The 51,658-nt window shown below is 46.9% G+C and carries 52 protein-coding genes and 1 pseudogene; 43 read left to right on the top strand and 10 right to left on the bottom strand.

Annotation, left to right across the window (positions count from 1 at the left end):
- From rsxC to SSCH_RS09420, 11 genes are all read left to right on the top strand, one after another.
- Positions 1–1,239: electron transport complex subunit RsxC (gene rsxC / locus SSCH_RS09465; RefSeq protein ID WP_044665243.1), on the top strand; the 1,239-nt coding region annotated here is incomplete at its 5' end.
- Positions 1,240–1,243: 4 nt separating this feature from the next.
- Positions 1,244–2,251: an RnfABCDGE type electron transport complex subunit D gene (locus SSCH_RS09460; RefSeq protein WP_232294323.1), complete on the top strand. Its 1,008-nt coding sequence runs from the start codon at positions 1,244–1,246 to the stop codon at positions 2,249–2,251.
- Entirely contained in the window at positions 2,248–2,649 is a 402-nt protein-coding gene (locus SSCH_RS09455) for an RnfABCDGE type electron transport complex subunit G (protein WP_198142356.1), read from the top strand. Before SSCH_RS09460 ends, SSCH_RS09455 begins: the two co-directional genes overlap by 4 nt.
- Entirely contained in the window at positions 2,618–2,815 is a 198-nt protein-coding gene (locus tag SSCH_RS22395; protein WP_198142355.1) for an FMN-binding protein, read from the top strand. Before SSCH_RS09455 ends, SSCH_RS22395 begins: the two co-directional genes overlap by 32 nt.
- Position 2,816: 1 nt before the next feature.
- Positions 2,817–3,437 (top strand): electron transport complex subunit RsxE, encoded by a 621-nt coding sequence (gene rsxE / locus SSCH_RS09450; protein WP_044665242.1) that lies wholly within the window; start codon positions 2,817–2,819, stop codon positions 3,435–3,437.
- Positions 3,434–4,012 carry an electron transport complex protein RnfA gene (locus SSCH_RS09445; protein ID WP_044665241.1) on the top strand — a complete coding sequence of 193 codons (579 nt, stop codon included), beginning with the start codon at positions 3,434–3,436 and terminating at the stop codon, positions 4,010–4,012. Before rsxE ends, SSCH_RS09445 begins: the two co-directional genes overlap by 4 nt.
- 21 nt (positions 4,013–4,033) lie before the next feature.
- Positions 4,034–4,870, top strand: coding sequence for an RnfABCDGE type electron transport complex subunit B (gene rnfB / locus SSCH_RS09440; protein WP_044665240.1), 837 nt, complete (start codon positions 4,034–4,036; stop codon positions 4,868–4,870).
- A 258-nt stretch (positions 4,871–5,128) separates the two neighbouring features.
- A complete protein-coding gene (locus SSCH_RS09435) occupies positions 5,129–6,169 on the top strand; it encodes an FAD:protein FMN transferase (protein ID WP_044665239.1) in 1,041 nt (346 codons plus the stop codon).
- Entirely contained in the window at positions 6,138–6,521 is a 384-nt protein-coding gene (locus tag SSCH_RS09430; RefSeq protein ID WP_052835526.1) for a NusG domain II-containing protein, read from the top strand. Before SSCH_RS09435 ends, SSCH_RS09430 begins: the two co-directional genes overlap by 32 nt.
- A 12-nt stretch (positions 6,522–6,533) precedes the next feature.
- Positions 6,534–7,085, top strand: coding sequence for a Gx transporter family protein (locus tag SSCH_RS09425; protein WP_044665238.1), 552 nt, complete (start codon positions 6,534–6,536; stop codon positions 7,083–7,085).
- Between the two features lie 94 nt (positions 7,086–7,179).
- The gene (locus SSCH_RS09420; RefSeq protein ID WP_044665237.1) at positions 7,180–7,935 is read left to right on the top strand and encodes an energy-coupling factor transporter transmembrane component T family protein; all 756 of its coding nucleotides are present in this window, start codon (positions 7,180–7,182) and stop codon (positions 7,933–7,935) included.
- Between the two features lie 210 nt (positions 7,936–8,145).
- Here SSCH_RS09420 and SSCH_RS09415 read toward each other — a convergent pair whose 3' ends face one another.
- Positions 8,146–8,550 carry a PH domain-containing protein gene (locus SSCH_RS09415; RefSeq protein ID WP_044665236.1) on the bottom strand — a complete coding sequence of 135 codons (405 nt, stop codon included), beginning with the start codon at positions 8,548–8,550 and terminating at the stop codon, positions 8,146–8,148.
- Between the two features lie 276 nt (positions 8,551–8,826).
- Between SSCH_RS09415 and brxF the strand changes: the two genes are divergently transcribed.
- From brxF to SSCH_RS09345, 15 genes and pseudogenes are all read left to right on the top strand, one after another.
- Complete coding sequence (brxF, locus tag SSCH_RS16740) at positions 8,827–9,612, top strand: BREX-3 system P-loop-containing protein BrxF (RefSeq protein WP_232294322.1); 786 nt, start codon at positions 8,827–8,829, stop codon at positions 9,610–9,612.
- A gap of 2 nt (positions 9,613–9,614) precedes the next feature.
- A complete protein-coding gene (locus SSCH_RS20240) occupies positions 9,615–11,015 on the top strand; it encodes a DUF6079 family protein (RefSeq protein ID WP_052835524.1) in 1,401 nt (466 codons plus the stop codon).
- A complete protein-coding gene (locus tag SSCH_RS16730; RefSeq protein WP_156972215.1) occupies positions 10,921–13,290 on the top strand; it encodes a DUF6079 domain-containing protein in 2,370 nt (789 codons plus the stop codon). The genes SSCH_RS20240 and SSCH_RS16730 overlap by 95 nt, the downstream gene beginning before the upstream one ends.
- A gap of 15 nt (positions 13,291–13,305) precedes the next feature.
- Entirely contained in the window at positions 13,306–13,857 is a 552-nt protein-coding gene (locus SSCH_RS21435) for a DNA methyltransferase (protein WP_044665235.1), read from the top strand.
- Entirely contained in the window at positions 13,817–14,530 is a 714-nt protein-coding gene (locus SSCH_RS21430) for a TFIIB-type zinc ribbon-containing protein (protein WP_044665234.1), read from the top strand. Before SSCH_RS21435 ends, SSCH_RS21430 begins: the two co-directional genes overlap by 41 nt.
- A gap of 250 nt (positions 14,531–14,780) precedes the next feature.
- Complete coding sequence (locus SSCH_RS21425; protein ID WP_332306926.1) at positions 14,781–15,911, top strand: hypothetical protein; 1,131 nt, start codon at positions 14,781–14,783, stop codon at positions 15,909–15,911.
- 17 nt (positions 15,912–15,928) lie between these two features.
- A pseudogene (gene pglZ / locus SSCH_RS21940) lies at positions 15,929–17,849 on the top strand (BREX-3 system phosphatase PglZ).
- Positions 17,850–18,587: a hypothetical protein gene (locus SSCH_RS09375; protein ID WP_044665230.1), complete on the top strand. Its 738-nt coding sequence runs from the start codon at positions 17,850–17,852 to the stop codon at positions 18,585–18,587.
- A gap of 170 nt (positions 18,588–18,757) precedes the next feature.
- On the top strand, positions 18,758–19,084 hold the full coding sequence (locus SSCH_RS09370; protein ID WP_044665229.1) for a nucleotidyltransferase domain-containing protein: 327 nt from the start codon (positions 18,758–18,760) through the stop codon (positions 19,082–19,084).
- Positions 19,081–19,395 (top strand): HEPN domain-containing protein, encoded by a 315-nt coding sequence (locus SSCH_RS09365; RefSeq protein ID WP_198142351.1) that lies wholly within the window; start codon positions 19,081–19,083, stop codon positions 19,393–19,395. The genes SSCH_RS09370 and SSCH_RS09365 overlap by 4 nt, the downstream gene beginning before the upstream one ends.
- Before the next feature lie 222 nt (positions 19,396–19,617).
- Positions 19,618–20,442 (top strand): hypothetical protein, encoded by an 825-nt coding sequence (locus SSCH_RS16725; protein ID WP_052835521.1) that lies wholly within the window; start codon positions 19,618–19,620, stop codon positions 20,440–20,442.
- 85 nt (positions 20,443–20,527) lie between these two features.
- Positions 20,528–20,776 carry a hypothetical protein gene (locus tag SSCH_RS19290; protein ID WP_198142350.1) on the top strand — a complete coding sequence of 83 codons (249 nt, stop codon included), beginning with the start codon at positions 20,528–20,530 and terminating at the stop codon, positions 20,774–20,776.
- Positions 20,764–22,356 (top strand): hypothetical protein, encoded by a 1,593-nt coding sequence (locus SSCH_RS09355; RefSeq protein ID WP_044665228.1) that lies wholly within the window; start codon positions 20,764–20,766, stop codon positions 22,354–22,356. The genes SSCH_RS19290 and SSCH_RS09355 overlap by 13 nt, the downstream gene beginning before the upstream one ends.
- Positions 22,357–22,654: 298 nt before the next feature.
- On the top strand, positions 22,655–23,392 hold the full coding sequence (locus SSCH_RS09350) for a DUF6063 family protein (RefSeq protein ID WP_044665227.1): 738 nt from the start codon (positions 22,655–22,657) through the stop codon (positions 23,390–23,392).
- A complete protein-coding gene (locus SSCH_RS09345; protein WP_044665226.1) occupies positions 23,379–27,842 on the top strand; it encodes a hypothetical protein in 4,464 nt (1,487 codons plus the stop codon). The genes SSCH_RS09350 and SSCH_RS09345 overlap by 14 nt, the downstream gene beginning before the upstream one ends.
- A gap of 87 nt (positions 27,843–27,929) precedes the next feature.
- On the opposite strand, the gene SSCH_RS09340 is transcribed toward SSCH_RS09345, so the two are convergent.
- On the bottom strand, positions 27,930–28,331 hold the full coding sequence (locus SSCH_RS09340; protein WP_052835519.1) for a PH domain-containing protein: 402 nt from the start codon (positions 28,329–28,331) through the stop codon (positions 27,930–27,932).
- A gap of 343 nt (positions 28,332–28,674) precedes the next feature.
- Between SSCH_RS09340 and SSCH_RS09335 the strand changes: the two genes are divergently transcribed.
- From SSCH_RS09335 to SSCH_RS09295, 9 genes are all read left to right on the top strand, one after another.
- Positions 28,675–29,358, top strand: coding sequence for a response regulator transcription factor (locus tag SSCH_RS09335; RefSeq protein WP_044665225.1), 684 nt, complete (start codon positions 28,675–28,677; stop codon positions 29,356–29,358).
- The gene (locus SSCH_RS09330; RefSeq protein WP_052835518.1) at positions 29,355–30,584 is read left to right on the top strand and encodes a sensor histidine kinase; all 1,230 of its coding nucleotides are present in this window, start codon (positions 29,355–29,357) and stop codon (positions 30,582–30,584) included. The genes SSCH_RS09335 and SSCH_RS09330 overlap by 4 nt, the downstream gene beginning before the upstream one ends.
- A 94-nt stretch (positions 30,585–30,678) precedes the next feature.
- Entirely contained in the window at positions 30,679–31,956 is a 1,278-nt protein-coding gene (locus tag SSCH_RS09325) for a molybdopterin-containing oxidoreductase family protein (RefSeq protein WP_198142349.1), read from the top strand.
- Between the two features lie 26 nt (positions 31,957–31,982).
- Positions 31,983–32,423 carry a molybdopterin dinucleotide binding domain-containing protein gene (locus tag SSCH_RS09320; RefSeq protein ID WP_156972213.1) on the top strand — a complete coding sequence of 147 codons (441 nt, stop codon included), beginning with the start codon at positions 31,983–31,985 and terminating at the stop codon, positions 32,421–32,423.
- The gene (locus SSCH_RS09315; RefSeq protein WP_044665222.1) at positions 32,423–32,977 is read left to right on the top strand and encodes a 4Fe-4S dicluster domain-containing protein; all 555 of its coding nucleotides are present in this window, start codon (positions 32,423–32,425) and stop codon (positions 32,975–32,977) included. The genes SSCH_RS09320 and SSCH_RS09315 overlap by 1 nt, the downstream gene beginning before the upstream one ends.
- A 2-nt stretch (positions 32,978–32,979) precedes the next feature.
- Positions 32,980–33,951 carry a dimethyl sulfoxide reductase anchor subunit family protein gene (locus SSCH_RS09310; RefSeq protein ID WP_044665221.1) on the top strand — a complete coding sequence of 324 codons (972 nt, stop codon included), beginning with the start codon at positions 32,980–32,982 and terminating at the stop codon, positions 33,949–33,951.
- A gap of 389 nt (positions 33,952–34,340) precedes the next feature.
- On the top strand, positions 34,341–34,664 hold the full coding sequence (locus SSCH_RS09305; RefSeq protein ID WP_044665246.1) for an ArsR/SmtB family transcription factor: 324 nt from the start codon (positions 34,341–34,343) through the stop codon (positions 34,662–34,664).
- A gap of 202 nt (positions 34,665–34,866) precedes the next feature.
- Positions 34,867–35,247, top strand: coding sequence for a carboxymuconolactone decarboxylase family protein (locus SSCH_RS09300; protein ID WP_044665220.1), 381 nt, complete (start codon positions 34,867–34,869; stop codon positions 35,245–35,247).
- The gene (locus SSCH_RS09295; RefSeq protein WP_044665219.1) at positions 35,237–35,632 is read left to right on the top strand and encodes a hypothetical protein; all 396 of its coding nucleotides are present in this window, start codon (positions 35,237–35,239) and stop codon (positions 35,630–35,632) included. The genes SSCH_RS09300 and SSCH_RS09295 overlap by 11 nt, the downstream gene beginning before the upstream one ends.
- A gap of 607 nt (positions 35,633–36,239) precedes the next feature.
- Here the strand turns inward: SSCH_RS09295 and SSCH_RS09290 are convergent.
- From SSCH_RS09290 to SSCH_RS09280, 4 genes are all read right to left on the bottom strand, one after another.
- Positions 36,240–38,774 (bottom strand): ABC transporter permease, encoded by a 2,535-nt coding sequence (locus SSCH_RS09290; RefSeq protein WP_044665218.1) that lies wholly within the window; start codon positions 38,772–38,774, stop codon positions 36,240–36,242.
- Complete coding sequence (locus SSCH_RS09285; RefSeq protein WP_044665217.1) at positions 38,771–39,445, bottom strand: ABC transporter ATP-binding protein; 675 nt, start codon at positions 39,443–39,445, stop codon at positions 38,771–38,773. The genes SSCH_RS09290 and SSCH_RS09285 overlap by 4 nt, the downstream gene beginning before the upstream one ends.
- 300 nt (positions 39,446–39,745) lie before the next feature.
- Positions 39,746–39,910, bottom strand: a complete 165-nt coding sequence (locus SSCH_RS18320; RefSeq protein WP_156972212.1) for a hypothetical protein — start codon at positions 39,908–39,910, stop codon at positions 39,746–39,748.
- A 258-nt stretch (positions 39,911–40,168) separates the two neighbouring features.
- Complete coding sequence (locus SSCH_RS09280; RefSeq protein WP_052835516.1) at positions 40,169–41,272, bottom strand: WYL domain-containing protein; 1,104 nt, start codon at positions 41,270–41,272, stop codon at positions 40,169–40,171.
- 370 nt (positions 41,273–41,642) lie between these two features.
- Here SSCH_RS09280 and SSCH_RS09275 point away from each other — a divergent pair, with 370 nt between their 5' ends.
- The 3 genes from SSCH_RS09275 to SSCH_RS09265 all read left to right on the top strand — a co-directional run bounded on the left by SSCH_RS09275 (position 41,643) and on the right by SSCH_RS09265 (position 44,808).
- On the top strand, positions 41,643–43,499 hold the full coding sequence (locus SSCH_RS09275; protein ID WP_044665216.1) for a helicase-related protein: 1,857 nt from the start codon (positions 41,643–41,645) through the stop codon (positions 43,497–43,499).
- Positions 43,492–43,998: a hypothetical protein gene (locus SSCH_RS09270; protein ID WP_044665215.1), complete on the top strand. Its 507-nt coding sequence runs from the start codon at positions 43,492–43,494 to the stop codon at positions 43,996–43,998. The genes SSCH_RS09275 and SSCH_RS09270 overlap by 8 nt, the downstream gene beginning before the upstream one ends.
- Positions 43,999–44,502: 504 nt before the next feature.
- On the top strand, positions 44,503–44,808 hold the full coding sequence (locus SSCH_RS09265; RefSeq protein WP_044665214.1) for a type II toxin-antitoxin system RelB/DinJ family antitoxin: 306 nt from the start codon (positions 44,503–44,505) through the stop codon (positions 44,806–44,808).
- A 95-nt stretch (positions 44,809–44,903) separates the two neighbouring features.
- Here SSCH_RS09265 and SSCH_RS09260 read toward each other — a convergent pair whose 3' ends face one another.
- Both SSCH_RS09260 and SSCH_RS09255 read right to left on the bottom strand, forming a co-directional pair.
- Positions 44,904–45,191, bottom strand: coding sequence for a CopG family antitoxin (locus SSCH_RS09260; RefSeq protein WP_044665213.1), 288 nt, complete (start codon positions 45,189–45,191; stop codon positions 44,904–44,906).
- A gap of 2 nt (positions 45,192–45,193) precedes the next feature.
- Positions 45,194–45,475, bottom strand: a complete 282-nt coding sequence (locus SSCH_RS09255; RefSeq protein WP_052835515.1) for a BrnT family toxin — start codon at positions 45,473–45,475, stop codon at positions 45,194–45,196.
- 723 nt (positions 45,476–46,198) lie between these two features.
- Between SSCH_RS09255 and SSCH_RS21935 the strand changes: the two genes are divergently transcribed.
- From SSCH_RS21935 to SSCH_RS09245, 5 genes are all read left to right on the top strand, one after another.
- On the top strand, positions 46,199–46,345 hold the full coding sequence (locus SSCH_RS21935) for an IS3 family transposase (RefSeq protein WP_084711068.1): 147 nt from the start codon (positions 46,199–46,201) through the stop codon (positions 46,343–46,345).
- Positions 46,346–46,600: 255 nt separating this feature from the next.
- The gene (locus SSCH_RS19285) at positions 46,601–47,749 is read left to right on the top strand and encodes a TOTE conflict system archaeo-eukaryotic primase domain-containing protein (protein ID WP_052835514.1); all 1,149 of its coding nucleotides are present in this window, start codon (positions 46,601–46,603) and stop codon (positions 47,747–47,749) included.
- Between the two features lie 73 nt (positions 47,750–47,822).
- Positions 47,823–48,500 (top strand): DEAD/DEAH box helicase, encoded by a 678-nt coding sequence (locus SSCH_RS19280; RefSeq protein ID WP_052835513.1) that lies wholly within the window; start codon positions 47,823–47,825, stop codon positions 48,498–48,500.
- 110 nt (positions 48,501–48,610) lie between these two features.
- Positions 48,611–48,892 carry a hypothetical protein gene (locus SSCH_RS19275; RefSeq protein ID WP_198142346.1) on the top strand — a complete coding sequence of 94 codons (282 nt, stop codon included), beginning with the start codon at positions 48,611–48,613 and terminating at the stop codon, positions 48,890–48,892.
- Positions 48,893–48,941: 49 nt separating this feature from the next.
- Positions 48,942–50,324, top strand: a complete 1,383-nt coding sequence (locus tag SSCH_RS09245) for a hypothetical protein (protein ID WP_198142345.1) — start codon at positions 48,942–48,944, stop codon at positions 50,322–50,324.
- 371 nt (positions 50,325–50,695) lie between these two features.
- Here the strand turns inward: SSCH_RS09245 and SSCH_RS09240 are convergent, their stop codons facing one another.
- Together SSCH_RS09240 and SSCH_RS19270 are read right to left on the bottom strand one after the other, a co-directional pair.
- Positions 50,696–51,031, bottom strand: coding sequence for a DUF6922 domain-containing protein (locus tag SSCH_RS09240; protein ID WP_044665212.1), 336 nt, complete (start codon positions 51,029–51,031; stop codon positions 50,696–50,698).
- Between the two features lie 231 nt (positions 51,032–51,262).
- Positions 51,263–51,658 (bottom strand): hypothetical protein (locus SSCH_RS19270; protein ID WP_044665211.1); only part of this gene is annotated, 396 nt, incomplete at its 5' end.

Raw genomic sequence — 51,658 nt, 5'->3', positions numbered from 1 at the left:
AAAGTAATTCTTCCGGTTCGTCAGCATATCGGTGCACCGAGTGTGCCCATTGTTAATAAAGGTGACAATGTCAAGAAGGGACAGGTTATTGCCGCGGCTGCTGAGGGTGCTGTATCCAGCAATGTCCATGCCACTATTTCCGGTACTGTTGTTGATATTTCCGAGCAGCCTCATCCATCCTTTGGGGAATGCCTGGCGATCATTATTGAAAGTGATGGGTTGGATCAATGGGCAGAAGGCATTCCGACGGAACGCCATTGGCAAAACCTGAGCAATACGGAAATCATAGAAATGATCAAGAATGCCGGCATTGTCGGTTTAGGGGGGGCGGCCTTTCCTACCTATATTAAATTGACACCGCCTGAGGATAATCCCATCGATACGCTGATCATCAATGCGGCGGAATGTGAGCCGTATTTAACCGCGGATCACAGGATCATGCTTGAAAATGCTGAGCGTATTGCTACCGGAATTTTGATCATAAAGAAAATCCTGGCGGTTGATAATGTGATTATTGGGGTCGAAGATAATAAAATGGATGCGGTTAGGGTTTTGACTGATGCTCTGGCAGAACATCATGTCAAAGTTGTAGCTGTTCCTACCAGATACCCCCATGGTGCTGAAAAGATGCTGATCACAACTTTGCTTAAACGTGAAATTCCGTCCGGGAAACTGCCCATGAGTGTTGGGGTGGTTGTACAGAATGTTGGAACAGCCTTAGCGATATGCGATGCTGTCAGAAATGGCATTCCGCTGATTGAGAGAGTGGTTACCTTGAGTGGAGGCGCCATCAAGGAGCCTAAAAACCTGCTGCTTAGAATTGGTACAACATTTGCTGATGCTATTGAACAGTGCGGCGGTTTTAAATTCCCACCTGCAAAACTGATTATGGGTGGTCCTTTAATGGGAGTAACACAGTTTACGGCTGACGTTCCTGTAATAAAAGGAACTAATGGAATACTGGCTTTCAGCAAACAGGAAATCCACGATGGTCCGGAAGCATCATGTATTCGCTGCGGCCAATGCATCGATATCTGCCCCATGGGGCTTAATCCAAGTATGCTCAGTATTCTTGCGGAAAGATCACTTGTGGAAGAGGCATTGAATGATTACCACTTACTGGATTGCATGGAATGCGGCTGCTGTGCTTATATGTGTCCGGCTAAACGCAAAAATGTTCATTATATCCGGTATGCTAAAAAATTGTCAGCCCAGATGTCAGCCCAAAAAGGGGGTTAATTAAGTGAGCACAGAGGTTGTCAAAGATGATCAATTAGCAAAAATGATTGTTTCATCATCACCCCATATGTTTGCTGATGTTTCGATCAGTAAAATAATGTGGACCGTTGTCATTGCCTTGTTGCCGGCAGTGATCTTTGCGGTCTATTATTTTGGAATGCCGGCTTTGCAAACCTTAGCTGTGGGGAGTCTATCTGCTGTTGTTTTTGAAGCAATAACCCAAAAAATATTGAAAAAGAAGATCACTGTAACTGATGGCAGTGCATTTTTGTGCGGACTGCTTTTGGCAATGTGTCTTCCCCCCGCTGTCCCGTTCTTTGTTCCGATTGTCGGTTCTTTCATTGCCATCGTGGTAGCCAAGCACTCTATGGGAGGTTTGGGCTATAACATTTTCAACCCTGCTCATATCGGCAGGGCGGCCTTGATGGTGTCCTGGCCGGTACTGATGACTACCTGGACCAAGGTTACAACACCCATAGATACCGTTACGAGTGCAACACCCTTAAATATTTTAAAACTGCAGGGTTATGACGCATTGATAAATACTTACGGAAGCCAGGCCGGGCTGTATAAATCCTTATTTTTGGGATTGCGAAACGGCTGCATTGGTGAGACATGTGTTATATTGCTGGTTTTAGGAGGATTGTTCCTGATCTATAAGCGTTATATTGATTGGGTAATGCCTGTGGCGATGATTGGAACCGTCGGCATCCTCACCTGGCTTTTTGGCACCAACGGGTTTTTGACCGGGGATCCAATTTTTCACATGATGGCAGGTGGCCTTATTTTGGGAGCATTTTTTATGGCCACTGATATGGTTACAACTCCGATCACCAGAAAAGGGAAAATCATCTTTGCCGTGAGTGCCGGTGCGCTTACGGTTTTGATCAGGCTTGTCGGAGGATATCCTGAAGGTGTGTGTTATTCAATTTTGTTGATGAACTGTGTAACCCCATTAATTGATCGGTTTGTTCAGCCGATGCAATATGGAAGGAGTGAGGTTAAGCCGTGACAGCGGAACACGCCGAAAAAGGAGACAGTTTATTCAAGATTGCCCTTAATCTGACTGTTGCCTGTATTATCGCCGGTATAATTATATCAATCGTATATTATTTTACCGCTGATATTGCCATAGCAAAACAAGCGGAATTGAACACCCTGGCTCTCAAAAACCTGGTAACGGAAGCCGATCAATACACCCCAGTTGATGGTAAAGAGGGATGGTATACAGCTACTAAAGGCGGTAAATTGGTCGCCTATATAGTTCCTGCAGAAAGCAAAGGCTATGGCGGCCCTATTAAGATGCTGGTAGCGGTGGGACCGGATAATAAAATTCTCAAATATACCATTCTGGAGTCTAAAGAGACACCAGGCCTGGGTGATAAAGCAAGAAAAAGCACCCTTCACTGAACAATTTCCAGGCAAGTCATCCAGTGAGTTAGAGGTGACAAAGGATGCAGGCAATAAGGTAAATATCCAAGCAATCAGTGGGGCGACCATTACCACGAAAGCAGTGACCTCAGCTGTAAAAAAGGCAGTTGATGAAGTCAGTGAGTTTGCAAAGGGAGGAAAGTGATATGAAGGGAAAGGAATTATGGGCAAACTTTTCCAAGGGGCTGATCATTGAAAACCCGATTTTAGTATTAGCATTGAGCCTTTGTCCTGCACTGGCGGTAACTACTTCAGTGGAAACTTCGTTAGCCATGGGTCTTTGTGTTACATTTGTTATGACACTCAACAACTGGGTTGTTTCCCTTGTCCGCAACTTTGTTAACCCAAAAGTGCGCGCACCGATTTATATCACTTCCATTGCCACTATTGTAACAGTTGTTGAATTACTGTTACGGGCGTTTTCACCGGTGCTCTATAAGGCATTAGGCATCTACCTGTCGCTTATCGTGGTCTTTGCCATAATATTAGCAAGAGCGGAAGTTTTTGCCTCCAAGAATACCCCCCTGCCTTCTTTTGTTGACGGGTTTGGAATGGGGTGTGGTTTTACCCTGGCCATGGTGCTTATTGGGGGAATACGTGAAGTATTTGGGAATGGAACCATTCTCGGTTACACTGTGCTGCCGAGCTCCTATCAGCCGGCGCTGATTTTTATTCTGGCGCCTGGTGCATTTATTCTGATAGGCTACCTGGTAGCAGCCTTTAAAATGCTGACTGAATACTTAGAACAGAGAGGTGAGGCAGCATGAGTGAATATTTTCTGCTGTTCATGAGTGCAGTTATCGTTAATAACTTTGTCTTGACAAGATTCCTGGGTCTGTGTATTTTCTTTGGGGTTTCCAAAGACTTTGATGCATCAGTAGGAATGGGTATGGCGGTCACAGCTGTGATCACGCTGAGTTCACTGTTTGCATGGCTGGTGTATACTTACGTTTTGGTGCCTCTCAATGTCACATTTTTAACTACAATTACATTTGTTTTGCTGATTGCGTGTTTTGTGCAGCTGCTGGAAATGATTGTCAAGAAATATACGCCCACATTATATAAACTGTGGGGGATTTACCTTCTTTTGATCGCTGCAAACTGTGTTGTACTCGGTGTGCCACTGATCAATGTTGAATCGGGTTTCAACTTTGGGAAAAGTGTAGTCAATGCGTTTGGCTCGGGTGTTGGTTTTGCGGTGGCGCTTGTTCTGATGGCGAGCTTAAGAGAGAAGTTAAGATTGGCGGATGTACCGAAATCACTTCAAGGATTAGGGATCGCTTTTATCCTGGCAGGATGCCTTGCCTTATCATTTTTCGGTTTTTCCGGAATGATCAGTTAAAGAGGGAGGCAGAGAAAGATCATGCAAAGTGTTATTGCTGTCATTGCTGTTATAGGTTTGGTGGGATTGTTTTTTGGGGTGCTGCTCGCCTTTGCGGATAAAAAACTGGCCGTGGAGATGAATCCGTTGATTCATGTGGTCGAGGATATTTTGCCCAAGGGGCAGTGCGGTGCCTGTGGTTTTGCGGGATGCGCAGCATATGCAGAAGCAGTTGTTTTAGATAAAGATGTTCCTCCGGATCTATGTGTCCCGGGCAAAAAAGCGGTGGCTCAAATGGTAGCTGAATTAACCGGAAAAGCAGCAAAAGACATTGAGCCCAGGGTAGCTTTTATCCGCTGCGCTCTCCCGATCAGCGCTGCGAAGAAGAAATATCAATATTCAGGAATTGAAGACTGTCTGGCTGCCAGCTTGCTTCAAAACGGTCCCAAAGAATGTGAGTATGGTTGTATTGGTTTAGGAACCTGTGTGAAGCAGTGTGTATTCGGAGCCCTAAAACTAAATGACCAGGGACTGCCGGTTGTGGATACGCGGAAGTGCACCGGCTGTGGGAAATGTGTATCTGCTTGCCCTCTGCAAGTGATCGACTTAATTCCCGTGGATGCTCATGTTGCTGTATTCTGTAACTCACACGACAGAGGAGGAGTTGTACGCAAGTATTGTGACGTTGGCTGTATCGGGTGTAGTCAATGCAGTAAACTGTGCCCTCACGGTGCCATTACAATGCAGGATAATCTACCTGTTATCGATGCGCATGTGTGTATAGAAAAATGCCAGGAGAGCGTCTGTTTGGAAAAATGCAGGAGAAATGCAATTCAGGATTACAAGACACATGCCGTAGAAATAAAGAAGGCTGTCTAATTAAATGGAGACAGAGATAACTTGAGCATAAAGGAATTTAAAGACATAGCCTGGCCAACCGACAATCCTATCACTTGCCAGGGTTGCCATTGGCTATGTCTTTATCCTGCTGTTCTTCATCTCTTCGCGAGTCAAGGCGATGATCTTCGGTTTTAGCACCGGTTATCATAAATTTGGGCCTGGTTGTAGGCTTCGGCATCTCTAACTCCAGGCAGTTTCAGCACTGGTTATCATAAATTTGAGCACGGGGAATCGGACATGAAAAAACTTATTTACACACTATTGGTCATCAGTCTCTTATTTTTTTCAACAGGCTGTGATACTGGGCAACAGAGGCCAGTTAAGGCTGAGGATTTTGCGTTGGGCACGGTCATTCATCAGGAGGTATATGGAGCAAAAGCGCAAAAGGCCGCGGATGAAGTATCGGCCAAAATAAAAGAATTGGATGCGCTGTGGACGATCAATAATCCGGGTGGAGATATTAATAAGCTTAATGATCATGCCGGCGAAGGATATATTGAGTTAAATCCGGAAACAATCAGCATTTTGAAAAGTGCGCGCAAAATTTCAGATTTAAGCGGCGGGGCTGCCTTTGATATAACTGTGGCCCCGCTTGTTAAAGCCTGGGGTGTTGGCACAGAAAATCCTCAGGTACCGGCAGCTGATTTTGTGAAAAAACTGGTTTCTCTGGTTAATTACCAGGACGTTCTCATTGATGAAGCGACAAATTCGGCGGGCTTGCGAATGAAGGGCGAGATGGTTGATCTTGGTGGAATCGCCAAGGGTTATATAGGAGATCTGGCGATTGAAATATATAAGAACAATGGGATAACCTCAGCTTTTGTCAATTTAGGGGGCCATGTGGTGGTGTTGGGCAGCAAACCCGACGGGAGTGCATGGAGGGTTGCTATCCAAAATCCTCGCGGTCAAAATGGCACATTCGTTGGTGTAGTCAGCGTTACAGATAAAGCAGTGGTCACTTCCGGCGACTATCAGCGTTATTTCACAGAGAACGGCAAGCGCTATTGCCATATTTTTGATCCGCGCACAGGTTATCCTGTTGACAGCTGCTTAATGAGTGTGACTATTGTCGCCTCCTCCTCAACAGAAGCCGATGGCATGTCCAAGGCTTTTGTTTTAGGTCTGGAGAAAGGAATGGATCTCGTTGAGTATTATGGCAAGGCAGAAGCTGTTTTTATTACCGACGACAAGAAGATATATGTGACGCCTGGACTGCAGGATAATTTTTCCTTAGAGGATGCAACCAATGAATATACATATATTCAAAATTGGAGATAAGATATTAGTTGTCAGCATAGCAATAATCGTTGTTATCTTTATTGCCTGGAATGCTTTCGGGGCAAAGCCCGGAGAAAATATCACCGCAGTGATCACCCAGAACGGTAAGGTGATCAAGGAGATTAAACTCAGTGATCTTCAAGACCCTGAATATATTTATATCAAAGGAGAAATTAACCAGGTTATCCTGGCTGAAAAAGGGAGGATCAGATTTTTAGAATCCAATTGCCCGAATCAAACCTGTGTCAATACCGGTTGGTTGACAAAACCGGGGAATAAAGCGGTTTGCATACCGTCCAAAGTTGTGATCACCATCACGGGCGAACAGGAAGTTGACATTTATCTTTATTAGGAGAAGAGATGAATAAGAAAAAAAAAAGATGCGGTCATCATCATTCTGATCTGTAACGCTATCCTCATTTCGCTGTTAGAATTGATCATTCCCATACCCATCCCTGTACCTGGAGTTAAGCTTGGGTTAGGGAATATTATCACCATCATCGCCATCGCCTTTTTAAGTCTCAAGGATGTTCTGATCATCGTCTTTCTAAGGTGTATAGTTGTTGCGGCATTGAGCAAAGGGATTACAATGCTGCCTTTTAGTCTGGCCGGTGGCCTGCTCAGTGCTGTGGCAATGTGGGTTGTTTATAAAAAAATGTCACGCATATTCAGCATTAAGGGAATCAGCGTCATTGGCGCGATAACCCATAACACAGCCCAATTGGCGGTTGCTTCATTGATAGTTAGAGAGACAGTTATGTTGTATTATTTTCCTGTGCTTCTCATTTCCGCGGTGGTAACCGGTCTGATCACCGGGAGTATCGGTGAGTTAACAGTTCAGGAGATTAAAAAAAAGAGAGATCTTTTTAGATATAATTTAGTACTGCAAAGTTTCAAATTGCCTTCGAAGGAATAAGGCATGGAAACTTTTATAAGATTTTTAAAGGCGCATATAAGCCGACTTCATATTGTATGCCGCAGTATTAGTCATTCAGGGATGTGAATATATTTTGCCCGAATATTCAGCTGATCTAAAAGGCAAATATATTGAAATTGACGCCGGGATAAAGGCGGTTCTGGCCATACTCCTGGGTGTTGCTTCATTATATTGTGATAATCGGCTGGATTTGATATATTTTGCCTTATTCCTGGTTGTGATCACGGTTTTTCTGAGAAGTGATTTCCGGTTTGTCCTGAAAAATATCGCTGCCTATGGGGTAATCTTTGTGTTTCCTTGCCTTTGTGGGCTGTTATTATCTTTGCTTGTCAATAAGCTTTTTCCGGGAGCGGCATTTCACAGTAATATTGTTTTCGAAGGCCTGCTTTTGAAAATGGTGAAAATATTCTTTATCTGGTATATCGGCAGCTTATATTTTTTTACAACGCCTTTTAGATCGATCGTCTATATGCTCAATAAAGTTTTTTCCCCCTTGAATTCATTAGGCATTCCGGTTTCAAAATACTTAAATATAGTTATGTGCATAGTGAACGTATTGACTAAATCTGTGGGTCAGTTTAAGCAAGATATTTTGGAACAGGCACGCCATATTTTCAAGAATAATCACCTGGGTGTTAAAACTAAATTCAAAGAATTATCCAATATTTTGGCCAATTTTATCGCCAATTCTTTACAGCAAACAGATGAAATACAAAAGCAAGCTGAGTTGACCTGTGTAGATAACAGCCAATATACATTAAGAATTACGAAGAACGCAATAGTGGCATTTCTTGGCTGTATAATCTTTCTCTTGTTGTTTTTTGCGTAAAAGAAATGGGGTCAGGCTTGAGTAATTTACTTACTGCAAGTGGCATGCTTTACAATACCGTGGTAACAACTTAGGTACCTAGATGTTACAGAGCAGATCCTATAAAACCAGGGAAGGTTACAGTAACGCATCCAGTAAAAAATATACCTATAAGACACTGAAAAGCATCATAAAACAAGCAAAAATAAAAATATAATAATACATTACCATTCAGGTTAGGTTATCCAATTCCGGGCATCTCTGCTTCAGTTCGTTGATCAATTTATGAGAATCAAGAGGAGAGATTGACACGACGCCGTATCTGTATTTGATTTCCAGCAGGTCAGAAAAAGAAAGTGCAGCACAGAACCAGCGAACTTTGGCACGCTTGATCCTGTAAATTTTGCTGAAGGGTATTTGTTTTTCGAATGGCCCGCACTTGACCTCCAGTGAATTATCTGTAATGGTATATCCGGTTCCGAACCAGATCCAGACGAAAATTGCGGCCCAAAGGATGATGAAAATACCAAGCTCATACCAATCGATCCCCTCGGTAATGGTCCATATAAGACTCACAAGCAAGACGCCCCAGCCGAGAATTCCCAGCCACATGTCTTTTTTTGGCGGAAAATACATCTCAGTATCCCCCCTCCCTAGAGAATACTAACTATTGTGCAAGATTATACCATTGTTACGCTGCGGGGGCAAGGGGGCGATAAGATATCCTGTTGGCGATAAGATATCCCGGTGGAGCAGCCAACTCAATCGGGCACTTTTTCCCCTATTGGCGAAGCCAAACATGGGTTATCGTTCTGAAAAACAGGAAAATGTCGACATAAGAGAGAATTAGTAATAAAATCTCTGCCAAATTACCGAATTACTTCTGACCTTTCCCAGATGTTGAAGCTCTCCTTGACAGTAGGGATAGCCCGCGGGTATGCCGAGCACTTGAATGGGCTCCTTGGCTTTGAGCTTTCCTTTGATTGCAGAGATAGCGGGGTGTTGAATATGTGTCTGTTGATAGATAATATCCAAAAGGCCATAGCCACAGCGCAATCGCGTTATTATAAGCTGGTTCTTGCTATTCCCGGCACCTTGCTGGATCCGGAGCAAGCCTCCGCCATTTCAGTACAGGACCCAGGTGAGCAAGCCCCTCACACTCCAATACAGGGACAGGAATCAATGCAGGTAGTCCAACCGGCAGACCATCGCTGTCCTGAGCGCCAAGATGGGCTATCAGATGGACTACCCCCATCCCGAGCGGATCTGTTCGCAAATGTTACCGGTGATAGGCCACAGAAGGAAAGCAGCATCCAGGAAACCAACGGCTGGATAGGGATGATGGCTGCTCTGGGTACGACACCCGTTAATCTCGGGTTACTGCTCAGTCAATCTCTGCTGGAAGTTGAGCCGCGCTTCCGCTCTCTGGAGTTCCAAGACCTCTTTGCAAGAATTATACGAAGTGCGGAAGGTGATTTGGTGGCCTTCGATCATGCTGAAATCCTCTTTCAAAGGGATTTGCAGCTTGATCCTCTGCGTATGCTTTTGCAGCACAGCAGGAACAAGGTGCTCATTGTCAGGTGGCCTGGTGTGTTCAGCGGAGATAAATTAACCTATGGTGAGCCGCACCACCCGGAATACCGCTGTTATGAACAGGTGGATGCGGTGGTATGCTGTATGAATCAAGGGGGAGAATAATAATGAAATACCGCGATCTTATCCAGTTTGAACCTGTTGAAACCGTGATCCAGTTAATAAGCTCAGAGGATGCCGATTATGCCGCTCAGCTTGTTCAGACCTATGTTATCTCAGAGCGCATGGCTGAGGTGATCACAGAGGTGATCATCCCCCACCTGCAGTTTCATTATCCCCATGATAATAAAGGGGTGTTGGTGGTGGGGAATTACGGCACTGGGAAGTCGCACCTCTTGTCTGTGCTTACCTCTGTTGCCGGAGACAGCGGCCTGCTTCAGCATCTTACCAACGACATTGTTAAAGAGGAGATGGGCGGTATCGGCGGGCAGTTTCAGGTGCTCAGGCTGGAGATCGGCGCGGTCACCAATGACCTGCGTTCCATCATCTGCTCCAATCTAGAGCGTTTCCTGGCGGGAATCGGAGTGGAGTACCACTTCCCAGCAGCCTCAGAGATTACCAACAACAAGGACTGCCTTTATGAGATGATGGAGGCCTTTTATTCAGTTTACCCGGAGCAGGGGCTGCTCATTGCCATCGATGAGATGCTGGATTACCTGCACAGCAGGAAGGATTTCAACCTGGTGCTGGATTTAGGCTTCCTGCGGGAACTGGGAGAGGTGTGTAAAAACACCCGCATCCGTGTGATAGCTGGGGTGCAGGAGTCCCTCTTCGATAACCCCAAATTCCAGTTTGTTGCGGAATCGCTGCGCCGCGTCCAGGACCGCTTTGAACAGGTGAAGATTGCCAGGGAAGATGTGGCCTATGTTGTGGAGCAGAGGCTGCTCAAGAAAAATGAAACACAGCGCGCCATGATCAAGGGTCACCTGGAGAAATTTGCCGGCCTTTTTGAGCGTATGGCAGCTAATATGCACGAATTCGTAAACCTTTATCCAGTCCATCCGGCTTATCTGGAGGTTTTTGAGAGGGTCTATATTGCCGAAAAGAGGGAGATCTTAAAGACGATCAGCCTGCACATCAGGAGGTTATTGGACCAAGATGTCCCGGAGGATGACCCGGGCCTGGTCTCCTTTGATTCTTACTGGAGCTTCATCAAGGAGAACCCCACTTTAAGGACCGATCCCGATGTGAAGAAGGTGATCGATGCCGCAAATGTCGTTGAGGAAAAGCTCCGCACAGGGGTCCTCAATCCTGTCTCCAGAGAGAGCAGCCTGAGGATCCTCAGCGCTTTGAGCGTCCACCGCCTTACCACAGGTGAAATCAATGTCAGGATGGGGTTGGCACCTGAAGAGATTAAAGGAGGGGGTAGCCCTGCTCATCCCTGGGCTTCCGGAACAGAATGCGGACTTCCAGGTGATCACCATCAACACCCTCCTGGGGGAGATGCGCAGGCTCACCAGCGGGAAATTCATCGGCTACAACAAAGAGAACCACCAGTACTTTCTTGAGGTGGAGGGTGGGGAGGACCCGGATGTTTTGATTTGTGAGCGGGCCGGGGACCTGAGCGACTACATGCTGGACCAGTACTATTTTGCACTGCTGCGCCGGGTGATGCAGTGCTCAGATGAGACCTATGTTTCCGGGGTTTCTATTTGGGAGTATGATCTTGTATGGCAAGAAAAGAAGGTGACCAGAACCGGCTACCTCTTTTTTGGTGCACCCAATGAAAGGTCAACAGCCCAGCCGCCACAGGACTATTATATTTATTTCCTGCAGCCCTTTGATCCACCGCCTTTCACAGATGAGGAGCGGCCCGATGAGGTGTTTTTCTATCTAAAAGAGCGGTCACCGGAGTTTATTGAGAAACTGAAACTCTTCGGTGGTGCGATGGAGATGATGAAGATCGCCCCCACACCTGACCGCCCTATTTATAGAGAGAAGGGTGAGGAGTATCTGGGTGAACTCTCTTCATACCTGTTGGAAAACATAACAAACGCTTTTGCGGTTACATATCAAGGCAGCAAAAAACCACTTGCGGAAAGACTGCAGGGGAGGAGCGCCGGTTCCTTTAAGGAAATAATCGATCAGGGGGCCAGCTTTTGCTTGGGCGGGTATTTTGCAGGGGAGTATCCCGACTATCCCTCCTTCCCGGTGCTGCTGACACGACAGAACCTGAAACCCAGTATCGAAGAGGCCATTAAATGTCTGGCAACCGGGCAGAGCAGGCTCGGTGCGCGGGTGTTGGAGGGGCTGCAGCTGCTGGATGGGGAAGAGATTGCTCCTGAAAAAAGCCAGTATGCCAATTACTTTCTTGACGTTTTGAGAGAAAAGGGCGGCAGTCAGGTGGTGAACCGGGAGGAACTCATCGCAGGGCCTGACCGCGCTGAGCGGGATATATTCTTTAAATTGGAGCCGGAGTTTGTTGTGGTGGTGCTGGCTGCTTTAGTATACAGGGGTGATATTGTTCTTAACCTTGCAGGCCGGGAGATCAATGCCGGCAATCTGGTGGATATGACCCGCATCAATCTTGATGATTTGATTAATTTCAGATACTACAAAATACCCCCTACATTAAATATTCCAGCCCTGGAAAGGCTTCTTGTTCTGCTGGGGCTTCCACCCGGCTTGATCAAAAATGAATCCACCCGCGAAGAAGCAGTCAGGGGAATCCAGGAAGCTGCTTTGCGTACTTCCAGACAGGTGCTCTTCCTCCAGGAAGAGATCACCGGAGGTCTGCCCTGTTGGGGGAAAAACCTGATCAGCGGTGAGGTACAGGATGGGTACAGGAAGCTTGCGGGTGAGCATAAGTCCTTTTTGGAAAGCCTGAGACGCTATAATTCCGTGGGCAGGCTGAAACAGTTCCCTTATCAGGAGGCCGATATTGTCCACCAGCTCGATATCCGGGAGAGGCTTCAGGATGTTGATAAGATCGCCCTGCTCGCCCGGGAACTGGGACCCTACGGAGCCTACCTGATGACTGCGGAGGCTGTTCTCTCAGTTGATCATCCCTTAGTGCAAGATCTGCAACAGTTAAGAGCTGAGTTTCAGGGGGGACTCCAGGACCGCAAAAAGCTTGTGGCCAGCTCTTTTCGCCAGGAGATGTCCAGGAAAGCCAGGGACCTGAAAAAGAGGTATATTGAGGAATACATTCACCTTCACGGAAAGAGGCGGCTGAACAGGAGAGAGGAGGAGAGAATGGCCAGATTTCTACAAGATAGCCGCTTTGAAATCCTCAAAGACTTAAGTGAGATCAAATATCTGCCCGGTAATCAGTACCGGGGGCTTTTGAATAAAGTGCGGTCTCTTATCGCCTGTCCCGACCTGACAAAGGAGGAGCTAGAGGTGCAGGCAATTTGCCCACACTGCCATTTCCGGCCCGCAGAGGAGTGGGAGTTTCCAGCGGTGGGCCTGGTACTCTCTCAGCTGGACGAAGAGCTTGACAACATGCTGGACAGCTGGTGCCGCATTATGCTGGATTTTGTAGCTGATCCCGGCGTCACCTCCAGTTTTGAACTTCTGGAAACAGAACAAAAGCGGGCAGTGAAAAAGTTTCAGGCCAGGGGAAAGCTGCCTGGTGAGATCCGCGAGGATTTTATTCAGGGTATGCAGCTGCTTTTTCAGGGGTTAGATGGGGTGACTTTTTCTGTAAGTGGATTAAAAGAGGTCCTGGCCGGGGATGGCGGCCCCTGTACGGTAGAAGAGGTAAAAAGCAGGTTTGCTCAATATCTTGCTGATGTTTTACATGGCCGCAACCATGAAAAGGTCAGGATGATCATTGAATAGAAGGGGCGTAAAAATGTGCAAAAACAGTTAAAGGTAACTGAAACAACTGAAGAAGAAAGAGTGGATAAAAACGATAAGAAAAAACTCACAGCTGCAGATCTGGATCAGGTACGCCGGCTGGAGGGTTTTCCTCTGGGTAGGGATGAGGAGATCATCAAGTTGTCGGATCCGCCGTATTATACCGCCTGTCCCAATCCATTCTTATTGAATTTTGTTGATCGCTATGGCAAGCCATTTGATTCGGCTGCTGATAATTATCACAGGGAGCCTTTTGCTTCAGATGTTTCTGAGGGGAAGAATGACCCCATCTACAATGCCCATTCCTATCATACCAAGGTTCCCCATCGCGCAATAATGCGCTATATCCTTCATTACACAGAGCCCGGGGATCTGATTTTTGACGGGTTCTGCGGCACCGGAATGACCGGTGTAGCTGCACAGCTTTGCGGCAGCCCTGATCCTGAGTTGAAGCTCCAGGTAGAACAGGAGATACCCGGGGTAAAATGGGGGGCGCGGCGGGCAGTGCTTGGGGGATCTCTCACCTGCAGCCACATTCATTGCCTATAATTACAACAACCCGGTAGATATAGGAGAATTTGAGCAGGATGCCCAGCGCATCCTGGCTGAGGTGGAAGCGGAACTGGGATGGATGTACGAAACCAGGCATGTGGTGGATGGCAAGGTGCAAAAAAGTGCCGGTGATGAGCCTGTTCTAGGGAAGATCAACTATACCGTATGGTCCGATGTTTTTACCTGCCCGGAGTGCGGTGCAGAGATGATTTTCTGGGAAGTGGCGGTAGACCAAGAGGCCGGCAAGGTGCGCAGTCGCTTTTCCTGCCCTTCCTGCAGGGTAGTCCTCGAAAAGCGCAGCCTGGAGCGGGCCTGGGAGACGGTGTTCGACAGCGCACTGGGTAAAGTGATCCAAAGGGCGCGGCAGGTGCCGGTTTTGATCAACTACACTGTGGGCCGCAAGAGACATGAAAAAAAGCCTGATCAATGGGATTTAGATCTCTTGTGGCGTATAGAAGAGATGGAGATACCCTGGTGGTTTCCCACTGATCGGATGCCGGAGGGATATAACACACAGCAGCCTCTAAGATCGCACGGGGTAACACATGTGCATCATTTTTATCCAAGAAGAAACGTAGCATACTTGTCTATGATACACGACAAGAATAAAAAGCAAAAAATTAAGGCTGCTTATGTTATGGTTTACATCTTCACTCATTCGAACTTCTAAAATGTATAAATTTACTTTAGATAGAAAAATGGGTAATATTAGTGGGACTTTATTTTTACCATCGCTTTTTACTGAAAATTCGGCTAGAAAGCTTCTGGAAAGGAAAATACTAGATATATCCAAAATATATTGGGGGCAAGGGATTGATAATAATTATTTAGTTTCCACAAATTCTTCAAGTGATTTTTGTGGTATATGCAACAACTCCATCGACTACATCTTCACCGACCCCCCCTTCGGCAGCAACTTAATGTACTCCGAGTTGAACTTCCTCTGGGAGGCATGGCTCAAGGTGTTTACCAACAACCAAACTGAGGCCATCGTCAACTCTGTACAGGGGAAGGATCTAAGGGACTACCAACACCTGATGGAGCGCTGTCTGAGGGAGATGTACCGCATCCTGAAGCCAGGCCGCTGGATGACCATGGTTTTCCACAACTCCAGGAACTCTGTCTGGAACGCCATTATGGAGGCGATCGCCAGCGCGGGGTTTGTGATCGCCGATATCAGGCTGCTGGATAAAAAACAGGGGAGCTTCAAACAGGTAACCAGCACCCAGGCGGTAAAGAGCGACCTGGTGATCTCCGCTTACAAGCCCAGACAGGATTTCCTGGCCAGCTTTGAGGAGAAGTCGGCAAAGGAGACAGGTGTCTGGGAATTTACATACCAGCACCTTAAAAATCTACCGGTGACCGCAGAGAAGGACGGCCGGCTGGAAATGGTGATGGAAAGGCAGAAAACCACGCTCTATGACCGTATGGTGGCTTTCTATGTCCAAAAGGGAATCCCAGTTCCGATCAGCGCTCCCGATTATTATGCGGGGTTGTACCGCCGCTTCGAAGAGGATGATGACATGTATTTCCTGCCGGAGCAGGCTGTCACTTATCGCCAAAAGAAATTGGAGTGCGGGAGGCCCGAGCAGATGCATGTTTTCCTCAATGATGAGAGGTCTGCCCGCCAGTGGATTTGGGTTAAGTTAAAGGAAAAACCGATGAGTTATCAGGAACTGCATCCTCTTTTTATGCAGGAACTGCGGCAGGCCCGTTATGAAAAACTCCCTGAGTTATTAGATCTTTTGGAGGAAAACTTTTTACAAAATGAAGAGGGAAAATGGTATATTCCCAGGCCGGAAAAGCAGTCAGATATGGAGAAGCTGCGGGAAAAAGCACTCCTCAAGGAGTTTCGCCTCTACCTGGAATCTGGCGGAAAACTCCGGCAGTTTCGTTCCGAAGCCATCCGGGCAGGGTTCAAGGATGCCTGGGGCAGGCGGGACTACAGGACTATCGTGGATACTTCCAGGCGGCTGTCGGAGTCTTTTATCCAGGATGATTTTGGGTTGTTGATGTACTATCGAAATGCCCTCTCCCAGCTGGAGGAATAAAGACCGGAGTGAAGAAAATGGATTGGCCGGGTGGTGTGATCAAAGAGATCAGGGGATCAGGAGTAAAAACAGTCCTGGTCAGGGATCCCGACAGGCTTCTCTTAGAGGAGTACCTGCTGGAGGAGATCCAGGAGGCGGGCTTTAATGTGCTGGAGTTAAAGGATCCTGTTTACCTCCGTCATGCCTGGGAAGCCCGATTTCGCCATACCGGCAGGAAACTGTTGGTTCGCCTGGGCAATCAATCATTTGAAGATGTGTCCTTTGATATCTACCGGGGTGCCCTGCAAATTGATCTGAGTCTGGCCAGTCAATTTGAACTGCTGGATCCAAGAGTAATCCGGGGGCTTGCACGGGAGGACCTGTTAACCCTCAAAGAGGCTTATGACCGGGAGGTCGATCAGTTTTTGGGAGAGAAGGGGACCAAGGAATTTGTTCTACAGCATGTTTTTGATGTAAATCCGGTGGTTTTTAACTCTACTGCCGGGGTGCTTCGCTGGCTGCTCTCTTTGCACTATCGCGCCCGGCAAATCCCCAACTGTTTGCTGGATGAGCTGGTGAGGGAAATCAAACAAGTACATGGTGTGATCAACTGGCCGCTGCGGGAGATTGTTTCCAAGCAGGAGGCCTTTTATGCTTTTTTACAGGAGCACTGGGCTGTTTTTCTGGAACAGGCCGCGGCGGGCAGCAGTTATGCCGGTTTGCCCTTTGACGATCCCGAGGTGAGAGTGTTTCTCGACAATCTCTTTGCCGAGGGGTACTTGAAACCGGTAAGATTTGAGGCGCGCGAATCTCTACCCCAGTGGGTTGTATGCGGAATCCTGGATGACCATGATGCTGCCAGGGAACGAAAGCTGGATAAGCTGGTATGTCTTTTAAGAAACAACCAGCCAGGGGAGAAAGGTGATTACAGGTCCTGGCAGCGAACCGCCCTGCGGTTGGCTGAGGCGCGCAAACTCCTGGTGAGTTTGGAGCATTTTCTGGCTCCGGAAAGGCTGGTGCAAATCCAGGATCTTTTGCAGGCGGTCAGTGACAGCTTCCATAACTGGTACCAAGGAAAACAGGGGACACTGGCCAGTCTGTTTCTCGTTTCCCATCCCTTGATGGTGCACCAGATTCCCCATTACCTTGCATTACAAAAGACACCCGGCAAAAAAAATTGCTTTGGTTGTCTTTGACGGCCTATCTCTTGAGCAGTGGCTGACCGTAAAAGGGGTATTGTACGAAAAGCTTAAAGCAATTAAGATGGAGGAGTACCTAACTTTTGCTCTGGTGCCGACCCTGACATCCCTTTCCCGCCAGGCCATTTTTTCAGGGGAGCTGCCCTATCAGTTCGGCGGTTCCCTCTACAACAACCGCGGGGAGGAAAAGTCCTGGCGTGCCTTCTGGAGCAGGCAAGGGCTTTCTGCCGGCAAACTGGCTTTATTAAAAGGGCTGCGGGGAAGTGAAGAGGATCTCGCCCGTGTAAGAGAGAACTTGCATCGAGAGGTGCTGGGATTGGTTGTTGACCAGGTGGACCGGCTGGTGCATGCCCAGCAGCTGGGTCCTGCCGGAATGCACCAGGATATTATACTGTGGCTTGAGCAGGGTAAAACCGTTGATCTCCTTGAGGAACTGCTGGCAGCAGGGTTTGATCTGTACCTGGCCTCTGACCACGGCAGCACCTATGCCACAGGTTGCGGACGGCCTGATGAGGGCTGTCTTGTGGAAACAAAGGGAGAAAGGGCGCGCCTTTATACACAGGAGGAGATTTATCAGCAAGCCCTCAAGTCCATCCCCTGTCGCCCATGGAAGGCCATTGGTCTTCCTGAAGACCTGAGGGTGCTGCTTGCAGACGGAGATACGGCTTTTGTAAATAAGGGTGAAGAAATCATGACACATGGAGGAAGTGCCGTCGAAGAAGTGGTTGTTCCATTTATCAAAATAGTGAGGGAAGAATAGATGCAGCGTATTGGTTTTGACAGGATGATTAAGCTTGATTGGATTGAATATTATGCAAAGATATCCCGCCATGAAGAAGATACCGGCAAACTGAAGGAGCAAATGCATGAGACTCTCTTTGAAGAGTGTCCACAAATGGCCTCCCGCAAGAAAAACATTACAATTCTGCAGCGCATCTGGACGAGGGTGGAGGCAGAACACAGGTTGCTGCGCCGCGGTGCGCTCAATATCCTGGATGATGTAGAAATGCCTGAAAGGCTCGCCCTCCATTGGGGGATGAGTTTGCTGGCTTACCCCTTTTTTCGAGAGATCGCCGCCTGCTGTGGCAGATTTCTCAAACTGCAGAAAAATTTTAGCAGGCAGCAGATCAAGGAACAGATCACAGCCACCTGGGGTGCCAGGCCGACTCTGGAACGGGCACTCCCCCGGGTGCTGGAGAGTATGGTGGATTGGGGGGCATTGTCCCATGCAGGAAGGAAAAGCTTATATCGAGCACAGCCGGAGATCCAGGTCACAGATGAACAGTTGAGGCTCTGGCTTTTGTATGTTTGTCTGGAAATAGAAGGTGGATGCCTTTCCCTGGAAAGGGCCGCATCACTTCCCTGCCTTTTCCCTTTCTCTTTTAATATATCTCTTGCCGAAATCCAGCAGGCGAACTGTTTTTCAGTTACCCGGGAGAGGAATAACAGTATTGTTGTGACCTGCCAAGGGGACGGTTCCTGTGGCTGGTCCTCCTAGGCCTCATGCCAAGGGGATGGTTTTCGAACCTTCCACCTCTGCTGATTTAAACATGTTAACATAGTATTTTTGCCCATGCGGGTATAATTGGTCAATGCAGATACCGCTGCGGAATAATTGACTGATATTTCTAAAATGGGTATAATAAACTAGGAAACGGAGGTGCTTGCATGGGAAAAGAAATGATGTTGGAATTGGTCGATGGACTATTAGCAATTATGGAGAGTTTACTGGTCCGTATTGTATTATATGGATCTGTTGCAAGGGGTGTACAGACTGAGGAATCTGACATTGACATTGCATTATTAATACATGGCACGTTGGATGACGAATTAGAAGATAAATTATCCGAGTTTATCGTGGATATGAATTTAAAATATGATAAGGTTTTCTCTGTCATAGATATTAATTATGAACAGTTCAAAAAATGGGAGAAGGTACTCCCATTTTATCAGAATGTGAACCGGGAAGGGATAGTTTTATGGAAGGCAGCGTGAAAGAGTTATTACGGTACCGTTTCCGGAGAGCAGAAGAAGAGTTTTGCACAGCGGATATTCTGCTGGAAGCAGGGCAGTTTAAGGCATCAATTAACCGTTCCTATTATTCAATTTTCCACGCACTCCGATCAGAAACAGCTTTAGACCATTTTGATTCCGGCAAGCATTCAGGTGTTATCGCTTATTTCAACCGTCACTATATTAAGGATGGCGTTTTTGATAAATCCCTTTCCAAAATGATAGATACGGCATACAGGCTTAGGGAAAACTCCCACCTCCCAGACAGCCTGCTCTCTTTTCCCGGAAGTTAAAATTTATAATGGTGGCTTAGAATGAAGATGAAAAAATAGTGTCAATTAGGCTTTGGGCTTTTTTAGCCTGAAGCCGTTAGTGTGATATCGCGGGGTATAAGCGCAGCCATAACTGATATTTTGCAAAAATAGCAGGATATCTATGTTATATGTCAAATATATGTCAAATCAATGGAAATAATGTGTTACAATACAAACAAACTATTTTCAGGTGATATCCCTATGAAAATGCAGGATTACATCTGCAAGGTTATCGACAGCTTCCCCCGCAAGATGCTCAAATGGGACACCGATATCCGCGACCCGGTAGCCAGGAGGTTCGCCTCCAGATGGGAGGATGCCGGGGGATATGAGGCATTTGCAGCAGCGATAAATAACCTGGTGGAGGAGAAGGTTTTAAGTCCGGTGAAAAAATCGGGCTTAAACGGGCTTTCCCCACCCCTTGCCCTGCGCTACCGGAAACTGCCTCTCCAGGAGGGGGATTATTCAGCAGCAAAGGAAGAGATATTGAGCTTTTACTGCTCACGCATGGATCTCTCTTCATTTTTGAACTCACCTCAAGATTATGACAGGCACCGGGATATACTGATGGCCATAGATCATTTTCTGATAGAAGCCGAAAATAACCCCCCGGCAGTATGGGATACAGTCAATGAGCGGTCTTTTGCCTTGACAGGTCATGAAAAGTTCCTGTCATCACACAAAGGCAATCAACTCCTGAAACGGATCAAGATCACTTTACAGGACCTGTGCTGTGTGCCGGCGCCGGAACCCTTCTTCTTCTGGGCTACCGCCTTGCCTCTTCTGCCTGAAGAAAGGGCGCACTGTCTTGTTGTGGAAAATAAAGACACCTTCCACTCACTAAAATACCTCCTCGGTGCAGGAAAACTCAAAACAAACCCAGAGATACACCTGCTTATTTATGGTGAAGGAAAAAAGATATTAAACAGCTGGTCCTTTATCTATGAGTGTCTGCCGGGGGCGGCGGGTTACCAATTCTTCTATTTCGGGGACCTGGGACCCGGAGGGGCTAGGTATTTGCGCTGATTTAATCTCCGCTGTAAAAGCTGGAGCTGATGCAGCAATGCCTGGGCAGTTTTCTACGGAAGCGGATAACAGCAGTGTTCCAACGGTGGAAGTAGTGCCTGCAGAGCTTCTTTATGAACTGCTGCTTGCCACAGGGAAAAGCCGTCCTATAGATAGTGACCAGTCCCGTGTTACCCAGGAATGTATGCAGCCCTTTTTTGACCTTTGTTCCCGGAGCCTGATAGAAAGGACTTGCCTCCCTGCTGCAGGACGACCGTACCGTGCAGTACCGCAGGAGGCTCTAACTGCCGGCATGCTGGCTGCGAGAGGGCGTGTTGAATTATGTCTGCCGTAACAGCTGAAGACAAGATGGCCGCCCCGGGTGTTTTTACTATGGCACGGGAATTCCCGTGCTTTGACGGCTTGAATGAACGCATCGCCGCTCTCATGGAGGTCTTTCCCCTTTACGACCTGATGTCCAAGAGTACACTGCGGGGATACTGCGGCTTTGAAATGGGTGTCTGCCTGCTGCTTTATATTATGGAAAAAATGCTCCACTACGATCCCTGCACTTATGAGGATGCGAAAGATTTCATTTCCGGTATCCTTCCCTTGTTTGCCGGCACAAGCCCCTCACTTGAGGAGCTTGAACAGGTCACAGAGAAGCTGTTAAACGAGCTTTCCAACTACGGGCGCAACTTTGAATACGAATACCACGATCCCATAGAAGGGAAAAATCGCCAGGTGAAGTTTCGCCTGCTGGTGCAGGAGCCCTTCAGCTTGCCGGACAGGGATACCATTAAACTCCGCCTGTCCAGAGAAGGGTTGGATATTATCTTTAAGTCCAGGGAGATCTACCAGGACCTGCGCTTTTCTGTGATGCAGTTCTATTTGGATCAGCAGATCCGCAGGGGTACCTTTGAGGGCGCACTGGAGACCGTTAAGGAACTTGGTGTCGCCGTAACAAACATGGAGCAGGAACTGGTTTCCCTGCGCCAGGAGATCCGCCGCAATGTGGTGGAGGCTCTGGATAAGCCGAATTACAGGCGGATGCTCAACAGGATGACACAGCAGCTGCACCGGGAGCGAGAAACATTTGATAATCTGATTAAACTGGTACGGGAAACACTTCAAAACCTGGATCAGGCAAGTCATTCCCGGGGCAGCACCAAACTGGAGAATGTCGGTTTCCTGGAACAGGAGCTGTACCGGGTCGCCCAGAGCCATCTGAAGCTCTTTAACCATCAACTGGAGCTGAACACCCTCACTGAAGATGCCTTGATGTCCAGCCTGCGCAGCACACTGATGGTGCGTTTTCACCTGGAAAAGGAACTGATGGCTGAGGTCCTGCGCTGCAGCCCACCAGGTGAAGTTGTTGCCAGAACAGCGGTACTCCCCCTGCTGCAGCCGCGCTCGCCCCGCATTCTGGATCTGGCCACCTTCCTCAGGCCGCAGACCCTCCTCAGCCGGGAGCGGGAGCGCCCCCCGGAGGAGTTTTTTGATGAGATCGATTTAGATGAGGAAATACGCCTGCAGGAGATGGAAAAGGAGCGGCACCAGCGGACCATAGAGCTGCTGCAGCGGATTTTTCGGCTGCTGCTCACCCCTCTGGTAAAAAGAAGCAGGATATCATTGAGCGAGATCGCTGCTTTGCTCGATGAGAACGACTGGTCCCGGGAAGAAATGGCAGCCTTCGTTTATACCGCCCTCCTTCTGCACCAGGCGAAAAAAATCCAGGCGCGGCTGCCCTGGGAATATACACCCGGGGACACTGACCTTTTGGAGTTTGCCCTTTTCCGTTTGCTGCAGCAGGATAAAGAACTGGCATCACTGGGCGATGTTTCGGTAGCTGCCGGCGAAGGCACTGTCGACCTGCCCTATGAAATGAATGTTTCGAACTTGATATTACTCAAGCATGGTGACCAAGCATGGTGACAGTCAAGCAGAAACACGTATATACAGATTCAACTAACTGCTGACAGTCGCCATATAGAGCGCACATTATCGCTCTGGTGGTACTGGCAGATGATGAAAGCTTCATGCCGAAGTTATGTAATGTTGCGGTGCCGGCGGAGAGCGGATTTAGGAGTTTTCCGACAGCCGACATTTGGCTTACCGCATCCGTTTTTTGTATAGGCCAAAGTCATACAATGTTGCGGAACCAGCGGAAATGGCCTCCGGTAATTTCCGACCTCTGGCTTCCGACATCCGTTTTCCCAGGAGGCAAAGTGTAATGAACTATAAGAGCAGCACAGTGGAAACAGCCCTCTTGCTGCTGCGGGAGTTGTTGACACACCCGGTTGTGAACAAAGAAAACAACTCAGGCCTGCTCATGCGGATCCAGCTGGATCCCGAAGTATGGGGGCTCTGGCAGGAGGTTATGGAGCCGACTTTTGGTGTCACACTGCTGAAAGCCGGTGATCAATACTACCTCTCCACCGGGATTGAAGAAAGCATTTTCAGCTATACCAATGCTGAACTGAGAACCAGCCTGGGGGTGAGGGACAATACTGAGCTTTACACCTGCTCCTTTATTGTGCTCACACTGCTGGCGGTCTTTTTTAACAGTGATGACACAACAGGCCCCTCCATGGATTATATTACTTTAACTGACCTGGAGCGTCAGGTTACACAAAACTTCGAAACCCTGGCTAAAAGAGAGGATATCGAAGAGCTGGAGAACCGCTCCAGGGTCAACCTTGCTGAGCCGGCGCGATTCTGGCTGGACCTCTCGGTCAAGAAGCCGGGGGCGGTACATGACAAAAGAACCATCTCTCGCTGGGGTTACCTTTTAAAGACCCTGGACTTTTTGGAAGAGCACCGGCTGGTGCGGGTGATTCAGGAGCGCCAGGTTTTTCCGCAGCAGCGCCTCAGCAGTATGGTTGCTCACTACTATAATCACAGGGATCACAAGAATATGATTCTGGAATTGATCATGGAACACGGGGGTGAAGAGGATGCCGCGGATTAGCCGTGTGCGTCTGCACAACATCCGTTACGGCAAGGAGAGGAGGGTGCTGGACAACCTCATTTTTGACCTGCGGGGGAGGTCCAGCCTGCTTATCCTGGAAAATGGGGGTGGCAAGACACTGATCCTGCAGCTCATCTCCCAGGTGGTCTGTCCCAATGCCCCCCTGGGCAAAAGGCGCCTGGCCACATTGGTGCGCAGCAACCCTTTTACCGGCCATGTGCTGGTGGAATGGCAGCTTGATGCGGACACCCCGGCCTATATCTTGACGGGTTTCTGCTTTGCGGAAAACACCGGGAGCGCCAACCGCGATATGGACTACTTCAACTATCTCAGTGCCTGGGAGTACAGCCGGCCTCATTCCTGGGACCTGGAATCACTCCCATTGGTGGACGAAGACGGGCGCACACTGAACTATCGTGAACTCCAGGAGAGGCTGCGCAGTTCAGGGCAGTTCCGCATTTTTAGTTCTGACCGGCGGCGGGAATACCAGAGGGATCTGCGAACCTATAACATCAATCCCGAGGAGTGGGAGCGCGTCCTGGAGACCAACTCAGATGAGGGAGGAGTGGGCAAGTTCTTTGAATACTGCAGCAAGACACGCTCCCTTTTGGAGAAGCTTTTCATCCCGGCCATCGACGACATACTGGGGCGCGGCAGCAGCGGTACTGAAGATGACCTGACCCGCAGCTTCCAGCAGGCCTCCGCTGAGCTGATGCACCTTCCGGAGTTTCAGTCCCATATGCAGTCCCTCAATAAGCTGGGGGAGCGGATTGGGGTGATGCAGGAGGCGCTTTCCGGTGTAAAGGGTGCTGCAGGAGAGGTTGAGGCAGCCAGAACTGCCCGCCAGTCTCTTTTCAATACTCTGGTCAGGGGTCTTCCCAGGCTGGCGGATGAACAGAGGGAGCTAGCGGAAAGGCTGCAGAAAAACCAGGATAGAGTGAGGGAGATCCAGTACCTGCTTGCTTCAGTAAAATGCGAAACCCTCAGGCGCAGCCTGGATGCCTTACAAAATGAATTGAATAAAAAGGAGAGGGAAAAGGATGCAGCCCGCCGCTGCCTGGAAGATACTGAAGGGAATTATAACAGGCTGAAGGCCTGGCGCTTCTGTGAAAGCTGGCTGGAAAAAGATCATCTCCTCAAACAAGAGGAAGCCGCCCAGCAAAGGCTGCTTCAGGGGCACGAATCGGTGGCCAAAGAGATCGACTCCCTTGGGCTTCAGCTGTGGCCGCTGCTTTGTACGGTGGGGCGGGAAGTTGAGGCCCAGACAACTGCAGAGGAGAAGCAGCTAGATGTCTTACAGCAGGAAATGAGAAAGGCTTCGGATGCCGAACGTGAGTTAAACGAGAAAATGCAGTCAAATTTATACCGGCAGACGCGGCTTGAAGTGAAGAGCGAAGGGTTTGCCAAAAGGCGCACTGAACTGGCAGGTTCACTGCATGATGTGGGTATAGAAACAGATCTGTCATCACCGGAAAAGGCGGAAGGCCTGCTAAATGATGCACTCAAGGGCCTGGAAAGGAAAATTGAAGAGCTGGCAGAAGCCATTCGGAAATCCAACAGCCGGCTCGATGAATGCTCCACCCAGATCAATATACTTTCCGGACGGAAGGGGGAGCTGGACAAGGGGCGGAAAGACCTATTGATGGCAAGAGAAAGGTGGCAAGAGGATGTGGACCGGCTGCGGGAACTGCTGGCTCTGGCAGGTTTGGAGTGGCTTTTCTCTCCCGAGGACTTCGCCGCTCTGCAGGGGGAACTGGAGGTGTGCAGGCAGCAGAGCCAGCAGTCTTTGGTGGACTTGGAATTGCAGATGAACCGCCTTCAAGAGCGGCAGAGCCTCCTCGGCGGAGAGGCGGGGGCCGTTCCCAACAATGATATTCTGCTCTTAAAGGATACACTGAGCAGCCAGGGTGTGGATACCATTACCGGTGCCTTGTTTTTACGAAACCTGCCTGGCAGCGAGGAACGGAAACAACTGATCAGGCGCTACCCCTGGCTCCCCTATGCACTGATCGCCGAACAGGGGCAGCTGCAGCGCATTATAAGGCGCTCTCCGGAATTAAGGGTTGATTTGAGTGCAGCGGTTCCTGTGGCAGCCCGCAGCAGCATCGAACTGTCACCTGAGGAGCAGGCAAATGATGCCCTCCTCTGCTTTTTCCACAACCAGGGGATGGAGCCCTTTGTTATACCGGAGAGGCTTGATGACATCCTTTACCGGCTGGAAGAGCAACTGGAACAGCTTAAAGAGAAGCGAAAGGACGAAGAGGGTAGAAACGAGCAGATTCGGCGTGCATCCATTGTGCTGGCCAATCTGCTGACCAACTACGAATACCAGACTGCTGAAGAGTGGGAACAGCGGCTTAAAGATGCAGAAAACGCTCTTCAAGGAGTGTGTGATGACCTGGAGGCCGCAAAGGAACAAGAACGGCGTATTAAGGAGCAACTGGAGATTGCGCGTACCGAAAAAAGCAAGGCAGACCAGCACCTGATTGAGCTCCGCAATTTTAGGAAACCCCTTGAAAAATACCGCTTGGAGTTCCAGGAGGAAGATGCCCGAAAAGCCGAAATGGTGAGGCTTCAGCAGACCCTGACAGCGATGGAGGCAGAGCTTGAGCTTTGTAAAACCAGGAAAGAGAAGTTGGACAGGGAGATTAAGGACCTGCAAGAGCAGAACAGGGCAACTCTTGATAAATTGAACAGGCTGGAAAAAGACAATAAAGATTTTTACCCATCCACCTGGGATTACCCGGAAGAGCTTATACCTAAGGGGGTATCCTGGGAGGATTACAGAGAAACAGCAGAGAACCTGAGGGCGAGAAAAGAATCCCTGAATCGGGAGGTTGCCAGCCTTAAAGATGTGGATAGGCTGATTACTGGATACAAGAAGGACCTGGAAGACCTCCAGGGATACATCAAGGGTACAGGGCTTGATTTTGCAGAAGTGAAAAACTCCTACCGCCCGGTACGCAAGCAGGAGTTGGACGTCTGTGGCCGCGAGGTAAAGGCCTATCAAGATGCCTTCCAAAAGGCTGACAAAGCCTTCCGTAGTGCTGAGGTGCTTACAGGAAAGGAAGAAGGTGCCTGGGAAATCGAGTGCAGCAATGTTGTGGATAGGCACCGGCATGAACCCGCAGAACTGAAGGGTATTGACCTGGAAGGCTACAGCAAGAAGTTGAATGAAGAAAAAGAAGAAGTCAGCGGAAGGATTGTAAAACAGGGTGAAAAGTTGGACTTGCTCGGTCGGCTGCAGCAGGAGTACCGGATTCAGGTTGAGGACTTGACAGCGGTCGGCCTTGAGCTGACAGATGACCCCGGCTGGGAGACAGAGAGAGAATTAAAGGAGCTAACATGTGATGCCGGGGCACCGCGCCGCGCAATAAGAAGGGAAATGGAGGCAGTAGATAAGGCCTTACAAAGATTGGCTGAAAGTCATGACGCATGGCACCAGGTGGTGGATTCCTGCCGGCAGGAGCTGGAGGTGCTCAACAACCTGGACATCAGACATCTATTCAAACAGCTCAAAGACAGAACCATGGTGGAGGGCTGGGAAAAGGATGCCCTTTCAGTACAAGAAAGCCTCTGCCATGTGGGGCGGGTGATCTCCAAATCCCAGGAGGAGCTGGAGCGGCGCTTAAAAGACCTGGATAGAATAAAGGAAGAAATCGCGGAACGCGCCTACAGCCATGTGGATAATATTCTGGAACAGCTGAAAACACTGCAGAGGATGTCCCGGGTAGAACTTCGGGGCAGCAGCATTCCGCTGATGGAGATCGATCTGCGCCCTCCCAACGAAGATGAGGGGAAGGAACTGGTGCGCAGCTATCTTGCGGATGTGATCGCAAGTGCTGTTCAGCGCAGACAGGAGGGGGAAAGCGAAGACGATCTGCAGCAGTACCTGGAGGGGGCGGTGCGCTCCGCAGCTCTGGTGGAACAGCTGGTACCCCTTGATGGGATCAAACTCACTGTGCTCAAACCCCGCGCAGATGACCAGCCCTATCAGAGTTCAGATTATGACCGCTGGGAAAACCTGACCTTCTGGTCCGGGGCACAGAAGTATATCGGGCGCTTTGCGGTTTTTGTAGCATTGATGGCTTACTTGCGCGAAAAGAGAAAGAAGGAGCAGCGGGAGCAGCGCACCAGCGTGATCATCGCCGACAACCCCTTCGGAGAGGCCTCCAGCGGGCACATCCTGGAAATCCTCAAAGCCTTGACACAGCAGGCGGGAGTACAGCTCTTCTGTGTTACAGCACACCGCCAGACAGGCATCATGAAAGACTTCCCGGTGATCTACAGCCTGGTGTCCAGGCCCACCCTCAGCGGCCAGCAGCGCATGGTCATCGATCCCGAAAAAATACCCGCACCAGGAGCCATGGAAGCCGCCCGCGGCATGATCAACGATACCGATAACCCATCCTGGAAGATGGATATCGATGGGCAGTTGAAGCTGTTTTAGAATTGGGGTCAGGCTTGAGTAATTTACTTACTGCAAGTAGCTATATCCAGACGCGTCCCCCTGGCGAGCAGCGCTAACTAATAAGATTTATAACCCCAGGAATTCCGTTTCCGGGCATCTCTGTTTCAGTTCGTTGATAAATTTATGAGTATCAAGAGGGGAGATAAACACGGTACCGTAACCGTATTTGATTTCCAGCCGGTCAAAAGAGAGTGCGGCACTGGACCAGAGAGTTCTGGTGCGCTTGACCCTTTGAATTTCGCATAAGGGTATTTTTTCAAGGAATGGCCCGTACTTGATCTCCAGTGATGTTTCTGCAATCGTATAAACGGTTCCAAACCAGAGTGAGCCGACAAATGCCGTTAAAGGGATGACAACCACTAATGCAGGCCAGATGGTACGGTTCTGGATAACAAGGCATATGGCATATAGTGTGGGTCCCCAGATGAGAATCCCAAACCAGAAATCTTTTTTAGGCCTGAAAGACATCTCACTTTCCCCCCTCCCCAGAAGGAAGTCCCCAAAACAGATGACGATAATTCCCATTTCAAATTATACTATTATCGCGCCCGAAGCACCAGGGTGGCGGTATGATTAAGTATTATTGATGCTGACGGGGCTTGTTACAGCAAAAGCCCGGTAAACCGGCGGAGTGATGCAGCAAAACCCCGGTAAACCGGCGGAGTGATGCAGCAAAACCCCGGTATGCCGGCCGGTTTACTAGTATAATAGAAGTGCAACATAACAGGAATTCAGAAACATGCCGAACACAAATCACTCTCCCGAAAAGCTGTGGTCACACCAAGCCTGATTATGAATAGGAGTTTTCAATATGAAAAAAATCCTGTTGGTAGAGGATGAAGAGAATATCCTTTTTGCAGTCAAGCGATATTTAGAAAACACAGGCTATGTGGTTTTTCCGGCTGCGACATTGTCAGAGGCAAAGGCATGTTTTCAGGAAGATTTAGATTTGGTTCTCTTGGATCTGAACTTGCCGGATGGAGACGGCTTTGTATTTCTTGACTTTGTTCGAGAGAAATGTTCAATACCTGTTATTTGTTTAACGGTTAGGGACAGCGACAGGGATGTTATCCGCGGATTAGAATCCGGAGCAGATGACTATATCGCCAAGCCCTTCAAATTGCCGGTGCTGAAAGCGAGAATGGAGACAGTTCTACGCCGGGCGAAGAAGGACCCGAAACTTCAGAGCGTTTTGCAAAGTGAGGGTGTCATCCTGGATAAGAATTTGAAAAAGGCTTTTATTGATGGGCGAGAGGATGAGCTAAGCCGGAAGGAATTCCAGCTCCTGTGTCTTTTTATGGAAAATCCGGGCCGAACGCTGACCAGAGAGCTTATAATCGACATTGTTTGGGGTCTTGATTCAGACTTTGTGTATGATAATACTCTGTCTGTTAATATCCGGCGACTCAGAAATAGGCTAGGGCCCTACAGAAACAAAATCCAGACGGTTCGCGGCATTGGCTATCGCTGGAATGAAGGAGAGATCTCCCGATGAGAAAAGCCATTGTTAAAGGTGTTATCATCTTTGTCGCCTTGTTTTTGCTTTTGTCTCTGGCTACAAAATTTGCTCTCGACGAAGGAGAGAATGCCCTCAGCCTTTTTGCCGGAGCGGCTTTAAGCAATTCAGTCAAAGATAAGTCCATAGATAGGCCGGCTGCGGCTGAGGAAGATTTGGCAGTTCTCTTAAAAGAGAGGCCTGATGAACTGATAACCGATGGAACAAAGTTTTTGCACGACTATGGCTATTTGCCTGACACCGGTTATATAAACCGGTATAAGCTGACATGGATGAATGTGGCATTGGCTTTTGTTGCAGGGCTGCTTTCATTTTTCTGGAATGTCAGAGAAGAGAAGAGCCTTGAAATAGATATACTTGAACTCTCTGATTATCTTGGGGCTTTGCACCGGGGTGAGGATCAACTGGTCTTGCGCGATGATCTCTTTGGGCAGCTGAGAGATGACCTTTATAAGACGGTTCTGATTCTGCGCGAATCCCGAGAGAACGCTTTGACTGATCGCACACTCCTGAAAAGAAATATTGAGGATATCACCCACCAGATCAAAACACCCCTGACCACAATTCAGCTCTTGCTGGACTTAATTCAGCAGGATGAAGCCAATCAGGCAGAGTATATTGCGCGTCTTGATGCAGAGATCAATCGCCTGAACAGGCTGACCTCCGACTTATTGAAGCTTTCTTCGCTCGATGCCGGTGCTATTATCTTTCGCAGCGAATGCTTTAGCGCTGAGAGCATGATCTATGAAGCGATTCAACCGATTGAAAGTTTGATACATAAAAAGCAGGTCGAGCTGAGATTGACCGGTCAGGATTACGAGGTCAAAGGGGATCGCTCGTGGCTTATGGAGGCAATTTTGAATCTGGTGAAAAATGCTGTCGAGGCTGTTGAAGAAAAGGGCATTGTAGAGATCCGGCTTTCAGAAAATGATATTTACCGGAGCATCGCCATTCAGGATAATGGCCCTGGCATTTCAGCAGAAGATTTAAGGCATATTTTCGACCGCTTTTTCAAGAGCCAAAATGCTCAAAAAGAAAGCTTCGGCATTGGCTTGTCCATGGCAAAATCAATTGTTGAGGGGCATGGCGGCAGTCTTGAGGTGGAAAGCAAAAACTCCGGCAGTTGTTTTGAAATCAGGCTTTATTATCAGCTTGCAGCCCCCCGGCCCCGGGTGAGGCCGGGGGAAGTAACAAAGTTGCTTTGAGTCTATCGGTTTTCTGCGTGGCCAGGCATCGGGATGGGCATTCCAATATCTTATGCTCCAACGCTTCTGCAATGCTTTCGGTGTAGTACCGGGAATGGGAACATCCGAGTGTTTTGCTCCGAGAGTAATTGGGGAGGTAGCTACTTACGGGGGTATTCCCCTCTACAGTGATTATGAAAATGCCAGGCTGCTGATATACTGGGGCAGACAGCCGGCCTTCTCTGCCGCGCCGCTGTTACGTAAAATCTTTGATGTGCGCGACCGCGGCGGTAAAATAATCGTTATCGATCCTCTTCAGTTTCATCTGGGAGCCAGAGCTGACCAATTTATCTTTATTGAACCCGGCACTGATTTAGCCCTGGCACTGGCCATGCTGACGGTTATTGTAGAAGATGACCTCTGGGATCACGAATTTGTCAATCAACACACTAATGACCCGGGACTGCGGCAACTCCGCCAGCATCTAAATGGCGGAAATCGAGATGGTGTGACCTATTCGCCCCAATGGGCGGAGAAGATTACAGGGATACCGGCCGAGGTCATCCGTAATCTGGCTCGGGAGTATGCCACCACAGCGGGGGCCTGCATTATAGTCGGACATGGTATTGAAGGCAAAATCAATGTGACACAAACAGCACGGGCAATTGCTCTTTTGAGAGTGGTTACAGGGCATATTGACCAAAAGGGCTGTGATGTGTTGGTCGATGGTTCACCAAACTTTAACCCCAAGTTTTTCTTCAACCATCTCATACAACCGGATTATGTTGAACCGGATGAGTTGCGTCTGTTCGGGCATTCGACTACTTTCACTCCCGATGGCTGCACATACCCGTTGTTGTTTATGATGCAGGGAGTGCATGCTACACCGGATATGCTGCGCGATTTGCGTAACAATACCATCAAAGCCACCTTCATTCAGGGAGGTAACCCCTTGCGCATGCTAGCCAACTCGGAAGGAGTGCGCCAAGCCTTTCTCAATGCAGAACTGAATGTAGTCTGCGAATTGTATCATACTGAGACTACAGCAGTGTCAGATATTGTTCTTCCGACTACCTCATATTTGGAAAGAACAGACCCGGAATGGTTTAAATATGATTATGCTTTGCCCATCGTAAACCTCAGGCGCAAACTGATTCAGATCGGTGAGTGCAAGTGTGAAGGCGAGATACTCATTGAACTGGCACAGAAGTTGGGGTTACAAGAATATTTCCCTTCCACTGATATAAGTTATTACATCGACGAATTGTTCGCCAGAGAAAAGTTTAGCTATAAGGATCTGGAAGAAAGCGAAAACGGCATTCCTTTTGGGTCTATAATGTTCAACAAACTGGTCGTCGGTTTGGGGTCGGAAATTTGCCGGGGGGAAAGGTGAACATAGTATCCGTCATTCTGGAATCCATGGGATTTGATGGTTTGCCGGTCTATTACGAGGGTTCCGAAAACCGCAGGAGCAAACCCGAACTCGCACGTGAATATCCGCTTAATGCTCTAACCGGGCGGGCTGGGCCGGTGTATGTTCATTCCGAAATGCGCACTATTCCCTGGCTGCGCGAAATAGTTCCTGAATCCTTTTTACTGATTAATCCGCGAAAAGCAAACGAACTGGGCATCAAAAACAATGACTTGGTCTTGGTCGAATCACCTCGCGGTTCAATTAAATTAAAAGCACACCTGACGGAAACCATTGCTCCGACATCAGTGTATGTACCCGGAGGATGGGAAGAGGCCAATTATAATGTGCTTGGCATTGAAGATGATATTTGTGCGATCTCCAGCCAGGCTAATTATATGCAGTGTTTATGTCGTGTTAGCCCGATATCGAAAGGGGGAGGAAACTAATGCAACTGGCATTCTTATTTGATCCAACCCGGTGTACCAACTGTTATGCCTGCGAAATCGCCTGTAAACAGGAGAATTCACTGCCTCCTCTGGTGGATGCGCAGCCTGGCAGCACTGGCCCCCGTTGGAGAAGAATAGTTACTCTGGAAGAGGGAGTTTATCCGAATGCCCGAGTGTGGTACATATCTATGTCCTGCATGCACTGCGGAGACCCTGACTGCATAAAATCATGTCCAGCCGGTGCCATCAGTAAGAGAGCAGAAGATGGGATTGTAGTTCGTGATGCCCAAAAGTGTATAGGATGCCGTTTCTGTTCCTGGGCATGTCGCTTTGGCGCCCCGCAATTTGGTACAGACGGTCATATGCAAAAATGCAACTTGTGTCTTGACCTTTTGGAAAAGGGAGAACAGCCTGCCTGTGTTGCGGCATGCACCGGCGGTGCTATTCAGTTTGGCACTGTGGAAGAAATCAGTCAGAAGATCCGCGGCCGGGCAGCTATGCGGCTTGCCGGTGCGTCTGATCCGGAATTTTATTTGCTGCAGCGAGGTGATTAAAGGTGCCGATTCTTTCCCATAGCAAGCCCTGGCAGAAAAGCGCATGCCCAGAGGAAATAATAGGTAAGGGAATCAAGTCTCCATTCTATCACCCAGAAGCGGAGTGGCCTCTGATAATCTATACTGTCTCATTGCAAAGCGCGGCCGGCACTTTGATCTGGGGCTTGCTATGGCTAAGTTTCTGGCGGATAGAGTCAGAAGCCTTCTACATGGTAACGTTTGTATTAGGGGTTGTGGGTATCTTAGGAGCCACCAGGCATCTTGCCTCTCCCCTGCGTGCTCCCCGGGCTATCCTGAACTGGCGTAGTTCCAGGCTGTCCCGGGAAAACATCTTAACCAGTGTCTTTTTGGGTTTAGTGCTGCTGGCCGGCGGGGTCGACTTGCTGCCATTAATAATAGATCAGGAGATGACCATTCTCCCATTAGCAGGTAATGCCATAAGAATACTAGCGGGCTTAACCGGGGTAACTTTGGTGGGAGCCATGAGCATGATCTATCTGGTTCCCACCAGACCGGTATGGAACCACTGCGATACACTGTTTAGCTTTTATACCGGAGCTTTTCAAATTGGTTGGGCCATCTCGGCAGCTATTATGGTTGTGCGATCACCGCTGCTTGAACAGGGAGGAACGATTGTCCTGATTGCCGCCGGACTTGTGTTATTGACCTTGCTGCGTTTGAAGGTTGTTTCCATAGTGATTGACAGGCTCAGCGGCCTCAATTTATACCAGGACCAGCCTTGTAGTTGGCTGAATAACGGAATCCGCAGGACGAGAATCATACTTGCTCTAGCCGGTGGTATTGCAGCACCGTTGACCGGCGCCATTGTTGCGTTTCTACCCTGGACTATCGGGGGGACAATCACGCAGTGGATTTGGATTTTGGCAGTCTTGTTTTTGATAATCGGAGAGGGCATCGACCGCTGGGTTTTTTACAAAGCATCGCCAGCGGTTATTTTTCCGCCCCGTTTCTGAAGATATGGGATCTGCTCAAGGCAGTACATACCGGTCTTTAAAGCAGTGAAAGATAGGGAGCATTTGGATGTTTTATTCCCATCGGTTCATTGCTGATGCCTAGCTTCCTTTATTCTGATTTAGAGATCGACCAAAAAAAAGCGCTGACTAAAAGTCAGCTACCGATTTCTATGGAGAAAGTGGCTATCTAAATTGGCATTCCGCATAACATATAGTCTTCTGTTTATGAACCGCCAGCGTCACAAACTGACTACCGAAGGTATTAAATTCATTCTGAGCAAAATACGAATTTTTTTTTAATAGGGCTTGACAAACAGAGCATAAATATGAGACTTTAAGTATAGACTTATAGTGGAGATGAAGCATCGGTGACAGACCGGCCAGTAAGCATGACAAATGTTTTTAAAGTGCTAGGTGATGAAACGCGGGGGAAAATAATAAAAATGCTTGCCTCAAATGCAAACGAGGTCTTTTGCGTTTCTGATATAGCGCGAAAAATTGGCATTTCCCAACCGGCTGTTTCCCAACATCTAAGAGTTCTCAAGAGTATTGGACTGCTCTACGCGAATCGCAAGGGCTGCAGGGTATTTTACACGATCAACCTCGATGTATTCCAAGAGTATAAAAATAGAATGGATGAGATGTTTAAGAAAGCCTTCAAAAAATGTCCCCACGAATTTTCATGTAATGTATGCCCCCATAATAAGTGTTGATAGTACGGATATTGTGATGCCCACACTATAAGAGTATGCGTATATACTTATAATACAAAAAGGAGTGAGAGCCATGGATTAAATTGGCAATAACCACTATTCAGGCACACAGGAGCAGTTTGTTATGGAGACCGTTATGCCCATCCGGTGGACAGTCTTATTTTGAAACCCCTAATCCAAGGATAAGGAGGCATATAATTCCATGAATGAGTCTCTACAAGTAATTAGATTGCTTCAGGAAGGACGGCAGGCAATTCAAGAAGCACTGCCCGGGTTGATGGAGGGCTCAAGCAGGATTACCCAGTCAGTAAATGTCCCGGGACTGATACCCCATAAAGTGAAGGAGCTTATAGCGGTGGGCATTGCAGTAGGTATCCGGTGCCAGCCGTGCATTGTTCACCACGTTAAGGAGGCGCTTGACCGGGGAGCAACAGCCGACGAAATTATGGAAGCCTGTAGCATAGCCATAGCAATGGGGGGAGGGCCCTCTATAGCCTACACATCCTATGTGGTGCAGGCCTTAAAGGATTTTAAAGCGTGGAAGAAGGAAGAGGACAAAGGAGGATCTCAAGATGCAGTGTGACAAGTGTCAGTCTGAGGTGCCCGATGATGAGATTTACGCGCATGCTGGAAAGAATCTCTGCGAAGATTGCTACATAATTGCGATGTCACGGCCCAAGACCTGCGATGTGGGTGCGGTGTCGGCGGCGCGGGCCAGCCGGGAGTTGCTGGGGCAGAAGGGGGCGGAAGGCCTCACCCCCATACAGCGAACATTTTATGAATACGTTAAGGAGAAAGGGTCGGTGCCCCGCGAGGAGCTTGTCAGCTACATGAAGGCTAGGTATCCGGATATGACGATTGAAGATGGAGACGGGATCTTTGCAACTCTGCGCCATCTCGAACTGGTAAAAAGCCATCGAGAGGGGATTGGGGAAGAAACCAGGTTCTATGTCGATATATGGTCTTAGCCACGCCCCCCGTTTCGTTTTTTCTGAGAGAGGCCTGCGGCGCAAGAGTTATGCGAGTTTGAACGAGGTTTGAATCAAAGGGAGACAAGGGAAAGATATATCAGCAAAACCATCCCCTCCGCGAGCAGCGCTAACCAATAAAAGTTATAAGCCCGGGAATTCCGTTTCCGGGCATCTCTGTTTCAGTTCGTTGATAAATTTCTGATTTCAAATTATACTATTATCGCGCCCGAAGCACCAGGGTGGCGGTATGATTAAGTATTATTGATGCTGACGGGGCTTGTTACAGCAAAAGCCCGGTAAACCGGTGGAGTGATGCAGCAAAACCCCGGTATGCCGGCCGGTTTACTAGTATAATAGAAGTGCAACATAACAGGAATTCAGAAACATGCCGAACACAAATCACTCTCCCGAAAAGCTGTGGTCACACCAAGCCTGATTATGAATATTAATCAATTGTTGAGGGGCATGGCGGCAGCCTTGAGGTGGAAAGCAAAAACTCCGGCAGTTGCTTTGAGATCAGGCTTTATCATCAACTTGCAGCTGCCGGAGCCGGTGATCCCTGTGAGTGGAGTTTTCCCCCTGAGTTTCCCCCATAGATCAGCCTTTAGTTTTCCCGCAGTGATTCCTGAATGTCCTGGCTCAGTGCACGGCGTATACCACCATAGATGGCGGCGAAGATGCCAATGGCGTTGATCCCGAGAAAGGCGAACAACAGCAAAAAATTGAGATTGGTGAAGATCTCCCAGGGAGCAAAGAGCATCTTCTTTCGATAGGCAAACAGGGTCACCAAGGCCACAAGCAAAACAGAGAAGATGAGCAGCACTTTGCGCAATAGAAAGCCTCCCTCGTATAAGAGCATCTTTTTCAGTTGCTGTTCTTGCATGCCAATACTGCGGAGAAGGGCAAAATCCCGTCTCCTGGCTTGCAGATTGGAGTTAAAGCTGTTGTATGCATTCGAGAGCCCGACAAAGAGCAGAAAGCTCTGAATGAAAATGAAGAGAATCTTGGTATTGGCCGATTCTTCCTGTGACAGGCGCTTGATATCATTGCTTGAGCTTACCATTGCATCACTTTTAGGAATGTATTCATACACAGTCTGCCTTGTTATTCTGGTTATCTTATCCAGCTCATCTTTATTCGCCGTGATGGAGATGCTATATCTCTTACCTTCCAGCGGCCGGTCGAAACCGTGATCCTGACAAAAGGAATCAAAGCAGCTCAAAGGCATAAAAAGGCTGATGGATCTCTGAGGCAGGGGAGCTATACCGAAAGGCACTTCTGTCAGTCGGTCCGCGATCTTGAGGCTGATCAATCCTGCTTCAGAATCAGCTTCTCTTCGCAGATGAATATCCTTCAGGGCTTCACCGGCTAAGGGGATATGGTTGCTCCGTAAACAAGGCCTCCCCGGGTCTTCCGCAATCCTGTTCAGCAAAAAAACCTCTTTGCTTCCTTTTGCTTCCCCGCTGCCGGACTTAAGCCCGTGTTCCTCACAGAACTGATTCCACTCTGCATCATCTATGCCATACAGGTTGACAGGGACAGCGAAGGGTTTCTTGTTTTCTTTTAGCCTTGCCCGGGCCTTGCGCTTCTCATGACTGAGGAAATCAGGATTATCGCTTTCGTAAAACTCAAGATTCATATGAGCTCGATAAAGAATCAATCGGCTAATCCCGTTCACTTGTTTGAGCTGTGCGATCATTTCAGGATTGGCATTTTCCAATGTAACAAAGGACGCATTTATATTATAGGGACTCTGATAGGTGTTATAGCGTTCATGAAGGTGATTGAAACTCTGGACAATGAGTGCCATCGAGAAAATCAGGCAGGCCAAGGCCAAAGCGATGCTCATGCCGCGATAAGTTTTGCCATAACTGCTGCTGTACTCTTTGGCCAGGCTGCACTCAATGTTGGATGTATAGCGGATGTCTTTAAGGTTGAGGCTGCGTTCGGGATCCAGGTTTTTGATTGCGTTGACAACAGACAGCTCACTGCTTTTCTTGGCCGTTTTTAGTGATGCAAGGAAAACAATCAGCAGTGCCAAACATAAAACCGGCAACACAGCTCCCGCCAGAGGGGCAAAAGGGGTTTTGAGAATTTCTATGGGAGTATATGCGATGTGATATTTTGTATGTGTCATTTCAAACAAGTAAAAGAGTAAAAGAGTCAACAAATAGGAGGCGGCGATACCAAGCAAAATAGGCCGCAGCGAAAGAAGAAGGGCTTTTTCAACCACAAAGCGCTTAACCTGAGACTTACTCATACCGCAACTCTTCAACAGGCCGATCTGTTTCAGGTCACGTTCATTCCAGATAGAGAAAGCATTGTTTATGATCAAGACAAAAAGCAGGATCAGGCATAAAAGGGCAACACCGCGAAACAGCATTGTTTCCGCAACATCCCCGGTTGGTTTAAGAATCCCACCGGGGAAGATCAGTTTGGCTTGAAGATAAGCTGTATTGTAGATCAGTCCGCCATCCTTTTCCAGTTTGACAGGGTCAAGCCCCAGTTTTTGTACCAGAGCGGGGATTTGCTTATAGGTCGCTTTTTCATTTTCAAGCCAGATACAAAGATCCACAGGCCCTGAAACCTGTGTTTTTGTGCTGTCCATCCAGCCAAAACTTGTATACGTGCCTTCAAAGGAAAACAGATATTCCTTAAAGGTGCCGCAGATTTGAAAGTGACGACCGGCGATGGTGACACCGGAGCCGATTTTAAAACCCGGATTTTCCATGAGGAAGAGCTCTGAAACCAAAAGTTCATCGCTGTTTTGCGGATATCTTCCAGATGCCAGTTCAACACATTTATATTCGTACATTGGCGCATCGAGATAATCGATCTCCATTTGGGGACGCTTTAGTGAAGTGTCTTCCAGCTCTTCTCTTTGAATTAGTGCTAAACGCTTTACCCGGTGATCTATTTTAAGCTCTGCCACGTCTTCAGGGCTTGTGGCAAAGAGCTCCGCTGAGTGGCCTCCCGTGGTTTCCGTCAGGTAGGCTACTTGACCGTAATCGTTTATGCTGAAGACAATCAGGAAAAAGCCGATCAAAACCACCGCGATAAAAATTGATACCCGAACAGCGATCAAGCTCTTCTGATCTGTTTTCACAGAGTCATGTGCCAGTTCTCTGATAATGCTCATCTTCTGTCCCCCTCATAGAGCCGGCCATCAGCCATGGTGTAGACTTCCTCACAGGCCAGAGCAACCTTTTCATTATGAGTGACAAGAATAATAGTGGCTTTGAAGTTCTTATTAACGAGTTTAAAAAGAGAGATAATTTCCTGTGTGTTCCGGCGGTCAAGATTTCCGGTGGGTTCGTCAGCCAAAATAACAGCAGGGCGGCTGATCAGGCTTCTGGCAATGGCGACGCGTTGCTGTTCGCCTCCTGAAAGCTCATTGGGAAATCGCTGTTGCTTATCGGTGATGCCCAGTGTTTGGATGATATCCTCGTAATAGTCTTGCTCCGGTTTTCGCCGGTCCAAGAGCAAGGGCAGACATATATTCTTGCGTACGTTGAGATTCGGGATCAGATTGAAAAACTGGTAGATGATGCCGATGTTTCTTCTGCGAAATACGCTCATCTGGCTTTCTGAAAGCTCTGTAATATCTGTTCCCTGAATAAAAACACGCCCGCCTGTGGGGTGATCAACGCCGCCTAAAATATGCAAAAAGGTAGACTTGCCAGAACCGCTGTCACCCATAATCGCCAGCAGGCTGCCTTTTTCCACACTGAGGCTGACCTGATCCAAGGCCTGTACTTCCTGTCTACCGTGGTAGACCTTTGATAGATTTTCGGCCCGTAATATTTCCATATGATCTACTCCTCTCATAATAATTGCGCTGAGTTGTATCACACTTCATGTTGCCGGCAGTGATTCAAGGGCGAAGAAATCAATTCCACCTTGATTCAATTCTATTTTAGAAAGCTAAAGTGACATTCAGGTGACAAACTGCTGGACAGCATGTCACATACATGCTGTCCAGGATAATTTTGTTATATTTTAACGGGGCTAATAAAGGTGAAGGTACAAGTTGGGTAAAAGAAGGTTGCTCTAATAAGCACAACCAAATTAGAGCGGGGGAGAAGGGTAACATGGCGGGAATTGTGCAGCTTAGGGTTTAGATATCTGCTTTTTGATAATGATAAAACCGATAAGCGCCAGTATCGCTGTCAGCGCACCGATAGTGACGGCCGTGCCAGTATCACCGAACATGATGGTGACCATAATAACGCCCATAAGCCCTGCAATTAACAGAAGAATTACAACTGCCAGCATTAATTACACTCCTTGGATAGAAAAAGACAAGATCCTCCAAGTAAATAATAGCAAACTGTTATGACAGCTTGGTGTCATATTCGTGCAGAGCTAGAAAAATTTTGTCATTTTTTTAGCAGGGGTAATGTAGGTGGGGTGTTATAAACTGTTAATTAAAATGTAGATTTATTTTACCTTTTATGGTGATATATGAAACTAAGCGAATGGGCCAAGAAAAACGGAATTTCCTACAGGACAAGAAAGGAACTGTTATTGTTTCTATAGATAACAGCGCAACGTTTCCTGTAAACTACTGATCAGCTGTTCCCTTAACCAGGCAGGTTCAAGCACTTCCACAGCACCGCCCCAGCTCATCAGCCAGGGGATCATCTCCTGTGCTCCGGCCAACAGGTAGGTGACCTCGATTCCTCCGTCCGTGAGCTCCTGTACACGCTGGCTTTCATGAAAAAGGTTGTGCCTGAAGCGCTCCGCGGGGCCGGCACAGACTTTGATGCGCACCGTTTCCAGATCTCCGGATTCATCATCGGTCCAGGTGCCCCAAATATCTTGATAAGCCTCCTTTAAAGAGAACCCAGGAGGCATGCTGTAAAAGCTGTTTTCAAGCACTGCAAGATCCTTGATGTTCAGTAGCAAAAAGACCCGCCTTTCCTGCCGCTTTGTACACAGGCCGGTGAGGTACCAGTTGTTCAGACGGTACAACAGGCCGTGGGGCTCCACCACCCGTTCGGTGACAGCCCCATCGTAGGTGCGCAGATAGCTGAGACGCACCCTTTTTTTCTCCCGGATGGCCCGCAGAATCTCACGGATCATGGCCTCGCTTTTCGCGGGATCCGCGGGAAAGGCGCCGGAAACATGGACAACATGCTCCAGTTCACATAAAATGCCGGCAAAGGTGCTTAAACCGGAAAGCGAATTGCGAAAGATGCTCTGCATGGCCGCCTCAATGCTGCTTTTCATCGCTCCCCGCAATTGAGGATACATGCCCAGCAGCATCATGGCGGCATCATGGTTGCCAGCAGGCAGATCATCCTCTTTCCCACAAAAAATATAGTATGTCTTACTGCCGCGCCTTATGCTGCAGATAGCTTTCTCACCAATAACAGCCTCATCAGCATCTTCATCGGCAAGGCCTTCTTCTCCCGGCTCCGGTTTTTCCCCATAGCTTAAGGGATCAAAAAAAAGATTCAATCGCCTGATATAACGATAGATGGTTCTCAGAGAAGGCCGCCGGTCGTTAATTTCCGCATAAGCATCCTGCAGGTCCTCCAGGGTGGCTCCCCCTGAAGGAGTTTTGTCAATAACGGTAATCAGTATTTTCATCATCGTTTCCGGTTGGGTGCCGGTGCGGGGATAACGTTTCAATGCAGACCCCGCCCTTCCCCAGTGGAAAATTGTCGTATGGCATTTCTTTGACCAGTATTGTCATCCATTTCGATACCTCCAGAACGAATTATGGATTGACCAGATACCCTATTGTATTGCATACGACATAATAATAGAAAATCCTTCCATGACCAAAAATCCTCTTTGGTTCGGGAGGATTATCCCGTAAGATAGGGTTCCTATCATATTAATCCTCACCCACATCTGTTTGTTGTTATTCGACAAAAGTCGGGTAGTAACCGGTACCTTTGTTCTATAATTTGCAATCAAACGACAAATTCTACATATCACCTGTAACAGTCAATTCTTCGATTGCTCCGGATAATTCAGCAATGACCAACTTAATAATTTGAAGAAACAACACGGTTTTGATAATGTTATTCATCTTGAATTGGGTATGGACTTTAATGAATATATACCGGAAAATAAACTGGTCTATTTAACCCCAACAACATTTATGAATCGTGACTTTATTTTAGAAATAATCAAACTGAATTTTGAGGAGTTTATTGCCAATGTGGTGTTAGATGAAGTGCACTGCATTTCCAATTGGAGTCACGACTTCAGACCTGAGTATTTAATGCTGTCTTTTAACCTGAATTATTTTGTTGATAAGGTAATGTTTCTGTGTTTTACCGCAACCGCAGATTACACGGTTGTCAAAGATTTGCAGAACCAACTGGACATTCGGCCGGAGGATGTACATTCTAATATAGAAATAAAGAAAAACAAATACTGCTTTAAATTTTGCGGTTGCTCTTCACAGGGTGAAATATTTTCAAAAACCATATACGAAATAGAAAACTTTTTGAGAAAGACAAAATTCAACAATAAGAAGGCCTTGGTGCTAACAAAGAATCGGGAAATTTCAAAAGCACTGCACAGAGAATTGAGTGAAGATTACCGTGTTTATGTTGATGTATTTAATCCTGATCTTCCATCGTCTTATGAGGATTTTGCTGAAGGCAAGTACAATGTTTTGATTGCGGACTCTGATCTGGGTATTGGTATCAATTTGCCCGATATAACTGATATTATCCACCTGGGGTTACCTGTTTCCAAGAGCCAATTTGTTCAGGAGATCGGCCGGGCGGGAAGAAAACAGGATGATGCCCGCTCGATTGTTCTATTTTTAGAGAAAGATGCTTACTCATCAAAAAATCGCATTTTTCTTCACAGAGATACCCCGATTGAACAGATTGTAGCACTATTAAAGAAAACCAAACAAAACGATATTAATCAGGCCTTTGCAAAGATATTTGGCGGAATAGAAGAACAGGATGAGTATTATAATGGGATAATTAGTCTTTACGATAAGTTAAGGATGGTGGAAAAGCACACGGAATTACGTCTACATACCAACCCAAGAGAACCCTATAACCAACAAGTTTCAAAATATATGAGACATCTTTATGTTTTGTATAGGATTGGCTTTGTTTTTAATTGGTATATCGTTAGTCTCAATGAAGAGGATAACTGTGCTATTTTTTATATTGATTTTAAGGAAAAGAAGCCTGAAGTAAAGGATGTAATACAAAAAACAGTCGATTATCTTCATGTTATGGGTGATTATAAAAGAGAAATTAGCAGCATCAAAAGTGCAAAATCCATCGAAGAAGTTATCGGTTATTATGTTGACTGGCATTACCATCAATTTTTATATCATCACCGGGAGCAGTTATTGGAAATGCTTGACTTTCTCGAGGCATATAAGGAAAGAGATGCTTCACAAACTGTGGAAGTTTTAAGTAATCATTTTTCATTATCACTGTTAGAGATTGAGCAAGACTCCGATAGGGCAAATATGCTTACTATTAAAGATGCAACTGCACTTGTTTTAAACGGAGTAGATAGCAGAATGATTGACAATATTCGCAAAAGCAATGAAAATGAATATTCCACAAAGCTGGATTATCTTCTGTTTTTATATAATATCGTTGCTTTAAATAGCCCTGATATCTCAAGGTTCGAAAGGGTTTTAGGAAATTTAAATGAAATCGAATTTAATGAAACATTAGAACAAGTTGGCGCTTTTTATAATAGGCTAAATCCTAGAAATAAAATATTATTGATAAATTCTCTGTGCAAAAGAACTACGCTCAAACAAACAATAGACGCTATATATAGTAAAGTTCAGAAAGACACAGTATTTTATGGAATATTAGCACTTTGTGCAAACAGCAAATGGGGGCATCAGTATGTTTAATGATATTGAAGATTTGATACAGGAGATTGAAAAATTTAAAGGTAATATTGTGAATTCCAATGCGTTGATAGAGACGCTTAAAAGTACAAGCGAAAAACTGGAACAGAACGACCTGGAAAGGAAAAATGAGTATACGCGTTTGTTGGAAGAGCTTCAAAACACCGCGGAGCAACTGCGGCAGTACGGTGAGAAAAGGGAAAAGGAATATATACGCCTCTTGGATCAATTCCAGAGCACCGGAGAGCAGTTGCAGCAGCATCATACACATCTACTTGAGTTGTTTCAAAACAGCGACGAAAAGCTGCAGCAATACCATGAACAACAGCAGGAGTTGCTTCAAAGCAGCGGCGAGACACTACAGCAATATGATGCAAAAAGAAAAGATGAGCACCAAAGTGTTATTGATTCGATTAACAGTATGAAAAAAAGTATAAATAATATATTCCTCATCATCTTAGTGGTTATTTTGGTTGGCTTTATATTATTAAAAATATTGTGATTTAAAATTGTCATCGAATTTTCCACCTTGCCTAACTAATGTAGGTTGTTGGCTTTACAAAGAATAAAGGTCATCCTATTGGTTTATAGAGGTACCTCTTTCCTACAACGAATCGCTCCATAGGTGGAAATGCTCCAAGTACCCTCGCTATAACGAAGTCAGTGATTAGCTTGGGACGGATAGGGTAGGTGAGGTAATCATTGATTGGCGATATTGATATCGCTGTTTATCTTTATCCTCTGCCACTGTGCGCAAAGGTACCGGTTACCACCCGACTTTTGTCGAATATTAACGAACAATAAATAAACTAGTGTCTAACAAGAAACCCCAATCCCACAGGTTCACGCGGCTGACAGGTAATCGGTCCTCACTCTTTAATATTTACTGCTAATATTGCACTTTTGCTAAATCCTGTTAGTCTTATCATCCTACCGGTACTCTTTATATTTAGCTTGCATATCGCAATACAATTGCTATGATATAGGTATCAAGGAGGCGATGTTTATGGCAAAAACATCAAATGTGTTTGCTCGTGTTGAGCCGGAAATAAAGAAGCAAGCTGAAATGGTATTAGACAAACTCGGTATTTCTATGTCAAATGCCATTAATATTTTCCTGCGTCAAGTTGTTCAGCAAAATGGACTTCCCTTTGATGTTAAAGTTTCGGGAAATAAGCCACTTGTATATGGTGATTTGACAACGGAGCAGTTTAATGAAGAAATTGAAAAAGGGCTTGCAGATTTAGCTACCGGTAGAGTTGTGTCTGCACAGAGCGTTGCAGAACGAATGCGTCGGGAATATGATGGATGAACTATCAACTACAAAAAAATTTAACTTAATAATTGATTATTGAAAGCATCTCACCTGAGGAAACATTCCAGGAAAAAGTCAGGCTGGTTTGTTCCTTACATAAATTCGTTCCTGATTTTTTCTGCAATCCATAAACGGATCAAAGTCTGATACGGCAGCCCCTTTTTAGCAGCGATTTTTTTTACGGCCTTGATCTGGCTAGGTTCCAAACGCAATGTGACCGATTTTTTAAGTTCCCTTTTACTTATAATCTCATCCCTCAATTCCGGCGAAAGTTCTATTTCTACAGGCTCAAAATCATCAATAAACTCTGTGCTGTCGTGTTCATCCCAAAAACGGGCTTCTTCTTCCTCGGTTCTAAACTCAGGCACCTTTTTGGTCATATTTACCATACCCCCTTTTCCCGTAGATAATAACGTCTTTCCGAACGGCTCATATCTCGTGCTGTGATTACACGGGCAACACCGTCGGGTTTTAATATGACTACTACTAATAGATATCGTCCTGCATCTGTCACACCGTATACTAGCAACCGTCTATCCCTGCCCTTGCGAAACAAAGCATCAATAAACGCTTCTTCCGCCTCATCAGGCGTAACATTATGTCTGGCTATATGCTCTATATTTGTATTATCCCAGTCAAAACGCTTAATTTTCAATACCTTCACCTAACATTAATATAGCTTCCTGTATTTACATTGTCAATACATTTTAATCAGGGCAAAGGTACCATTTACCCCCCGCATTTTGTCGAAAGTGATCGTCCGATCGTCAATTCAAAACAGTTCCTGGATCACTGTTCATCTGCCTAGTGGCCATGGTACCTTCCGGGTTGAGTGTTCCTGATGCCATCGCAAAACATCCAGTGTCCTGATGGGAACTCTTTTCATCGTGCGTTTACTTGCAGGCCAACGTACCTCGGCGCCGGGTCGATCTTATTCTTACCGCCGTACCCATGGGGCTTAACCCTGAGGAGATTTGTCCTGTGTTGGAAATGGCGTTAAGTGCATAGCTGAAATGTCCTCAGGCAGAAGCTGCTGGATGAAATTCTATTTATTATTGAAAAGTCCAAGGAACCAAAGCAAAACAGCCTACTGCACCCCCGTAGTTTACTGTATCGTAAGATTCTTCAGGCTATGGGATAAAGAAGATATTTGTTACCCTCGCTATAGCGAAGTCAGTGATTAGCTTGGGACGATAGGGCAGGTGAAGGTACTTAATAGGTAATCATTGAAGATTAAGCAATTCGATCATATTTGACAAATGTCGGGTGGTAACCGGTACCTTTGTTCGGGGAGATGCTTTTCTCCCCGAGCTTACTAGGGGCTAGAGTTTATTCATTGTGTTGATAATTTTATGGTAAAATGCCTTACGCACTATAGGTACGGCACCTGGGGCAGAAGATTAAGCGGAGCTTTCAGAAGAGCCGTAAAACGTATGGCACACGTCGGGTTAAGAAACAATTAGAGGCTGAGGGGATAGTAGTTAGCCGTCAGAGAATCAGCCGAAAAATGGCCGAACAAGGGCTTGTAGGCTAGACGAAAGACTCGTGCCACCACAAACTCAAACCACGATCATCCTGTAGCACCGAATTTGCTAAGGTGGTAGTGGATGAAAGTAGGATATTAATGTTTAGGCCGCTTAGGGGATTAGTGCCAGCCAGGCGGCCTGTCTGTTTTTATGGTTGAGAGAGAGGATTATTTCTTCTTGCGTCCAATAACGTTATTAGGAAGTTCCAAAACAGTCGTACTGGCACAAAAAAATGCATGATTACTTTAAGAAGGTTGATTGGAATGAGTGATGAAGGATATAAAAGGCTAAAAAAACAACTTGAAAAAGCTCTAGCCGAGTGTGCTAGTTTGCGTAAGGAAAATGCAAGCCTCAGGGCACTTTTATGTGAATCTTCCCGTGAGGACCACCTAGAAAAAGACAACATTATGTTTGTTGAACACACCAATGTCGCAGGGATGAGCAATGTTGTTACAAATGGTTCCACTCCTTCAGAAAAAGTTGCTCTGTTCCGCAGCCTTTTTCGCGGTAGGGAAGATGTTTACGCTGTCCGCTGGGAGGGAAGAGGTGGTAGGTCAGGCTATGCTCCGGCTTGTCGTAACGAGTGGACAAAGCCTGTTTGCAGAAAACCGGAGATTAAATGCAATGCCTGTGAATACAGGGAACTCCTATCGGTAACCGACCAGGTAATCTTTGATCATCTGGCTGGGAGGCATACAGCTGGTATTTATCCATTACTGCAGGATGAAACCTGCTGGTTTCTGGCCTTGGATTTTGATAAGAAGTCCTGGCAGGATGATGCTGCTGCTTTTTTAGAAACCTGTGGCGAGATGCAGATACCCGCTGCACTTGAGCGCTCTCGCTCCGGAAATGGCGCTCATGTCTGGGTCTTCTTTGAAAAGCCCATTCCCGCTTCACTTGTGCGAAACCTTGGTACCTATATCCTGACACGTACTATGGAACATCGGCACCAGATTGGCCTTGATTCCTATGATCGCATTTTTCCCAACCAAAACACACTTCCCAAAGGGGGATTTGGCAACCTAATTGCCTTGCCACTGCAGCGGGTACCACGTAACAAAAACAACAGCGTTTTTCTTAATGAAGAATTTGAGCTCTATCCTGACCAGTGGTTTTTTCTCTCCACTTTGAGAAAAATGCAATTTAGTGAGGTTGAAGCAATTGTCCGGGACGCTTCTCACAATGGAGGTGTTCTCTGTGTGAGAAATAGCACAGAAGACGAAGTAAATAACAGCGCTCCCTGGGAATTACCGCCTTCCAAACGAATCCCTGAAAAAAACATACAGTGTCCCTTACCTTTTGTGGTAAGAGTTGTCCAAAGCAACTTAATTTATATAGAAAAAGACAGTCTGCCATCAGCCTTTCTAAACCGTTTAATGCGCTTAGCTGCATTCCAGAATCCTGAATTCTAAAGTTAAAGCCAGGTATGTTTTCGGTTTAACAGCTACACCTGTACGCAAAGATGGACATCATCCTATAATTACAATGCAGTGCGGCCCTATTCGGTTTCGGGTCAATCCAAAGAAGCAAGCTGCTCTGCGCCCCTTCGAACATGTAATCTACCCACGGTATACAAATTTTGTGGTTACAGAGGATGCGCAAAAGAAAGGAATTCAGGAGATCTATACGGCATTAATAAAAGATGAAAGTCGCAACGACTTAATTTTTGATGATATTTTGATGTCCTTAGAGCGCGGTCGCTCTCCGCTGTTTTTGACTGAGCGCACTGAGCATCTGGAGTATTTTGCAGATCGACTGCAGGGATTTTCCCGTAATATTCTTGTTTTTCGGGGAGGCATGGGCAAAAAACAGCGTCAAGATTTGAGGTTGCAGATGGCATCAATATCAGATGATGAGGAGCGGTTAATTATTGCCACTGGCCGCTTTATCGGTGAAGGATTTGACGATGCCAGATTAGACACCCTCTTTCTAGCTTTTCCCATATCCTGGCGTGGTACCCTGCAGCAGTATGCCGGGCGCATTCATAGATTGCACACCAACAAGAAGTTTGTTGAGGTGTTCGATTATGTTGATATTAATGTTCCTGTGCTGATGAGGATGTATGAAAAAAGGATGAAAGGATACAGCGCACTGGGGTATCAGGTTAAAGAATATGATGAGGTGCGGAAGCATGGTTTGGTGTTAAACAGGGTGTTGTTTTAGCTTCTATTTTATTATTCAATACACAGGTTGGCCGGATACTAGCTAGTTGTCCCGTTCATTGTTATTCGACAAAATTCGGATGGGTCGGGTTGTAACCGGTACCTTAAATCATGGGAGATGAGAAAAATATGACAAGTTTAAGTTATAGGGAATTCATGGAAGAGGTAAAGAAACGTTTAAAAAACCTTTCGGCAGAGGATCTTAGAAGTATGATTTTGAATTGGGCCAGTGAGGAAACACCTTCAGGGAGACAAGAGTTTTTGTATAAATTAATATGCCTGAGGCAAGACAATGATGTAGCATCTGATATAGAAACGCTGATTGATGAGATAGAGGAATTTGCGCAGAGAGTGGAAAATGGAGAATATTGCGATGGGATGGGGGTGGGATGAGGAAATCTATGAAGAAAGAGATTGGGGCGATGAAAGCTGAGCAGAGGAAATGGATGAGTTTTTTCTTCAAGCCAGAAGTCTATTATTTCAAGGCGAATATAAGATTTCGGCAGAGGTCTATCAAAGGTTGTTTGATGTCTTGGAATTGGGAGAGGAGCCCGGGCATCTTCCTGGAGACCCAGACTGTGTTAATATGCTCAAAGTTGATATAGATGAGCAGGTTGTGCTGTTTCTAATGTCTATCTATATGAACTCCGCTCCCACGGAGCGTCTGGCCTTGTTGTATGAATCGATAAAGAGATACAGGGATCTGTTCGGAGATGTCACATTAAAAAACATAGTAGATGCAGCGGATACTTTGTTGCCGGATTTTGATATTTTCCTGGCGGACCTGATCGGTTTTCTGAAAAACCAAAGTCCGATGATCGACAGTGAACTGCTCAGGGAAGCTATTGCTTTAGAGGGTGGTGTTCCCGCCATTTCAGAATTTGCAAGACAATACGCGGACAAATACCCGAAAGCATATGTTGACTGGATTACAGCTTTGGAGAAGAACGGAGATACAGATTCGGTTATTCAAGTTGCGAGAGAGGGGTTGTCCAGGATTCCCCGGGATTTTAAGGTACGGGCTGAAGTAGCAGAAGCGATTTCACGGATAGGTGAGAAATTGCATGACAATGCATTGAGGCTGGAGGGATACAGGGAATGCTTTTATTCCAGACCTTCTATTCAATGTTTGCTTGATTTATATATTGTTGCCATTGAAAATGATTGTTTTGATGAGGTAAGGAATGAGGTTGAACAAAGGGTAGCAGAGCTTTATAGAGACAGGATGCCTGTAACCATCTACCCGAACAGTGAGCAACAATCATCCTCTGTATCCGTAAATGTATTTTTCAATGCCCTGTTGTTAAGCGGAAGGTATGAAAAGGTATTTCATATGTGTAAGGGTAAAGACCCCCTGGGGTGGAGTACCGGTGATAATCCCAAGCCTCTCTTGATCACTTTTATGATGATGGTTTTATCTGATGAGGGAAGGCATGCAAAGATGTTGAATTCGCAGTGGGAGGAGGCTATTGGTATTGGTTATGGTATGAGCAAGGCGTATATTGAAAAATACCGCAAGGTTTTCACTTTTATTAAAAAGGAATATATAAAGCTAGACAATGAACAAGAAGAGTTTTATTTGAAGTGGTGCAGGGATGAAATAGGACGAAGGGTAGATGCAATCGTCAGCAACCAGCATCGGGGAAGCTACCATAAAGCAGCGGGATTATTGGTTGCGATGGCGGAGACATTGGCTGACAGAGGAGAAAAACAGGATGGTATGGGCTTTATCGAAAAATATAAGAATAAATATTCTCGGCATACCGCTTTTAAGAGGGAAGTCGCCTGTGCAGTACAGGCATCGGGGTTGTCGGTGAGGGCATAATTAGTATCGGAATCAAACAAACAAGGTTTGCAAATGTTCGTGAACGAATATTGTTTTACCCACTTTATGACAATGATTTTCTATTAACCAGAGTCATCAAGACCGGCCGCCAGCAAGAAACCATTACACCGCCGGGGTGGTCCCCGCCGTACCTGGGTTCACAGAGCTATCTGCTACCGGACATTATCCTGGAACGGGAGCAAGAAACAATTATCTTGACGCCAAGTATAAAAATCATTGGGAAGAACTAAGCCGTGAAGGATGGCCCGGCCTGGACAAAGAACTGCAAGAGTGTCACCGCGGCGACCTGCTGCAGGTGTTGGCCTACTCAACTGTATCTGCAAGCAAGAGGGTAGTTTGGTACTTGGTACCTAAAAGTCAACCGGCACCCGGCGTCGACAACTCCATTTTTTCAGCTTGCTCTCGGCTTCTTGTCGTTCCATCGCATCAACATTTTGTTGCTCATCTAGGAATAACAACCCCCATAGATTAACAACCGGTTCCGGCAATTCTCTCAAACCATTTATGTCCTCGCGAAAAACATCACCGATTTTACCCTTCCCGTAGAATTCAAAAAGCCACAAGATCTGCTCCCATGTACCAAGAACCAGTGTTGTTTTAATGATCATTTTTTCGTGTTTATCTGTATCTATTTTCCGGAAGTTATAATTTCTAAATAGTCGCTTAAAACTATCTGGCAACTTCATTAACACCCTCCATTTCTAATTACCGGATTGTTTGGATGAAAACCCCGCAGTTGTTAAAGGGATTATTGGAAGGATGTATTTTGAAGCTGAGTGAACTAACTCTTTCATAAAAAGATACCCTACTGTATTGCATACGTATTGATATTTTAGGTTCATTTGTTTCGGGCAATATGAAAGCCCACCATTTAAGGGGTGGGCTAGGGATAACAGATGGAGGTGCCAATTTACGTTTTACTGTTTCTTTTTGCTGCTTTTCCTTCTACTTTCTGTGACTGCCTCACTTGCCAGGCAGTACATTTCCTTTACACCGGATTGTGAAGCTTCAAAATCATATGCGCTATCCATGCTGATCCCAATGCTGTCTGCCTCTTTTGCAGCATCAATATTAGCGCCGAGGAAGATGAACTCCCAGTTATATTTCTCCTGCTGGTGTTTAATCAGCCCTTTCACTTTTTCATAGGTAAATTCACGACTGGCATTTTCCAAACCGTCTGTGGTGATAACGAATATAACCTTGCCCGGCCTTTCATCCTCACTTGTTCTTGATAACCTGTGGCCCACATCCAGAATTGTTTTACCCACAGCATCCAAGAGGGCGGTACATCCCCGTACATAACTTATTCCTTC

Source organism: Syntrophaceticus schinkii (genome assembly GCF_000946815.1).
Classification (GTDB): domain Bacteria; phylum Bacillota; class DSM-12270; order Thermacetogeniales; family Thermacetogeniaceae; genus Syntrophaceticus; species Syntrophaceticus schinkii.
Note: the sequence above shows the minus strand (reverse complement) of the source record. Positions and strands in the feature narration are given on the sequence as shown.

What these genes read in the sequence shown, in the direction of transcription:
- rsxE (WP_044665242.1), top strand. Translation starts at nt 2,817, where the DNA reads ATGAAGGGAAAGGAATTATGGGCAAACTTTTCCAAGGGGCTGATCATT.
- SSCH_RS09445 (WP_044665241.1), top strand. Translation starts at nt 3,434, where the DNA reads ATGAGTGAATATTTTCTGCTGTTCATGAGTGCAGTTATCGTTAATAAC.
- rnfB (WP_044665240.1), top strand. Translation starts at nt 4,034, where the DNA reads ATGCAAAGTGTTATTGCTGTCATTGCTGTTATAGGTTTGGTGGGATTG.
- SSCH_RS09435 (WP_044665239.1), top strand. Translation starts at nt 5,129, where the DNA reads ATGAAAAAACTTATTTACACACTATTGGTCATCAGTCTCTTATTTTTT.
- SSCH_RS09430 (WP_052835526.1), top strand. Translation starts at nt 6,138, where the DNA reads ATGAATATACATATATTCAAAATTGGAGATAAGATATTAGTTGTCAGC.
- SSCH_RS09415 (WP_044665236.1), bottom strand. Translation starts at nt 8,550, where the DNA reads ATGTATTTTCCGCCAAAAAAAGACATGTGGCTGGGAATTCTCGGCTGG.
- SSCH_RS20240 (WP_052835524.1), top strand. Translation starts at nt 9,615, where the DNA reads ATGAAATACCGCGATCTTATCCAGTTTGAACCTGTTGAAACCGTGATC.
- SSCH_RS21425 (WP_332306926.1), top strand. Translation starts at nt 14,781, where the DNA reads ATGTACTCCGAGTTGAACTTCCTCTGGGAGGCATGGCTCAAGGTGTTT.
- SSCH_RS09375 (WP_044665230.1), top strand. Translation starts at nt 17,850, where the DNA reads ATGCAGCGTATTGGTTTTGACAGGATGATTAAGCTTGATTGGATTGAA.
- SSCH_RS09370 (WP_044665229.1), top strand. Translation starts at nt 18,758, where the DNA reads ATGGGAAAAGAAATGATGTTGGAATTGGTCGATGGACTATTAGCAATT.
- SSCH_RS16725 (WP_052835521.1), top strand. Translation starts at nt 19,618, where the DNA reads ATGAAAATGCAGGATTACATCTGCAAGGTTATCGACAGCTTCCCCCGC.
- SSCH_RS09355 (WP_044665228.1), top strand. Translation starts at nt 20,764, where the DNA reads ATGTCTGCCGTAACAGCTGAAGACAAGATGGCCGCCCCGGGTGTTTTT.
- SSCH_RS09350 (WP_044665227.1), top strand. Translation starts at nt 22,655, where the DNA reads ATGAACTATAAGAGCAGCACAGTGGAAACAGCCCTCTTGCTGCTGCGG.
- SSCH_RS09345 (WP_044665226.1), top strand. Translation starts at nt 23,379, where the DNA reads ATGCCGCGGATTAGCCGTGTGCGTCTGCACAACATCCGTTACGGCAAG.
- SSCH_RS09340 (WP_052835519.1), bottom strand. Translation starts at nt 28,331, where the DNA reads ATGTCTTTCAGGCCTAAAAAAGATTTCTGGTTTGGGATTCTCATCTGG.
- SSCH_RS09335 (WP_044665225.1), top strand. Translation starts at nt 28,675, where the DNA reads ATGAAAAAAATCCTGTTGGTAGAGGATGAAGAGAATATCCTTTTTGCA.
- SSCH_RS09330 (WP_052835518.1), top strand. Translation starts at nt 29,355, where the DNA reads ATGAGAAAAGCCATTGTTAAAGGTGTTATCATCTTTGTCGCCTTGTTT.
- SSCH_RS09325 (WP_198142349.1), top strand. Translation starts at nt 30,679, where the DNA reads ATGGGAACATCCGAGTGTTTTGCTCCGAGAGTAATTGGGGAGGTAGCT.
- SSCH_RS09320 (WP_156972213.1), top strand. Translation starts at nt 31,983, where the DNA reads ATGGGATTTGATGGTTTGCCGGTCTATTACGAGGGTTCCGAAAACCGC.
- SSCH_RS09315 (WP_044665222.1), top strand. Translation starts at nt 32,423, where the DNA reads ATGCAACTGGCATTCTTATTTGATCCAACCCGGTGTACCAACTGTTAT.
- SSCH_RS09305 (WP_044665246.1), top strand. Translation starts at nt 34,341, where the DNA reads ATGACAAATGTTTTTAAAGTGCTAGGTGATGAAACGCGGGGGAAAATA.
- SSCH_RS09300 (WP_044665220.1), top strand. Translation starts at nt 34,867, where the DNA reads ATGAATGAGTCTCTACAAGTAATTAGATTGCTTCAGGAAGGACGGCAG.
- SSCH_RS09295 (WP_044665219.1), top strand. Translation starts at nt 35,237, where the DNA reads ATGCAGTGTGACAAGTGTCAGTCTGAGGTGCCCGATGATGAGATTTAC.
- SSCH_RS09290 (WP_044665218.1), bottom strand. Translation starts at nt 38,774, where the DNA reads ATGAGCATTATCAGAGAACTGGCACATGACTCTGTGAAAACAGATCAG.
- SSCH_RS09285 (WP_044665217.1), bottom strand. Translation starts at nt 39,445, where the DNA reads ATGGAAATATTACGGGCCGAAAATCTATCAAAGGTCTACCACGGTAGA.
- SSCH_RS18320 (WP_156972212.1), bottom strand. Translation starts at nt 39,910, where the DNA reads ATGCTGGCAGTTGTAATTCTTCTGTTAATTGCAGGGCTTATGGGCGTT.
- SSCH_RS09270 (WP_044665215.1), top strand. Translation starts at nt 43,492, where the DNA reads ATGTTTAATGATATTGAAGATTTGATACAGGAGATTGAAAAATTTAAA.
- SSCH_RS09265 (WP_044665214.1), top strand. Translation starts at nt 44,503, where the DNA reads ATGGCAAAAACATCAAATGTGTTTGCTCGTGTTGAGCCGGAAATAAAG.
- SSCH_RS09260 (WP_044665213.1), bottom strand. Translation starts at nt 45,191, where the DNA reads ATGACCAAAAAGGTGCCTGAGTTTAGAACCGAGGAAGAAGAAGCCCGT.
- SSCH_RS19285 (WP_052835514.1), top strand. Translation starts at nt 46,601, where the DNA reads ATGAGTGATGAAGGATATAAAAGGCTAAAAAAACAACTTGAAAAAGCT.
- SSCH_RS19280 (WP_052835513.1), top strand. Translation starts at nt 47,823, where the DNA reads ATGCAGTGCGGCCCTATTCGGTTTCGGGTCAATCCAAAGAAGCAAGCT.
- SSCH_RS19275 (WP_198142346.1), top strand. Translation starts at nt 48,611, where the DNA reads ATGGGAGATGAGAAAAATATGACAAGTTTAAGTTATAGGGAATTCATG.
- SSCH_RS09245 (WP_198142345.1), top strand. Translation starts at nt 48,942, where the DNA reads ATGGATGAGTTTTTTCTTCAAGCCAGAAGTCTATTATTTCAAGGCGAA.
- SSCH_RS09240 (WP_044665212.1), bottom strand. Translation starts at nt 51,031, where the DNA reads ATGAAGTTGCCAGATAGTTTTAAGCGACTATTTAGAAATTATAACTTC.